This window comes from Rhizobium phaseoli, assembly GCF_010668805.1.
GTDB lineage: Bacteria > Pseudomonadota > Alphaproteobacteria > Rhizobiales > Rhizobiaceae > Rhizobium > Rhizobium phaseoli_A.
On the sequence record NZ_WUFT01000008.1, the window covers coordinates 57672 to 112843 of the forward strand.

At 62.3% G+C, this 55172-nt stretch carries 59 protein-coding genes and 1 pseudogene (1 of these 60 only partly in view); 24 read left to right on the forward strand and 36 right to left on the reverse strand.

Annotated features, from left to right (window positions below):
* A protein-coding gene (gene pepN, locus GR197_RS13850; protein ID WP_164010353.1) for an aminopeptidase N crosses the window boundary here: on the forward strand, positions 1-244 show its 3' portion. Its footprint begins 2405 nt before the window's first position; only the last 244 of its 2649 coding nucleotides appear in the window; its start codon lies off the left edge, out of view; it ends in the stop codon at positions 242-244.
* A gap of 191 nt (positions 245-435) precedes the next feature.
* Positions 436-2745: a PAS domain-containing sensor histidine kinase gene (locus tag GR197_RS13855; protein ID WP_164010355.1), complete on the forward strand. Its 2310-nt coding sequence runs from the start codon at positions 436-438 to the stop codon at positions 2743-2745.
* Positions 2746-2774: 29 nt separating this feature from the next.
* Here GR197_RS13855 and GR197_RS13860 read toward each other — a convergent pair whose 3' ends face one another.
* The 12 genes from GR197_RS13860 to GR197_RS13915 all read right to left on the reverse strand — a co-directional run bounded on the left by GR197_RS13860 (position 2775) and on the right by GR197_RS13915 (position 16995).
* The gene (locus GR197_RS13860; RefSeq protein ID WP_164010359.1) at positions 2775-5732 is read right to left on the reverse strand and encodes a bifunctional [glutamine synthetase] adenylyltransferase/[glutamine synthetase]-adenylyl-L-tyrosine phosphorylase; all 2958 of its coding nucleotides are present in this window, start codon (positions 5730-5732) and stop codon (positions 2775-2777) included.
* Positions 5733-5869: 137 nt separating this feature from the next.
* Positions 5870-7279, reverse strand: coding sequence for a sensor histidine kinase (locus GR197_RS13865; RefSeq protein WP_164010362.1), 1410 nt, complete (start codon positions 7277-7279; stop codon positions 5870-5872).
* A complete protein-coding gene (locus GR197_RS13870; protein ID WP_432444201.1) occupies positions 7276-8031 on the reverse strand; it encodes a response regulator transcription factor in 756 nt (251 codons plus the stop codon). The genes GR197_RS13865 and GR197_RS13870 overlap by 4 nt, the downstream gene beginning before the upstream one ends.
* Positions 8032-8098: 67 nt before the next feature.
* A complete protein-coding gene (locus GR197_RS13875; RefSeq protein ID WP_164010364.1) occupies positions 8099-9682 on the reverse strand; it encodes a Do family serine endopeptidase in 1584 nt (527 codons plus the stop codon).
* A gap of 170 nt (positions 9683-9852) precedes the next feature.
* Positions 9853-10308 (reverse strand): cytochrome c-type biogenesis protein, encoded by a 456-nt coding sequence (locus GR197_RS13880; RefSeq protein ID WP_164010367.1) that lies wholly within the window; start codon positions 10306-10308, stop codon positions 9853-9855.
* Complete coding sequence (locus tag GR197_RS13885) at positions 10305-12302, reverse strand: heme lyase CcmF/NrfE family subunit (RefSeq protein WP_164010369.1); 1998 nt, start codon at positions 12300-12302, stop codon at positions 10305-10307. Before GR197_RS13885 ends, GR197_RS13880 begins: the two co-directional genes overlap by 4 nt.
* Positions 12299-12787 carry a cytochrome c maturation protein CcmE gene (gene ccmE, locus GR197_RS13890; protein WP_164010372.1) on the reverse strand — a complete coding sequence of 163 codons (489 nt, stop codon included), beginning with the start codon at positions 12785-12787 and terminating at the stop codon, positions 12299-12301. Before ccmE ends, GR197_RS13885 begins: the two co-directional genes overlap by 4 nt.
* The gene (ccmI, locus tag GR197_RS13895; RefSeq protein ID WP_164010375.1) at positions 12784-14001 is read right to left on the reverse strand and encodes a c-type cytochrome biogenesis protein CcmI; all 1218 of its coding nucleotides are present in this window, start codon (positions 13999-14001) and stop codon (positions 12784-12786) included. The genes ccmE and ccmI overlap by 4 nt, the downstream gene beginning before the upstream one ends.
* Before the next feature lie 82 nt (positions 14002-14083).
* Positions 14084-14509: a hypothetical protein gene (locus GR197_RS13900; RefSeq protein WP_164010378.1), complete on the reverse strand. Its 426-nt coding sequence runs from the start codon at positions 14507-14509 to the stop codon at positions 14084-14086.
* A gap of 118 nt (positions 14510-14627) precedes the next feature.
* Positions 14628-16031, reverse strand: a complete 1404-nt coding sequence (locus GR197_RS13905; RefSeq protein ID WP_164010379.1) for a sensor histidine kinase — start codon at positions 16029-16031, stop codon at positions 14628-14630.
* Positions 16021-16692 carry a response regulator transcription factor gene (locus tag GR197_RS13910; protein WP_164010382.1) on the reverse strand — a complete coding sequence of 224 codons (672 nt, stop codon included), beginning with the start codon at positions 16690-16692 and terminating at the stop codon, positions 16021-16023. Before GR197_RS13910 ends, GR197_RS13905 begins: the two co-directional genes overlap by 11 nt.
* Positions 16693-16746: 54 nt before the next feature.
* Positions 16747-16995, reverse strand: coding sequence for a hypothetical protein (locus GR197_RS13915; RefSeq protein ID WP_164010385.1), 249 nt, complete (start codon positions 16993-16995; stop codon positions 16747-16749).
* A gap of 320 nt (positions 16996-17315) precedes the next feature.
* Between GR197_RS13915 and GR197_RS13920 the strand changes: the two genes are divergently transcribed.
* Positions 17316-18539: an MFS transporter gene (locus tag GR197_RS13920; protein ID WP_164010387.1), complete on the forward strand. Its 1224-nt coding sequence runs from the start codon at positions 17316-17318 to the stop codon at positions 18537-18539.
* A gap of 278 nt (positions 18540-18817) precedes the next feature.
* Here GR197_RS13920 and GR197_RS13925 read toward each other — a convergent pair whose 3' ends face one another.
* Entirely contained in the window at positions 18818-19123 is a 306-nt protein-coding gene (locus tag GR197_RS13925; RefSeq protein WP_164010390.1) for a Dabb family protein, read from the reverse strand.
* A 20-nt stretch (positions 19124-19143) separates the two neighbouring features.
* Positions 19144-19830, reverse strand: a complete 687-nt coding sequence (locus GR197_RS13930) for a hypothetical protein (RefSeq protein ID WP_164010393.1) — start codon at positions 19828-19830, stop codon at positions 19144-19146.
* Between the two features lie 156 nt (positions 19831-19986).
* On the opposite strand from GR197_RS13930, the gene GR197_RS32660 reads away from it, so the two are divergent.
* Entirely contained in the window at positions 19987-20118 is a 132-nt protein-coding gene (locus GR197_RS32660) for a hypothetical protein (RefSeq protein WP_281409525.1), read from the forward strand.
* A 108-nt stretch (positions 20119-20226) separates the two neighbouring features.
* Here GR197_RS32660 and GR197_RS13935 read toward each other — a convergent pair whose 3' ends face one another.
* From GR197_RS13935 to GR197_RS13950, 4 genes are all read right to left on the reverse strand, one after another.
* Positions 20227-20787, reverse strand: coding sequence for a TetR family transcriptional regulator (locus GR197_RS13935; protein ID WP_164010395.1), 561 nt, complete (start codon positions 20785-20787; stop codon positions 20227-20229).
* A 25-nt stretch (positions 20788-20812) separates the two neighbouring features.
* Complete coding sequence (locus GR197_RS13940; protein ID WP_164010398.1) at positions 20813-21274, reverse strand: DUF1348 family protein; 462 nt, start codon at positions 21272-21274, stop codon at positions 20813-20815.
* 87 nt (positions 21275-21361) lie between these two features.
* Positions 21362-22315 carry a pyridoxamine 5'-phosphate oxidase family protein gene (locus GR197_RS13945; protein ID WP_164010401.1) on the reverse strand — a complete coding sequence of 318 codons (954 nt, stop codon included), beginning with the start codon at positions 22313-22315 and terminating at the stop codon, positions 21362-21364.
* 59 nt (positions 22316-22374) lie between these two features.
* A complete protein-coding gene (locus tag GR197_RS13950) occupies positions 22375-22986 on the reverse strand; it encodes a glutathione S-transferase family protein (RefSeq protein ID WP_164010403.1) in 612 nt (203 codons plus the stop codon).
* Positions 22987-23132: 146 nt separating this feature from the next.
* Between GR197_RS13950 and GR197_RS13955 the strand changes: the two genes are divergently transcribed.
* Positions 23133-24059, forward strand: a complete 927-nt coding sequence (locus GR197_RS13955) for a LysR family transcriptional regulator (RefSeq protein WP_164010405.1) — start codon at positions 23133-23135, stop codon at positions 24057-24059.
* On the opposite strand, the gene GR197_RS13960 is transcribed toward GR197_RS13955, so the two are convergent.
* Together GR197_RS13960 and GR197_RS13965 are read right to left on the reverse strand one after the other, a co-directional pair.
* On the reverse strand, positions 24029-24397 hold the full coding sequence (locus tag GR197_RS13960) for a DUF983 domain-containing protein (RefSeq protein ID WP_164010409.1): 369 nt from the start codon (positions 24395-24397) through the stop codon (positions 24029-24031). The two genes, GR197_RS13955 and GR197_RS13960, sit on opposite strands and share 31 nt — an antisense overlap.
* 211 nt (positions 24398-24608) lie before the next feature.
* Positions 24609-26012, reverse strand: coding sequence for a PLP-dependent aminotransferase family protein (locus tag GR197_RS13965; RefSeq protein ID WP_164010412.1), 1404 nt, complete (start codon positions 26010-26012; stop codon positions 24609-24611).
* Between the two features lie 290 nt (positions 26013-26302).
* On the opposite strand from GR197_RS13965, the gene GR197_RS13970 reads away from it, so the two are divergent.
* Positions 26303-27208 carry a S1C family serine protease gene (locus GR197_RS13970; protein ID WP_164010415.1) on the forward strand — a complete coding sequence of 302 codons (906 nt, stop codon included), beginning with the start codon at positions 26303-26305 and terminating at the stop codon, positions 27206-27208.
* A gap of 83 nt (positions 27209-27291) precedes the next feature.
* Here the strand turns inward: GR197_RS13970 and GR197_RS32010 are convergent, their stop codons facing one another.
* The 4 genes from GR197_RS32010 to GR197_RS13985 form a co-directional block, all read right to left on the reverse strand.
* Positions 27292-27459, reverse strand: a complete 168-nt coding sequence (locus GR197_RS32010) for a hypothetical protein (protein ID WP_204330204.1) — start codon at positions 27457-27459, stop codon at positions 27292-27294.
* 66 nt (positions 27460-27525) lie between these two features.
* Positions 27526-27918, reverse strand: a complete 393-nt coding sequence (locus tag GR197_RS13975) for a hypothetical protein (protein ID WP_164010417.1) — start codon at positions 27916-27918, stop codon at positions 27526-27528.
* Positions 27919-27987: 69 nt separating this feature from the next.
* Positions 27988-29613, reverse strand: coding sequence for a chaperonin GroEL (gene groL / locus GR197_RS13980; protein WP_164010419.1), 1626 nt, complete (start codon positions 29611-29613; stop codon positions 27988-27990).
* A 47-nt stretch (positions 29614-29660) separates the two neighbouring features.
* On the reverse strand, positions 29661-29918 hold the full coding sequence (locus GR197_RS13985; RefSeq protein ID WP_164010422.1) for a co-chaperone GroES: 258 nt from the start codon (positions 29916-29918) through the stop codon (positions 29661-29663).
* Between the two features lie 514 nt (positions 29919-30432).
* Between GR197_RS13985 and GR197_RS13990 the strand changes: the two genes are divergently transcribed.
* The 5 genes and pseudogenes from GR197_RS13990 to GR197_RS14010 all read left to right on the forward strand — a co-directional run bounded on the left by GR197_RS13990 (position 30433) and on the right by GR197_RS14010 (position 33226).
* Positions 30433-30696, forward strand: coding sequence for a hypothetical protein (locus GR197_RS13990; RefSeq protein WP_164010424.1), 264 nt, complete (start codon positions 30433-30435; stop codon positions 30694-30696).
* A complete protein-coding gene (locus GR197_RS13995; protein WP_164010427.1) occupies positions 30693-31028 on the forward strand; it encodes a hypothetical protein in 336 nt (111 codons plus the stop codon). The genes GR197_RS13990 and GR197_RS13995 overlap by 4 nt, the downstream gene beginning before the upstream one ends.
* Before the next feature lie 313 nt (positions 31029-31341).
* Positions 31342-31609: pseudogene (locus tag GR197_RS14000) on the forward strand (DUF1488 family protein).
* 26 nt (positions 31610-31635) lie between these two features.
* The gene (locus GR197_RS14005; RefSeq protein ID WP_164010429.1) at positions 31636-32478 is read left to right on the forward strand and encodes a transglutaminase-like domain-containing protein; all 843 of its coding nucleotides are present in this window, start codon (positions 31636-31638) and stop codon (positions 32476-32478) included.
* 367 nt (positions 32479-32845) lie between these two features.
* Complete coding sequence (locus GR197_RS14010; protein ID WP_164010432.1) at positions 32846-33226, forward strand: VOC family protein; 381 nt, start codon at positions 32846-32848, stop codon at positions 33224-33226.
* A gap of 13 nt (positions 33227-33239) precedes the next feature.
* Here GR197_RS14010 and GR197_RS14015 read toward each other — a convergent pair whose 3' ends face one another.
* Positions 33240-34202 carry a LysR family transcriptional regulator gene (locus tag GR197_RS14015; RefSeq protein WP_164010862.1) on the reverse strand — a complete coding sequence of 321 codons (963 nt, stop codon included), beginning with the start codon at positions 34200-34202 and terminating at the stop codon, positions 33240-33242.
* Between the two features lie 122 nt (positions 34203-34324).
* On the opposite strand from GR197_RS14015, the gene GR197_RS14020 reads away from it, so the two are divergent.
* The 3 genes from GR197_RS14020 (at position 34325) to GR197_RS32750 (ending at position 36622) form a co-directional block, all read left to right on the forward strand.
* Complete coding sequence (locus tag GR197_RS14020; RefSeq protein ID WP_164010434.1) at positions 34325-35725, forward strand: MFS transporter; 1401 nt, start codon at positions 34325-34327, stop codon at positions 35723-35725.
* Between the two features lie 94 nt (positions 35726-35819).
* Positions 35820-36200, forward strand: a complete 381-nt coding sequence (locus GR197_RS14025) for a hypothetical protein (protein WP_432444202.1) — start codon at positions 35820-35822, stop codon at positions 36198-36200.
* 86 nt (positions 36201-36286) lie between these two features.
* Positions 36287-36622: a hypothetical protein gene (locus GR197_RS32750; RefSeq protein ID WP_164010439.1), complete on the forward strand. Its 336-nt coding sequence runs from the start codon at positions 36287-36289 to the stop codon at positions 36620-36622.
* Here GR197_RS32750 and GR197_RS32015 read toward each other — a convergent pair.
* Complete coding sequence (locus GR197_RS32015; protein WP_204330205.1) at positions 36612-36764, reverse strand: hypothetical protein; 153 nt, start codon at positions 36762-36764, stop codon at positions 36612-36614. The genes GR197_RS32750 and GR197_RS32015 overlap by 11 nt on opposite strands.
* Before the next feature lie 223 nt (positions 36765-36987).
* Between GR197_RS32015 and GR197_RS32020 the strand changes: the two genes are divergently transcribed.
* On the forward strand, positions 36988-37131 hold the full coding sequence (locus tag GR197_RS32020; RefSeq protein WP_204330206.1) for a hypothetical protein: 144 nt from the start codon (positions 36988-36990) through the stop codon (positions 37129-37131).
* Between the two features lie 315 nt (positions 37132-37446).
* Entirely contained in the window at positions 37447-38514 is a 1068-nt protein-coding gene (locus GR197_RS14035) for a fatty acid desaturase (RefSeq protein ID WP_246724568.1), read from the forward strand.
* 109 nt (positions 38515-38623) lie between these two features.
* Here the strand turns inward: GR197_RS14035 and GR197_RS14040 are convergent, their stop codons facing one another.
* Entirely contained in the window at positions 38624-39538 is a 915-nt protein-coding gene (locus tag GR197_RS14040; RefSeq protein ID WP_164010446.1) for an SDR family oxidoreductase, read from the reverse strand.
* A gap of 89 nt (positions 39539-39627) precedes the next feature.
* On the opposite strand from GR197_RS14040, the gene GR197_RS14045 reads away from it, so the two are divergent.
* On the forward strand, positions 39628-40197 hold the full coding sequence (locus GR197_RS14045) for a TetR family transcriptional regulator (protein ID WP_164010448.1): 570 nt from the start codon (positions 39628-39630) through the stop codon (positions 40195-40197).
* Here GR197_RS14045 and GR197_RS14050 read toward each other — a convergent pair.
* From GR197_RS14050 to GR197_RS14065, 4 genes are all read right to left on the reverse strand, one after another.
* Entirely contained in the window at positions 40194-40829 is a 636-nt protein-coding gene (locus tag GR197_RS14050; protein WP_164010864.1) for an exopolysaccharide biosynthesis protein, read from the reverse strand. The genes GR197_RS14045 and GR197_RS14050 overlap by 4 nt on opposite strands.
* A gap of 16 nt (positions 40830-40845) precedes the next feature.
* Complete coding sequence (locus tag GR197_RS14055; RefSeq protein ID WP_164010451.1) at positions 40846-41148, reverse strand: hypothetical protein; 303 nt, start codon at positions 41146-41148, stop codon at positions 40846-40848.
* 43 nt (positions 41149-41191) lie between these two features.
* Positions 41192-42175: a TerC family protein gene (locus GR197_RS14060; protein WP_164010455.1), complete on the reverse strand. Its 984-nt coding sequence runs from the start codon at positions 42173-42175 to the stop codon at positions 41192-41194.
* 217 nt (positions 42176-42392) lie between these two features.
* A complete protein-coding gene (locus tag GR197_RS14065) occupies positions 42393-42869 on the reverse strand; it encodes a YcgN family cysteine cluster protein (protein ID WP_164010458.1) in 477 nt (158 codons plus the stop codon).
* Between the two features lie 217 nt (positions 42870-43086).
* On the opposite strand from GR197_RS14065, the gene GR197_RS14070 reads away from it, so the two are divergent.
* The 3 genes from GR197_RS14070 (at position 43087) to GR197_RS14080 (ending at position 46719) form a co-directional block, all read left to right on the forward strand.
* Positions 43087-45261, forward strand: coding sequence for a PBP1A family penicillin-binding protein (locus GR197_RS14070; RefSeq protein ID WP_164010461.1), 2175 nt, complete (start codon positions 43087-43089; stop codon positions 45259-45261).
* Between the two features lie 329 nt (positions 45262-45590).
* Positions 45591-46178: a DUF1214 domain-containing protein gene (locus tag GR197_RS14075; protein ID WP_164010463.1), complete on the forward strand. Its 588-nt coding sequence runs from the start codon at positions 45591-45593 to the stop codon at positions 46176-46178.
* Positions 46171-46719: a DUF1254 domain-containing protein gene (locus tag GR197_RS14080; RefSeq protein ID WP_164010465.1), complete on the forward strand. Its 549-nt coding sequence runs from the start codon at positions 46171-46173 to the stop codon at positions 46717-46719. Before GR197_RS14075 ends, GR197_RS14080 begins: the two co-directional genes overlap by 8 nt.
* A gap of 13 nt (positions 46720-46732) precedes the next feature.
* On the opposite strand, the gene GR197_RS32025 is transcribed toward GR197_RS14080, so the two are convergent.
* A complete protein-coding gene (locus GR197_RS32025; protein ID WP_204330208.1) occupies positions 46733-46900 on the reverse strand; it encodes a hypothetical protein in 168 nt (55 codons plus the stop codon).
* A 540-nt stretch (positions 46901-47440) separates the two neighbouring features.
* Between GR197_RS32025 and GR197_RS14085 the strand changes: the two genes are divergently transcribed.
* Together GR197_RS14085 and GR197_RS14090 are read left to right on the forward strand one after the other, a co-directional pair.
* Entirely contained in the window at positions 47441-47647 is a 207-nt protein-coding gene (locus GR197_RS14085; RefSeq protein WP_164010468.1) for a hypothetical protein, read from the forward strand.
* 247 nt (positions 47648-47894) lie between these two features.
* Positions 47895-48944, forward strand: coding sequence for a DUF2336 domain-containing protein (locus tag GR197_RS14090; protein ID WP_164010471.1), 1050 nt, complete (start codon positions 47895-47897; stop codon positions 48942-48944).
* A gap of 78 nt (positions 48945-49022) precedes the next feature.
* On the opposite strand, the gene GR197_RS14095 is transcribed toward GR197_RS14090, so the two are convergent.
* Together GR197_RS14095 and GR197_RS14100 are read right to left on the reverse strand one after the other, a co-directional pair.
* A complete protein-coding gene (locus tag GR197_RS14095; RefSeq protein WP_164010474.1) occupies positions 49023-49367 on the reverse strand; it encodes a DUF1491 family protein in 345 nt (114 codons plus the stop codon).
* 214 nt (positions 49368-49581) lie between these two features.
* On the reverse strand, positions 49582-50556 hold the full coding sequence (locus tag GR197_RS14100; RefSeq protein WP_164010476.1) for an oxidoreductase: 975 nt from the start codon (positions 50554-50556) through the stop codon (positions 49582-49584).
* A 57-nt stretch (positions 50557-50613) separates the two neighbouring features.
* Between GR197_RS14100 and GR197_RS14105 the strand changes: the two genes are divergently transcribed.
* The gene (locus GR197_RS14105; protein ID WP_164010479.1) at positions 50614-51651 is read left to right on the forward strand and encodes an AraC family transcriptional regulator; all 1038 of its coding nucleotides are present in this window, start codon (positions 50614-50616) and stop codon (positions 51649-51651) included.
* Positions 51652-51720: 69 nt separating this feature from the next.
* Here GR197_RS14105 and GR197_RS14110 read toward each other — a convergent pair whose 3' ends face one another.
* Complete coding sequence (locus GR197_RS14110) at positions 51721-52644, reverse strand: peptidoglycan-binding domain-containing protein (protein WP_164010482.1); 924 nt, start codon at positions 52642-52644, stop codon at positions 51721-51723.
* Positions 52616-54157: an ATP-binding protein gene (locus GR197_RS14115; protein ID WP_164010485.1), complete on the reverse strand. Its 1542-nt coding sequence runs from the start codon at positions 54155-54157 to the stop codon at positions 52616-52618. Before GR197_RS14115 ends, GR197_RS14110 begins: the two co-directional genes overlap by 29 nt.
* A gap of 451 nt (positions 54158-54608) precedes the next feature.
* On the opposite strand from GR197_RS14115, the gene GR197_RS14120 reads away from it, so the two are divergent.
* Positions 54609-55103, forward strand: a complete 495-nt coding sequence (locus tag GR197_RS14120) for a DUF5330 domain-containing protein (RefSeq protein ID WP_164010487.1) — start codon at positions 54609-54611, stop codon at positions 55101-55103.
* Positions 55104-55172 lie beyond the last annotated feature (69 nt).

Below are 55172 nucleotides of genomic sequence, written 5' to 3' on the forward strand. Positions count from 1 at the left end.
TGCCAATCCGACCGGCTTCGGCCGCACCGACGGTGAAGGCTATCGTTTCCTTGCCCGTCAGATTCTCGATATCGACGAACGCAACCCGCAGCTTGCCGCCCGCATTCTCACCTCGATGCGCTCCTGGCGGGCGCTTGAACCGGCGCGTGCGGATCACGCTCGTAAGGCGCTGATCGAGATCGAGCAGGCTGCCGCTTTGTCGACCGACGTGCGCGATATCGTCGAGCGCACGCTTAAAGGGTGATTTGCTTCGGCCGGCCGTCGCGAAGAATTCGGCGGCCGGTTGCCCAGCAGGTCAGATCGCCCGAAAAACGCGAAATCATAGATAGTTAACGGATTTTTACCTTTGCCTCTGGACAAGGCGAATCACCCATGATTCTCTAGGTCAGGTTCGAGCGAGCGGCGCGCGAATCACACGAGGGACAAGGCGAAGAGATGATGGACGTGCGGCGGGCAACCGTGGCCGGAGGACGGCTGCGTGTCGATTTTGACGGGTTGAAAGCCTGGCGAGACAGCCTTTCCGGTCATGCGACATCGGAGCCACTTCTCCGTCATCTGCCGAAGGCCGAGCTGCTGTTGAAGCGCGCCATTCCGGCGCTGATCGTCGCCTTCCTCGTCATCGTCGCCGCGTCGCATTTCTTCGGCATGGTCAGCGAATACTCCCGCCTGGAAGCCTCGGCCCGTCATGCCACAGCGCTTTCGGCCGCGACCGCCTCTGCGGTGTTTGCCGATGCATCCGAAATTTTCGACAGCGGCGATATCGCAGAAGCGCAGGCCCGGCTCGCCAGGTTCCTGCCGCAGGACCGGCTCGACAGCGGCGCTTTCGTGCTGCTCGTGCAGGCAAGCGGCAAGGTTTTTGCCGCGACGACCGCCGGGCTTTCGCATGTCGGCAGCAATGTCAGCGATTTCTTCCCCGAGGTTTCGGCGATCCGGCGTTTCGGCGACCGCGCCGGCGTCATCGAAACGACCATCGGCGGCGTGCCGCACTATGCCGAGATCACGCTGATGGGCAATGCCGGCGGTTATATCGTCGCCGCCACCTCGCTCGACGAGATCAGCCGGCTCTGGCGCGAGCAACTGGCCCTCAACGTTACGCTGTTTGCCGGCATCTCCTCGATCCTGCTGGTCATCCTCTATGCCTATTACACGCAGGTGAAGCGCGCCCGCGACGCCGACGACATTTTCCTGGAATCGAACCTGCGCGTCGAGACGGCACTGTCGCGCGGCCGCTGCGGCCTTTGGGACTTCGACTTCGAGAACCGCGAATTCTTCTGGTCGCGCTCGATGTACGACATGCTCGGCCTGCCGGGTTCCGACAAGACGATGGGCTTCGGCGAAGCCGCACGGCTGATGCATCCCGATGACGGCGGGCTCTACGAGATCGCGCGTGCTATCGCCAAGGGCCATTCCGGCCAGGTCGACCAGATCTTCCGCATGCGCCATGCCGGCGGCCATTATGTCTGGATGCGCGCCCGCGCCCAGGTGATCCGCAGCAATTCCGGCCGCGTGCACCTGATCGGTATCGCCATGGACGTGACCGAGCAGCATCGGCTCGCCCAACGCTACGCCGAAGCCGATCAGCGCCTGGCCGATGCCATCGAATGCACCTCGGAGGCCTTCGTGCTCTGGGACAAGAACGATCGGCTGGTCATGTGCAACACGCATTTCCAGCAGGCTTACGGACTGCCGGACAGCGTGCTCGTGCCCGGCACCGAGCGCTCGACCGTCAATGCTGCCGCCGCCCGCCCCGTCATCGAACGGCGGATCGCCGATGCCGACGGCTCCGGCTATTCGCGCACGACGGAAGTGCAGCTTGCCGACGAACGCTGGCTGCAGATCAACGAGCGGCGCACCCGCGACGGCGGCAGGGTCTCGGTCGGAACCGACATCACGCTGATGAAACGCCATCAGGAGCGGCTGCGCGAATCCGAACGCCGGCTGATGGCGACAATCGGCGATCTTTCCGCCTCGCGCCAGACGCTGGAAATCCAGAAATCCGAGCTTTCGACGGCGAACGCCAACTATCAGGCGGAGAAGGAACGCGCCGAGGCCGCTAACAAGGCGAAATCGGAATTCCTCGCCAATATGTCGCATGAGCTGCGCACGCCGCTCAACGCCATCCTCGGCTTCTCGGAAATCCTGCAGAACCAGATGTTCGGTCCGCTCGGTTGCCTGAAATACGACGAATACGCCCGCGATATCCATGACAGCGGCAAACATCTGCTCAATGTCATCAGTGACATTCTCGACATGTCGAAGATCGAGGCCGGCCACCTCAAGCTGCACTGCGAACGTATCGATCTCGTGCCGCTGATCGAGGAAAGCCTGCGGTTCACCGCCATTCCGGCGGCAGAGAAAAACATCGTCATCGACCAGCGCATCTCATCCGGCCTGACGCTGACGGCCGACCGCCGGGCGATGAAGCAGGTGCTGCTCAACCTGCTCTCCAATGCGGTGAAGTTCACCGACCATGGCGGCCGCATTACTGTGCGCACACGCCGCGTCGACGGCGCGGTGGTCGTTACCATCGCCGACACCGGCATCGGCATCCCACGCTCGGCGCTGGCGAAGATCGGCCAGCCTTTCGAGCAAGTGCAGAGCCAGTATGCCAAGAGCAAGGGCGGCTCCGGCCTCGGGCTTGCCATCTCGCGCTCACTGACGGCGTTGCACGGCGGCCGCATGAAGATCCGCTCCCGCGAAGCTGTGGGCACGGTGATCTCGCTGCGCATTCCCGACAACGTTTAATTTAAAGCACGTCGCAGTTCGTCGATGCATCAAACCTTCACGACTTTCAGGAAAATCTTCCTGACCGCTTTCGAAAGCCGCTTCAGCTCGCCCTCCAACGTCCGGATGTCGGGGCAATCGCCGGCGCGGCAGACGAGTTCGACGAGGCCCGCCGGCGCGTCCTTCGGATCGAACACGCCGTCGATGGAGAGGCGGATCAGTTGTGAAAGGCCGGTATAGAGCGCGAAGGCTTCGAGGCAAATGTCGAGATCGACTGCTTCCATCAGCCTGTCGCCGAGCAGCTTCAAAGCCTCGCCGGTGCTCAAGCCGTTCACTGCAATGCCGACGCCTCGGGTCGGCGCGATCAGCGCCAGATACTGGGCGATGAATTCGAGATCAATGACGCCGCCGGGAATCAGCTTCAGGTCCCATGGGCCAGCGGGCGGCTTTTCCCTATCGATCAGGTCGCGCATTTCGGCGACGTCATGCGCCACCTTGGCGATGTCGCGATCGGCCGACAGCACCTCGCTGACGATGTGTTCGGCCTCGGCGATGAGGCTCTCATCGCCTGAGATCAGCCGGGCGCGGCTGAGTGCCATATGCTCCCAGGTCCATGCCTCTTCGCGCTGGTATTTGCCGAAGGCGTTGATGCGGGTGGCGACCGGTCCCTTGTTGCCCGAGGGGCGCAGCCGCATGTCGACCTCATAGAGCACGCCTTCGGCGGTCGGCGCCGAGAAGGCGGCGATCAGCCGCTGAGTGATGCGGGTGAAATAACGCGTCGCGTCGAGCGGCTTTTCCCCATCGGATTCGGAAGCGGTGTCGTCATAGTCATAGAGCAGGATCAGATCGATGTCGGACCCTGCCGTCAGCTCGAAGCTGCCGAGCTTGCCCATGCCGGCAACAGCGATGCGCCCGCCGGGATAGTCGCCGTGCGCTGCCCGCATCTCACTCACCACAGCCTCGAGTGCGGCTGCGATGATCAGGTCGGCGAGATGGGTGAAGGCGCGCGCGGCCATCTGGCCGTTGATCGCGCCGGTCAGCAGGCGGATGCCGATCAGGAAACGCTGCTCGGCGGCGAAGATACGCAGGCGGTCGAGCACTTCCTCATAGTGGCGCGCCTGAACAAGCGAGCCCTTCAGCCGTTCGCCGAGATAATCGCGGGTCGGCAGCTCGGCCATCAGGCCGGGATCGAGCATACCGTCGAAGACATGGGGCTTCGCAGCAATCACCTCGGCAAGCCGCGGTGCCGAGGACATGATGTTGACGATCAGCGACAGCAATGCCGGGTTGCTGCCGAGCAGCGAGAACAGCTGGATCCCGGAGGGAAGGCCCGAGATGAAGCTGTCGAAGCGCAACAGCGCTTCGTCGGCGCGCTTGCTTTCGCCGAAAACCCGCAAAAGCTCCGGCGCCAGCTCCGTCAGCCTTTCGCGCGCCTCGACCGATTGCGTCGCGCGGTAGCGGCCATAGTGCCAGGTGCGGATGATGCGGGAAATGTCGGACGGCCTGCTAAAACCGAGTTTCTTCAGCGTCTCCAGCGTATCGGGATCGTCGCCCTGGCCGGTGAAGACCAGGTTTCCGGTGCCGGTTGAAAGCTTGCTTTCCTGTTCGAACAAGTGGGCATAACGCCGCTCGACCGTCTTCAGCACGCCGACCAGCCGTTCGGCAAAGCTCGGCGTATCGGTAAAGCCCATCATGAAGGCGATGCGCTTCAGGTCGGCATCGGTTTCCGGCAGCAGGTGGGTCTGCTCGTCGCGCACCATCTGGATGCGATGTTCGACATCGCGCAGGAACCAGTAGGCTTCGGTCAGTTCGTCCCGCGTCTCGGCATCGATCCATTTCGCCTTGGTGAGTTCGCCGAGCGTCTCTTCCGTCGCCCGGCCGCGCAAGGCCGGCATGCGGCCGCCGGCGATCAGCTGTTGCGTCTGAACGAAGAATTCGATCTCGCGGATGCCGCCGCGGCCGAGCTTGACGTTGTGGCCCTTGACCGCGATGGCGCCGTGACCCTTGTGGGCGTGGATCTGCCGCTTGATCGAATGGATATCGGCGATCGCCGCATAATCGAGATATTTGCGGAAGACGAAAGGGGAAAGCCCGCGCAGGAAATCGCCACCCGCCGCAAGGTCGCCGGCAACCGCACGCGCCTTGATGAACGCTGCCCGCTCCCAGTTCTGGCCCCTGCCCTCATAATAGATCATCGCCGCCTCGACCGGGATCGCCAGCGGCGTCGAGCCGGGATCGGGGCGCAATCTCAAATCGGTGCGGAAGACATAACCATCGGCCGTGCGCTCCTGCAGGATGCGCACCAGCCGCCGCATCATCCGGGGAAAGATCTCGATCGCGTCATCCGGGTCGGGCACGATGCCCACCTCTTCATCGAAGAAGACGACGAGGTCGATATCGGAGGAATAGTTGAGTTCGCAGGCGCCGAGTTTGCCCATGCCGAGCACGATCAGCCCGGAGCCGTCGCTAGGCGACGCCGGATCCCGCAGCCGCAGCTTTCCGCCCTCATGGGCCGACAGCAGCAGGTGGTCGATTGCCGCCGCGACCGAAGCTTCGGCAAGCTCGCTCAGCCAAGCCGTCGTCGCCCGCCCGTCGAATATCCGCGAGAGATCGGCGAGTGCGACAAGGAAGGCGACCTTCCGCTTGATGATGCGCAGCCTGCTCATCACCGCCGATTCCGCCGGTGCGCCCCCCTCGCCGTCCGGCCGCCAGCAATCGCGCGCCTCGGCGACCAGCGCCTCGATTTGCGGCTCCAGCGGCTGGCTGATGGCGCCAGCGAGGACGGCAGGGTCGAGATTGGCGATTTCGCGCAGGTAAGGTGACAGCGTCAGCGCCGCGGCGATGAAATCGCGCAGCGGGCCGTCGGTCTTCAGCATCGCAGCCACCGACGGCTCTTGTCTGCCGGCCTCCTGGAGGTCGGCCAGCGCCAGCTTCAGCTCCGTCTGGCTCAGCGGACGCAACAGCCCTTCGGCCACATCCTTCAGGCCATGCGTCGATTTCGTCAGCATGCGCTCTCCCTGCCTTTTGAGCGGAAGAAAACGGCCACATGGAATCGCAAACCGTCTGCTTCGATCGGAATTAAACTAGGGTCTTGGCGCCAAACAGCCAATACGCGATTCAGCCGATGGTCATTCGGCAGAAGAGTTCAGGCCGCCTTGGCCGGAAAAATCATGCTGACGGTCAAGCCGCGCTGTCCGGGCCTGTCGGGATCGGTATCGGAGAGCTCCAGCCGGCCGTTGTGCAGCTCCATCACCGCTTCCACCAGCGAAAGGCCGAGCCCCGTGCCGGGCTTCGAACGGCTTTCGTCGAGGCGGACGAAGCGCTTCACCACGTCGTCGCGCCGTTCGGCGGGAACGCCCGGTCCGTGGTCGGCCACCGAAAGGCAGATGCCATCCGGGCGGCGGGCAAGCTTCAGCGACACTGTGCCCGCCCCTTGGGTATCGGAGGAATATTTGATGGCATTGTCGAGCAGATTGAAGATCGCCTGGCCGATCAGCTCACGATTGCCCTGCACTTCGACACCCGGTTCGACGCTGGCGCTGAGGCCGAGCCCGGCTTCCTCGGCCGCCGGTTCGTAAAGCTCGGCGCTGTCGGAGACGATCGCCGAAAGCTCTACCGGCGACATCTCGGCCGCCACCGATCCAGCCTCGACGCGGGAAATCATCAACAGGGCGTTGAAGGTGCGGATCAGCTGGTCCGATTCGGAAATAATGCCTTCAAGCGCTCCCCGCCGCGTCTCGCCATCCGCGATATCGAGTGCATCGGCCGCCTTGTTGCGCAGCCGCGTCAGCGGCGTCTTGAGATCGTGGGCGATATTGTCGGAGACCTGCCGCAGGCCCTCGTTCAGCTTCTCGATGCGCTCCAGCATGGTATTCAAAGACATGGACAGCCGGTCGAACTCATCGCCGGAGCCACCGACCGGCAGGCGCTGCGACAGGTCGCCGGCCATGATCTTCTTGCTCGCATCCGACATGCGGTCGATGCGTTTCAGCGCATTGCGGCCGATGGCGAACCAGATGATGATGGCGCCGAGCCCCATGATCGCCAAGGCCACCATCAGCGCCTGGCGCACCAGGAGACGGAAACGCTCGGGATCGCCAAGGTCGCGGCCGATCAGGATTCTAAGCCCGTTGTCGAGAACGAAGATATTGGCGATCGCCTTGTGGCGGCGCTCGACGCCGCTGTCGGTATAGCGTTGATAGATGAAAGACGCGGACGTCCAGCCGATTTCCTCGAAAACACCAGGCTGCACCGAGGCGACGTTGCCGGCGAGAATATCGCCCGAGGGGCCGGCGATGATGTAGAGATTGGCGCCCGGCTGGCGGGCGCGCCGCTCCATGGTGCGCAGGAGAAGGTTCATGCCGCCAGTGTCATAGGCGCGCTGTACCTGCTCCACCTCCTGCTTGACGGCATCGCGGATCTGGCCGGTCAGCAGCCGTTCCGACATCGCCGTCACATAGAAGACGAGCGTCGCGGCGCAGATGGCGAAAAGCAGGATATAGAGTGCCGAAAGGCGGACTGCGGTGGACTTGAAGAGAACCCTGAAGCGGCTCATCCCTCGTCCTTGATCATGTACCCCGCGCCCCTGATGGTCTTCAGGAGCGGCTGGCTATAGTCCTTCTCGATCTTCGCGCGCAGACGCGAGACGTGGACGTCGATGACATTGGTTTGCGGGTCGAAGTGATAGTCCCAGACGTTTTCAAGCAGCATGGTGCGGGTCACCACCTGGCCGGCGTTCTTCATCAGATATTCGAGCAGGCGAAATTCGCGCGGCTGCAGCAGGATCTCCTTGCCGCCGCGGCGCACCTCGTGGGACAGCCGGTCGAGTTCGAGGTCGGCGACGCGATAGACGACGTCCTGATCCGGCGTGCCCTTGCGGCGGCCGAGCACCTCGACACGGGCCAGCAGCTCGCTGAAGGCATAGGGCTTCGGCAGGTAATCGTCGCCGCCGGCACGAAGTCCGGTGACGCGGTCATCGACCTGGCCGAGCGCCGAGAGAATGAGGACCGGCGTATGGATCGCCTTGCGGCGCAGCTCGCTGATGACGGAGAGACCGTCGCGGCGCGGCAGCATACGGTCGATGACGATGACGTCGTAGGTATTTTCCGACCCCATGAACAGGCCGGCCTCGCCGTCGCTGGCGTGATCGGCAACGATACCCGCCTCGCGAAAGGCTTTCGTGAGGTAGACCGCGGCTTCGAGATCATCTTCGATGATGAGAATCTTCATGCGGCCGACATTACCCACCGGCTGCGTTTCGGCAAGGCTCAAAGCATCTTCCTGCGGGGCGGCGCTCATCGCGATCATCCTTCAAAGGTCAGAAGAATTGAGCCGCGCGGATTTTCATCCGCACGGCTCCTGTTTTCTTAAAGGATCAGCCCTGGCCGTTGATCGGAAGGGCGACGAAGCGGCTTCCTTCACCGGACTGGATCTGGAAGAGCGCGCGGGTGCGGCCGTCCTTCTTGGCCTGGTTCAGCACCTTGACGACATCGGCGGGGCTGGAAACCTCCTGGTTGTTGACCGAGGTGATCTTTTCACCTTCCTTGATGCCCTTGTCGGCGGCGTCGGAGTCCGGGTCGATGCCGGTAATCGCCAGGCCCTTGCCATCATCGGAAGGACCGACCGTCAGGCCGAGATCGGCAAGCGCCTTTTCGGAAGCCGGTGCCTCGGGCTGCTGCGGCTGGCTGTTGTCATCGGCGGACGCGTCCTTCTGGTCGGCCGGCAGCGTGCCGAGTTCGACGGTGAGAGGCTGGGCCTTGCCGGCGCGCCAGACCGAAAGCTCGACCTTGCTGCCCGGCTGCATCGCACCGATGCGGCGGCTGAGGTCACGCGCATCCTTGATCGTTTCACCGTTCAGCGCGGTAACGACGTCGCCGGCCTTCATGCCGGCCTTGTCACCCGGAGATCCGGCCTGCGGGGCGACGACAAGGGCGCCGCTCGGCTCGGAAAGGCCGATGGATTCCGCGATGTCCTTAGTCACCGGCTGGATCTGGACGCCCAGCCAACCGCGGGAAACCTGGCCGTCCTTCATCAGATCGGCAACGACATCCTTGGCGGTCGAGGCGGGAATGGCGAAGGCGATGCCGACGCTGCCGCCCGACGGCGAGAAGATCGCGGTGTTGATGCCGACGACTTCGCCACTGAGATTAAAGGTTGGACCGCCGGAATTGCCGCGGTTCACGGCGGCATCCACCTGCAGGTAATCGTCGTATGGACCGGAACCGATATCGCGGCCGCGGGCCGAGACGATGCCGGCCGTGACCGTGCCGCCGAGGCCGAACGGGTTGCCGACGGCAACGACCCAGTCGCCGACGCGGACGTTATTGTCGTCCGCCCAGTTGACGTAGGTGAACTTCTTGCCCTTGCCGTCGACCTTCAAGACGGCGAGGTCGGTGCGCGGATCCTTGCCGATCAGTTTGGCATCGAGCTCGGTGCCGTCATTCATGACGGCGACGAAGGCCTGGCCATCGGAAACGACGTGGTTGTTGGTGACGATGTAACCGTCCTCGGAGATGAAGAAGCCGGACCCTTGAGCGACCGGACGCAGACGGCCCTTGCCATTCGGGCCATTCGGGCCGCCCGGGCCGTTCTGGCCAAAGCGCCGCTGATGGCCCTGCTGATCATTTGGGTCCTGGCCGCCGAACTGCTTGAAGAAGCGCTTCAGCGGATGATCATCGGGAAGATCGTCGAAGCCGCGGCCTTCGAGGGAGAAGCCATCATTGTCAGAGACCGGATTGACGCGGTTTTCGACACGAACGGAAACCACGGCCGGCGAAACGGCGTCGACGACATTGGCGAAGCTCGGGACAGCAGGTGCTTGAACCTTGACTGCTTCGGCATAAGACCGGGTGATTTCGAGCGGAACGCCGGTTGCAAGCACAGCGGCTGCGATACCGGCGACGGTAGAAGCCTTGAGCACAGTGGCGAGGGACAGACGTCCGTTGAAATTCTTGAGCATTGGAGCACCTTCTCTTGTTCTTAAATCTTCAGACCGGCGGCGCCGGATCAGTCGATGAATGAAGATATAGGACGCCGCACCTTACTGCGAACTGTCCGGCCAATGAAAAATTGGTAATGTATGAGAATGCTTGGCCCGGTCGCGGCGGACGATTGCCGTCGGCGAGCTGCTTACTTTTTCAGAAGCTCGCTCAACTTCGCCTGTTCGTCGGCCGTCAGCTTGCTTCCCGTCGGCTTGCCGGCCCTTTTGCGGGCAAAGACCAGCAATGACAGCCCGCCGGCGAGCACCAGCAGCGCCGGGGCGCCCCAGAGCAGGCCCGTCTTCATGGTGAATCGTGGTTTCAGCAGCACGAACTCGCCGTAGCGCGAGACGATATAGTTCAGTACCTCATCATCACTGTCGCCGTCGGTGATGCGCTCGCGCACCAGCAGGCGCAGATCCTTGGCGAGATCGGCATTGGAATCGTCGATCGACTGATTCTGGCAGACCATACAGCGCAGTTCCGCCGAAAGGCCTCGCGCCCGCGCCTCCAGCGCCGGATCGGCCAGCACCTCGTCGGGATTGACGGCGAAGGCCGGCGCGGCCATCAGCATCAAAGCCAAAGCCAGGAGGAGACGCCGCATCATTCCGCCGGCTCCATTGCAGGCGTTGCCGGCTTTGCGGCCTTCGCCTTCCTGCGCGGGGCGCCGACGCGCAGGCGCCGGTCGCTGAGCGAAACGAGGCCGCCAAAGGCCATCAGCACCGCTCCACCCCAGATGCAGAGGATGAACGGCTTCCACCAGATGCGCACGACGATGCCGCCGTCCTTGGTGGCGTCACCCAATGAGACGTAGAGCTGGCTGAGGCCGAAGGTCAGGATGCCCGCTTCGGTCGTCGGCATCTGGCGGGCGGTGTAGAGTCGTTTGGCCGACCAGGTATCGGCAACCGCGATACCGGCGCGACGGATGGTGAAGTGGCCGCGCTCCTCGGTATAGTTCGGCCCGGTCGCCGGCTGCATGCCGTCGAAATGCAGGCTGTACCCGCCGGCATCGGTGGTCTCACCAGGCTTCATCTCGATCACATGTTCGGTCTGAAACGTCGTCACCGCGACGATGCCGAGCACGGTGACGCCGAGCCCGGCATGGGCAAGGGCGGTGCCGAAGGCCGAACGCGGCAGGCCGGTCAGACGGCGCCAGGCGATATTGCCCGCCACCTTGCCGATGCCGGCGCGATACCAGAGATCGGCAGCAGCACCCAGAACCAGGAACAGCCCGGCGGCCAATCCGAGCACGGAAAGTACCGGGCCGCCATGTTGGAGATAGAAGAAGACCACCGCAGCAGTGAAGGCGAGACCGGCAACGACATAGAGCCGCTGCAAGGCGCCGAGCAGATCGCCGCGCTTCCAGGCAAGCAGCGGTCCAAACGGCACGACAACGATCAGCGGCGCCATCAGCAGGCCGAAGGTCAGGTTGAAGAAGGGCGGCCCGACAGAGATCTTGTCGCCGGTCAGCGTCTCCAGCAGCAGCGGATAGAGCGTGCCTGTGAGAACCGTGCCGCAGGCAACCGTCAGGATCAGATTGTTGACGACCAGCGCGCCCTCGCGCGAAATCGGCGCAAACAGCCCGCCGGCCGAAAGCTTCGGCGCGCGAAAGGCAAACAGTGACAGCGCACCGCCGATGAAAATCAGCAGGATGCAGAGAATGAAGACGCCGCGGGAGGGATCGCTGGCAAAGGCATGCACCGAGGTCAGCACGCCGGAGCGCACCAGGAAGGTGCCCATTAGCGACAGTGAGAAGGTGAGGATGGCAAGCAGCACCGTCCAGATCTTCAGCGCCTCGCGCTTTTCCATGACGAGGGCGGAATGCAGCAATGCGGTGCCGGCGAGCCACGGCATGAAGGAGGCGTTTTCCACCGGGTCCCAGAACCACCAGCCGCCCCAGCCGAGTTCGTAGTAGGCCCAGTAGGAACCCATGGCGATGCCGAGCGTCAGACATGTCCAGGCGGCCAGCGTCCACGGCCGCACCCAGCGGGCCCAGGCGGCGTCGATGCGCCCTTCGAGGAGTGCTGCAACCGCAAAGGAAAAGCAGACGGAAAAGCCGACATAACCGAGATAAAGCAGCGGCGGGTGGATCGCCAGACCGACATCCTGCAGGACAGGATTGAGATCGCGGCCCTCGGCCGGCGCAGGATCGAGACGCAGAAACGGATTGGAGGTCAACAGGATGAACAGCGTGAAGGCGACCGAAATCCAGGCCTGCACGGCCAATACATTGGCCTTCAGCGTCTCCGGCAGATTGCGGCCGAAGACGGCGACCAGCGCGCTGAACAGCGTCAGGATCAACAGCCAGAGCATCATCGATCCCTCGTGATTGCCCCAGACGCCGGAATATTTGTAGATCAGCGGCACCAGCGAATGCGAATTCTCCCAGACGTTCTCGACCGAGAAATCCGAGACGACATGGGCATAGGTGAGCACGCCGAAGGAGAAGGCGACAAGCGCAAACATCGCCAGCGAACCGACCGTCGCCACATCCATCATCGCCCGGTCGCGGCGACGGGCTCCGATCACCGGCACGATGGAAAGGGTGAGCGCCGTTGCCAGCGCCAGCACCAGCGCGTAATGGCCGATCTCGATGATCATTGCGTCGCCTTCACTTCCTGGGCTTGACCTTCCTTCGCTGGGCCTTGGCCTTCTTTCCACAGCCCCTGCTGCTTCAGCCTGTCGGCCACGTCCTTCGGCATATAGGTCTCGTCATGCTTGGCAAGCACAGTATCGGCAACGAAGACGTCGGTCCCTGATGCAAACATGCCTTCGGTAACGACGCCCTGGCCTTCGCGGAAGAGATCGGGAAGAATGCCGGTATATTTCACTTTCACGGCATTGGCGCTGCCGTCGGTGACGGCAAATTCCACGGTCGAGCCGGTGCCGCGCACAACGCTGCCTTCGCCGACCAGGCCGCCGAGCCGGATGCGGGTTTCCGGCGCCACCGGCGTCTTCGCCAGATCGGCCGGCATATAGAAATAAGCGACCGACTGGCTGAAGGCGAACATCACCAGCAACACGGCGGCGGCAATGAAGCCCATGCCGCCCGCGATCACCGCCAGGCGCTTCTGCTTGCGCGTCATTGCATCATTCCTTCCGTGGCGATGCCGAGTTCCTTGGCCAGTGCCAGCAACTGCCTGCCCTGCTCGCCAGCCGGCGGAAAGGCCGCAAGCCCGCGCTTCAGCGCACCGGCAGCGCGATCCTTATCGTTCAATACGGCGTAAGAGCGGACGAGCCGCATCCATCCCTCGAAATTGTTCGGATCCTCGCTCAGCTTGGCATCGAGGCTCGCGACCATGCCGCGGATCATCTGCTGCCGGTCGCCAGCGCTCATGTTGTCCGCCGCCGCCACATCCTGCTGCGTGGGATTGCCGGGGGCAGCCTGATTGGCGCCCGGGGCAGCCTGATTGGCGCCCGGGGCAGCCTGATTGGCGCCCGGGGCAGCCGGGGTAATCGGAGCAGCTTGATCGGGAACTGCCGGCGCGCCGCCATTCAAGGCGATATGCTGGTTGACCAGCGGCAGCCAGGGCGCATCGGCCGGCGATTGTTTTGCCAGCGTCTCGAAGGCCTGGCGCGCCTCATCGGGCCGTTCCGCCTGCTCCATGCTGAACGCAATGTAAAAGCGGGCGCGAGGATTGTCGGGTTGCAGCGTCAGCGATTGTTCCAGCACTTGGCGCGTCTCCTCCGTCACGACGCCGTCGGAGATCGCCATCAGTGTCTCCGCCAGGCCGTCGAGCCGGGCCGGACTTGGGCCGAGAAGCCGGATGGCATTGCGATAGGCCACTTGCGCATCGTTCACGCGCATCGTGCGGACATAGATTGGCGCCAGCACGTCCCAGCCCTTGCCGTCATCGGGATTCTGCGCCAGGTGCCGTTCCGCCTTGGTGATCAGCACAGCCATATCGTTGCCGGGATTTTCCAGCCGCGCTTCCAGCGGCTGCGAGGGCAGGTCCGGTCTGCCCGTCGTCAAATAAAAACAGAGCCCGAGAACTGGCAGGACCAGCAGCACGAAGGCCTCGGTGAAACGGTGATGTCGCGCGGGTTTCGGCGTTTCTTCCAGTTCATCAGCAGAGACGGCGATCAGCCGCCGGCCGATTTCGGCCCTGGCGTAATCAGCTTCTTCAGGCGTGATCAGCCCGCCATTGAGATCGCGGTCGAGTTCGCGCAGTTGGTCGCGGTAGACTGCCGCCTCGCCCGCGCGGATGTCCTCCGCCGCCTTCGCTCCGCGCAGAAGGGGGTAGAGCAGGATGACGGCGACGACTGCCGTCAGAACGGCAACGAGAATCCAGAACAGCATATTCGCCCAAATACGTGAAGCGCGCCGCCATTCCAACTGCCAAAGCCGGAATGACGAAGATTTGAGCCGCAACTCACCAGATTCAGCCGAGCGGCGACCAGCTTCCATCGTTGTTGCGGCAGGCAGCGCCTCGCACCACGGTATCCTTGCCGTCGGCGGTCAGCGTATGGGTATATTGCCGGCAGTTCTGCGAACCGACCTGATAGGGTGCTGCCGCGACCACCTTGCCGGTGACGTCCTTGCCGGTCCACAGCACCGGCTGGCCGACGGCTGCACCTTCCAGCGCCCGATATTCTGCCTCGAGCGCCCGCTGCTTGTCGCTATCGCTCAGGCTCACACCGCTACGGCCAGCAAGGCCGCCTTGCAGCGCGGTGAGGAAGGCGGCCGAGGCCGAGGGCTTGCTCGAAAAAATGCCGCGTGAAGCGGCACCCTTCGTCGTCGTGCAGCCGGAGAGCGCGACGGCGACGAGAAGAGCGGAAGCGATCATGCCTTGCGAGCGTAAAATCATTGCGTCGAACCACGATCAGGGGTCAATTTCAGCCGATCGAAGTGCAGCGTCCCCGTGTCAGCATTAAGGCAAAGCATGCTATGCATTTGCCAGTATCTTTGTGACATCAAGCAGTTGCTCATGCAACATCCTTTGTGATGCCGGGCAGGATAAGCTTCGCCTTGAGCCCGCCCCATTCGCCGCGGGAAAGCTCGAGGCGTCCTTGGTACTCGCTGGAAATCTCGGTGACGATCGACAGGCCGAGCCCGGTTCCGGGCTTGCTCTCGTCGAGCCTGCGGCCGCGCTTCAGCGCCTCGCGGATCTGATCGGGCTCCAGGCCCGGCCCGTCATCCTCGACGGCGAGTTCCACCCATTGGCGGCGCGCGCTCGCCTCCGCTCCCTTGACGTCGTCGCCGGCCTCGACGGCTGAAAGCCGTACCTTGCTTTTGGCAAAACGCGCCGCATTCTCCAAGAGATTGCCGACGGTTTCCTCGAGATCCTGCTGCTCCATGGCGACGGCCAGATGCGGCGGCGAGACGACGAGATCGAATTCGGTATCGACGTTCAGCCGGCGCATGACGCGCACCAGCCGCTCGAGCGCCGGCTCGGCATCGGTGCGGGCGAGCACGGATTCGCGCTGTGCAGCGATGCGGGCGCGGTTGAGATAGGACTGCACCTGCCCCTGCATCGATTCTGCCTGGCTGCGCACCAGTTCGCCATGGGATTTTTCGAGCACGCGCGCCTCGTTGAGAAGAACGGCAATCGGCGTCTTCAGCGAATGGGCGAGATTGCCGACCTGCATGCGGGCCCGCTCGACGATGCGGCGGTTGCTGTCGATCAGCGCGTTGACCTCGTTGGCGAGCGGCAAAATTTCGCGCGGGAAGTCGCCCTTCAGCTGCTCGCTCTCGCCGGCGCGGATGCGCTCCAAGGCGGCACGCGCCTTGTCGAGCGGCTTCAGGCCATAGAGAATCGCCAGGGCATTGACGATCAGGCTGCCGACGCCGAAGCCGGCCAGCGCCAGGTAGAGGCTATGGGAAAAGGTGCGCACGTCGTCTTCGACGACATCGACATTGCCGGTGACGCGGACGCGCGCCGCGCGCCCGTCGGTATCCAGCACCACTTCGGTTTCGGCCACCTGCACGCGGTTCGCGGAGGCATCCGTCACCTGATAGTAGCGTTCGTAATTCTTGTCGAAGGGCGCCTCGACGACGGAGGGAACCGGAATGAGCGCGGAGCCGAGCGAGGGCGACACCAGCGGTGCCGTCGTATAGGTGCCGAGCGGTTCCACCACCCAATACCAGCCGGTCTTCGGCTGGGCAAAACGCAGGTCGCCGAGCTGCGGGCTGCCGCTGAGCGCGCCTTGATCGCCGATCGTTACCGAGTTGATGACGTTATAGAGCTGCGCCCGCAGCAAATCCTGGAAACCACGTTCGGCACTCTTGCGGTAGAGGGTGGAGATCAACAGGCCGATCACCACCAGCGCCACCGTCGACCAGACCGTGGTCAACAGCAAAACACGTGCGGTGAGCGACTTAATTCGCATTTTTCGGCGCTTGGATACGGTATCCGAGACCGCGCACCGTTTCGATCAGATCGACGCCCATCTTCTTGCGCAAACGGCCGACAAAGACCTCGATCGTGTTGGAATCGCGGTCAAAATCCTGGTCGTACATGTGCTCGACCAGTTCTGTGCGGGAAACGACCTCGCCCATATGATGCATGAGATAGGCAAGCAGGCGGTATTCGTGCGAGGTCAGCTTCAGCGTCGTGCCATTGACCGTCGCCTTCGAGGATTTTGTATCGAGCCGCACCGGCCCGCAGATGATCTCGGATGAGGAATGCCCGGCCGCACGCCGGATCAGCGCCCGAATGCGCGCCAGCACTTCCTCGACATGGAAGGGCTTGGTGACGTAGTCGTCGGCCCCTGCGTCGATGCCGGCGACCTTGTCGCTCCAGCGGTCGCGCGCCGTCAGAATCAGCACCGGCACGCCGCGGCCGGCGCCGCGCCATTTTTCAAGGACGGTGACCCCGTCCAGCTCCGGCAAGCCGATATCGAGAATGATGGCGTCATAAGGTTCGGTATCGCCGAGGAAATGCCCTTCCTCGCCGTCGAACGCCTGGTCGACGACATAGCCCGCCTCCTTCAGCGTGTCGGCCAGCTGCCGGTTCAGATTAACGTCGTCTTCGACTACCAGAATGCGCATCGGTCCGCCTTCGCCCGCTTCAAATCGATCATGTCCTGAATAGACCGATTCCGCTTACATCGGAACCTTTACCGTCACTTTGCGTGGACGCTGGCCGTTTCCCGACACCAGGACGGTGATGATGCAGGTGTCGCCCACCGGTTGCACGGACAGGAGCTGGCCGCCCGTTTGCTCAACCACCTGGGCTGCGGCGGCGCTGCAGTCACCTGCTACGCTGTGGACGAGAGTGCCCACGACGTCCGGTGAGGGCGCCGATACCACCAGTCCGGCGGCCAATGCTGCGACGCTCAGAGGAAAGGCCATGTGCTATGCTTTCAAGGTAATGCCAATGTGGCCCGAATATGTACTCACGTGACCTGAATGGCAAATGAATGCGCTGTAACACAGGGCATTTAGAACCATTCTCGACTGGCTGCGGCGGCCGGTGTCGACCGCTGAAAACCGCTGCCGCGGCAGGCTTCGGCGTCCCTCCCCACATTGGAAAAGTCTTCGGTGCCAGGCGCACACGGCGTGCTGGGCATGGATGCTGGTGGATGCTGCCGGGAATTGCAATCTCAGCTTTTACCGGCCGATTGAAGCTGTTATTCCCTTGCTGTTTCCGCCTTCAGGCCATTTCAGCACCAATGCCAAATTCCTTCCGCTTCCGCTCGGCGCAGACGGTCACCGTGCTTGCCATCACCCAGCTGATCGGCTGGGGCACGACGTTCGACATGCTCGGGGTCATGGGCCGCGTCGTGGCGCCTGCTCTCGGCTTGGCGAACGAGGTCGCGTTTGCCGGCCTGACGATCATGATGATGGTCAGCGCCATCATTGGTCCCGCGACCGGCCGCTGGCTCTCCCGCTACGGCGCCGCCCGAGTGCTATCGGCCGCCTCGCTGACCTTTGCGCTTGGCTTGCTTCTGCTTTCCGCCGCAAACGGCATCGTGCTTTATGCCGCCGCCTGGGTGGTCATCGGCATCGGCGGCGCCTGTGGCCTTTCGGCACCGGCCTATACGGCCGTCGTCGAGCGCGAAGGGGCGAACGGCAAACGCGTCATCGCTATTCTCATGCTGTTCACCGGGCTTTCGAGCGCCATCTTCTGGCCGATTCTCAGCCTGCTCAACGAGACGCTCGGCTGGCGCCTCACCTTTCTCGCCTGCGCGGCGCTGCAGTTCTTCGTCTGTCTGCCGCTACATCTTTTCGCCCTGCCGAAACCGATCGTAACGCATATCGAAGGCGGCGCGGCAGACATTGCCCCGGTGCCGCTGTCGAAGGCGGCACGGCACAAAGCCTTCCTGCTGATTGCCGCGGCGACGACGATCTCGACCTTCATCACCTTCGGCATCTCACCATCGCTGCTTGAAATCTTCCGCCAGTCCGGCGCCTCGCCGGCCTTTGCGCTGCAGCTCGGCTCGGCTCGCGGCATCCTCGGCATCTCGGCGCGTTTCCTCGACATGCTGCTCGGCCGGCGCGGCAACCCCATGCTCAGCGCGGCCATGGGCATCGGCCTGATGATGATCAGTTTCTTGATTTTGCTGGCCGCCGGTTCATCGACACCACTGCTCGTCACCTTCATTCTGCTCTACGGCTTCGGCGCCGGCGTCATGACCGTCGCCCGCGCGCTTCTACCGCTGGCGCTGTTTTCGCGGGCCGAATACGGCCTGCAGTCGGCCCGGCTGTCGCTGCCGCAAAACCTCGCCAACGCCATCGCCCCCGTCATCTTCACCGCCATCCTCGACCGCGCCGGCACCGGCCCGGCACTCGTCGCCTGCGCCGTTCTCGCCGCCCTGTCGCTGAGTTTGGTGCTGATGTTGATGGCGGTGGTGCACAGCGCCCACGCATCGCAGCCGAGCCCGGTCGTCTCGTGAGAGCCCGGCCGGTCAGGTCAGCCATTCTTAATCTGTCTTGATTATCACACCATCAGGACGAGGGCGGCTTTCGATCGGCGCATCGGGACTGCTGCAGCCACCGACCATCGGCGCGCTGCCTTTTGGCGAATCTTTTGAATCGCTTGCCAGCGCTTTTTCGAAAATTGAGTCCGGCAGCTCAGAAGTTGAATGAGCTTCGGGGCGCGCCCCTCCAGAAAATCAGCCTTCCATCTGAAATTTCGACGGAATGTGGCATGGCAACCGCACGCTTGCGAGATTCAGAGCGGCCGCTTCACCGCCGTGCGGCTGTCGTAATCGGCGGCGATGCGTTTTTCCCGGAGCGGCCGCACCCGCTCGATCGAGAGCTGGTAATCCGGATGGGCCTTGTAAGCGGCAAGGGCCGCCTCGTCGTCGAATTCGCCGTAAACCACGAGATCGATCTCGGTGCCCAGTTGATCGGTCTTCACATTGGTGCCGATTTCCAGCAACCGCGCATGCGGAATGGCGGTCAGAACCGAAAGCCCGGCCCGCACCTCCTGCAGATGTTCCTCCTGCACGGTGAAGAAGACGATATGGCGGATCACGCGGAAGCTCCTGTCAAGTTTCAGAGGGTCAGCCGCGCGATAACACGCAAGCCCCAGGCCTTCAACCGCGCGATCATGCCATGCGCAGCATCGGGACGCATCGCCGCATGGAAGGCCATGGCATAGGCCGCCAGCTTCTCCGCCCGGTCGGTGCCATTGACGATGCGGCGCGCGTTCACCCAGTCCTCGGTCGCCGCGTTCAGGTGATCGGCAAGCTTGTGGCCGGTAAAGCTGCCCTGCAGCATGCCTTCGATCAGGATCGTCACCGCCGCCTCCATCTCCATCGCCCGGTCGGGATCGGCAACGAGGTCGATGCCCGTCAGCGTGCTCATCGCCTCATAATTCCGCTTGTGGGTGAGCTGCACCAGACCGCGTCCGTGCCAGCTGCGGCCGTCCTCGTCCGGCCGCCAATAAGGGGTTTTCACCCAGGAAAGCTTGCCTGCGGCAAAGGCCGTCTCCAGGATCTCGATCGCGCGCGTATCGCTGTGCGCCAGCGTCTCCCGCACCGGCTGCATCGTATAGGCGGTCTCATGGTAAGCGGTTGCGAGGATGTAGGCGAGCCACCGCCGGTCGGCATGGGGAAACCGCTCTTCCCAGGCGTCGATAATCGCCGTGATGCCCACTACCTGAGGATGCGTCATCTCTCCCTTGAAGAGCTGGTCCCGCACCGCATCGAAAAAGAAACCTCGGTCCATGTGGACAACCATTTCGCGCTTCCCAGAAATATGTTGGTTAAAACCGTCTTAATCGATTAAAATCTATTTAATCGTTTAAAGTGTTTAAGCCACTGATTTACACGCCTTTTGTCTTGTGCGATGCATCTTCTTGCCCTGAAGCCTTACCACAGAACGAGGAGACTTCCGATGCAGACGCCCGCCACGACGCAAACCACCATTCCCCAGCATGTCGTCGACCAGATGGAAAATGAATGGCGCCAGGTTCGCCCTGAACGGGAAAATCCGCGCCCGGCCCAGCAGCCTCAACAACAACGCTGATATAAGATCGAGCGCCGCCCAGCGCCCGATCAAGGCCCCGGCCAATCAATCGTGGCCGGGTGAATTCTTCACAGCTGCAATAGAACATCCCAGCCGCTTTGACCGCCCTCATCGCATCACGGCATCGAGTCGCTTCGCCAGCGTCTGCAGCGATCGGGTGAAGACCGCTGTGTCGCCCAGCGCCCGCGACAGCACCAGTGCGCCTTGAATGCCGGCGACACCCTCCTCGGCCAGCGCCTGCGCCTCCTCCTCTGCACAGCCTGCCCGCATCAGCGCCGAACGCAGGGCGTCGATCCAGCGAATGAAATAGCCGCCGATTGCTGGCGAAAATCGTTCCCGGGTTTCATCAAGCGCCAAGGCGCCGACGAGACAGATACGCCGGCCGGATCGGAAATAATCGTTCACATGCGTCCACATCGCCGCGATCGCCTGACGAGCGTCACCTGTTCTTAACGGCTGATAGATCGTCTGTTCAAACCAGGCATCGACATCGGCGAGCACGGCACCCGCCATCTCCTCCTTGCCACCGGGAAAGAAGTGATAAAGGCTGCCCTTGCCGACGCCGGTGCGTTCGGTGATGCGGCTGAGCGACGTGGCCTCATAGCCGAGTTCGCGGAAGATTTCCGCCAGCAACGGCACGATGTCAGGGCGTTCGTAGACGGTCTTCACCGGCGGAGCTCCTGCCTGTCTTGCGTCAGAGGCCGAGTTCGCTCAGACCGGGATGATCGTCCGGCCGCCGGCCGAGCGGCCAGTGGTACTGGCGTTCCGATTCCCGAATCGGCAGGTCGTTGATGCAGGCGAAGCGGCGCTGCATCAGACCGGCAGCATCGAATTCCCAGTTCTCATTGCCATAGGAGCGGAACCAGTTGCCGCTGTCATCGTGCCATTCATAGGCGAAGCGCACGGCGATGCGATCATCGGTGAAAGCCCAGATCTCCTTGATCAGCCGGTAGTCCAATTCCTTGGCCCATTTGCGGGTGAGGAAGGCGACGATCTCGGCTCGGCCGTTGACGAATTCGGCCCGGTTCCGCCAGCGGCTGTCCGGCGTATAGACGAGCGAGACGCGCTCTGGATCGCGGCTGTTCCAGCCGTCCTCGGCAAGGCGGACTTTTCGGGTGGCGGTCTCAAGGGTGAAGGGTGGGACGAGGCTGGACATGGGCGCTCCTGTGCTGAACGGTAATCATTGTACCGAACAGTACAATGATTACAAGATGGCCGAGGCAGCGTTTTGCCGCCGCTCCCCTCACCCGCGCGAGCGCCGCAGCAGATCGGCGCTCTCCTTGCTCCATCGCAGCGGCAAGGCATCCGGGCGCAGCACGATCTTTTCGGGCGTGAACCGCCACAGCCGTTCCGCCCTTTCAAAGCTGGTGATTTCGGGCGAATCCAGCAGCACCTCTGCCTTTCCGGTCATCTGCAGCATGTCGCCGGTTTCAAAATCGATGAAGACCAGGCCGGCCTTCGGGTTGACGAGGAAATTGCCGAGGGTGTTGAAGAACCGATTGCCGGAAAAATCGGGAATGGTCAGCACGCCGTCGGCACCGAGACGGACGAAGCCGGCATCGCCGCCGCGATGGGAGACGTCCACCTGCCGCTCGCCATTGCCGCGATCGACATAGGAGGCGACGAAGAAGGTGTCGGCGCCCTCGATCATCTGCCGCATGCGATAGTCGAATTGACGGGAATGCAGCGGCGCCACTGATGTCGGCCTATCGGGATCGCGGACAAAGACCGAGGAGCGCGGTTGGATATATTGCGGGCAATTGCCGAAGCTCTGGCTGACGCGCACGCGGAAAGCTTCGGCATCCGTTCTGCGGATCACGCCGTTCAGCCGGTTGCGCCGGCGAGTCTCGAGTTGGATGCCGAGCATTGCGATCGCATTGCCATCCTCCATGCCGGCATCGGCGGGATCGGCCGGGTCGCGCCGCAGATCGACATCCAGGACCTCCGCATCCGGCGAGGACATGAAGCCCGGTCGCTCTGCCCGCACCGTCGCCCAGACATCGCCTTCGGCGTCGACGGCGCCGAGGACGACAAAAGGCAGCATTGGAAAGAAGGCGCGGTGCTGCTCCGGCATCGCCTTGCGGACGAAATTGCGTCCGGGTCCGTCCATGCGTTCGACGACCCCGACGCTGCGCTGCATGGCGAGCTCACCTTGATGCCAGGGTGATGTGGCTTCCTGTCTTGTCTGCTCCAGCATTGCGGCCTCCTTGCGGGCACCATTTGGGAACCAGGACGGTGATCCGTCCCGGCGACGTCTCAGGCGGCAAGGCCGATCTTCGTCTTGCGAAAGCCGACGAAACCCGGCAACGCCTCGATGCGCGCGAGCCAGGCGCGGACGTTTGGATAGGCCGAGAGATCGACATTGCCCTCCGGCGCATTGGCGATGTAGCTGTAGAGCGCGACGTCGGCGATCACCGGATTGCTGCCGAGCAGGAAATTGCGGTCGACGAGTTCGGCGTCGATCAGCGCGAGAATGCGGTGCGCCCGGGCGATCACCTCGTCTGCACGGAAATCGGCGCCGAAAACCGTCACCAGGCGAGCCGCACACGGCCCATAGGCGATCTCACCTGATGCAACCGACAACCATTTCTGTGTTCGCGCCGCGGCCAATGCCTCTTCCGGCAGCCAGTCGGTACGGCCATATTTACGCGCGAGATAGACGAGGATGGCAGAGGAATCGGCAATGACCGTGCCATCGTCATCAAGGACCGGCACCTGGCCAAAGGGATTAAGCTTTAGAAACTCCGGCGCTTTGTGGGCACCAGCCGCCAAGTCGACCTCGACCAGCTCATAGGGCACGCCAAGCAACGACAGGAACAGGTGAACCCGGTGCGAATGGCCGGAAAGCGGGTGATGGTAGAGCTTCATGATGGTTTCCTTTGGTCTTCCCGATCGACGGGCCATGATTGACGATGGCCGCCTGCGAACCATCTGCGGCCTAATTTATTGCCTTCCATTTGATTGCAGTAGAATGCTAATCTGGAAGGCGTTCTCCCAATTTTCGGAAGGATAGAATGGACCGCCTCGACGCCATGACAGTGCTTCTTGCCGTCGTCGAACAGGGCAGCCTGTCGGCCGCCTCCCGGCATCTGCGGTCACCGCTGGCCACCGTCAGCCGCAAGGTTTCCGAGCTGGAAGCACATCTGAACGCCCAGTTGCTGCAGAGAACCAACCGGAAGGTCGCGCTGACGGAGGCCGGCCGCTCCTATGTGGAGGCGGCACGGGAAATTCTCGATCGGGTGGAAGAGGCGGAGCGGGCGGCGGCCGGTGAATACAGCGCACCGAAGGGCGAGTTGACGATGACCGCGCCGATCGTCTTCGGGCGGCTGCATGTCCTGCCTGTCGTGGTGGATTTCCTGAAGGCCTATCCCGATATCAATCTGCGGCTGATGCTTGGCGACCGGCTGTCGAACCTCGTCGAGGATCACATCGATGTGGCGCTCCGGATCGGCAACCTGCCGGATAGCAACCTGATCGCCACAAGGCTCGGCGCGATCCGCCGGACGGTCTATGCCAGCCCGGATTATCTCGCACGGCAGGTCACACCCCGGCATCCGAGCGATCTCGCCGCGCATGACTGCATCACATTCGAGGCCATGGCCGCGACGCTGAGTTGGACATTCACCGAGGGAAAACGCGATCTCACCGTGCCGATCCGCTCGCGGCTTGCCGTCAACACCGCCGAGGCTGCGGTCGATGCGGCGGTCGCCGGCCTCGGCATCACCCGGGTACTTTCCTACCAGGCCGCACACGCTGAGATGGCCGGCCTGCTCTCGCCGTTGCTTGTCGATTTCGAACCGCCGCCGGCACCGGTGCATCTCGTCTATCCCCAGCAGGGATTGGTGCCGCTAAAATTGCGGGCGCTCATCGATTTCGCCACGCCGCGCCTGCGCGCAACGCTCAACCGATCTCAGGCGAGTTTGCCCTCTTCCGCCTTGTAGAAATACTGGCTGGCGACCAGCCAGCCCTTCAGCGGTCGCAGCGGCGGTATGCAGGTGGCGAGCATGAAGGGGCCGGTGACCAGAAGCTGCACCCAGATAGGCGCGGTGAAAGCGACCTCCAGCCAGACGCCGAGCAGCACGCTCGGGATGCAGGCAAAGCAGATGACGAAAAAAGCCGGACCGTCAGCCGGGTCGGCGAAGGAATAATCGAGGCCGCAAACCTCGCATTTCGGCTGCAAGGTCAGGAAGCCCTTGAACATATGGCCCTGGCCGCAGCGCGGGCAGCGTCCCCTGATGCCGGTCTGCAGGGGAGGAAGCGGGGGATATTCGGTCTCCATGATATGTCGCCTTTCTCTGCGGTGAACATCGAGTCTATCAATGCCCACCAATGTATGCATTCAATATAGATACATTATTCGGCTACTTCCAGTCAACTCGTCAGAATGCCGCAGAGCTCCCGGCGGCCGGGCCGACCGCGGATTGCGCAGAGATTATTTGGAGGGTCGCAAGGATAGCTTGGCCGAAGGGCTCAGCGCCGGCGTTGCCGGGTCAGAAGAACGAAGCCGCCATTTCCGGCGGGCCCTCGAGCGCATGGGCCATGAACTCCAGTGCGCCCTGCAACCTCTCCCGGGTGATCGGTCCGCCAAGGCAGACACGTACTGCCTCGGGTGCCGCCCCCTCGACCGTGAAGACATCGCTTGCGACGACGCCGATGCCGGAGGAGCGGGTGTGGCTACCGAAGGTGGAGCGGGTCCAGCCGTTGGAAAGCGGCAGCCAGATGTTGAAACTGAGCGGATCGGCGCGGTAGCTGCCTGCCGGCAGGATGGCGGCGACCATCTGCTGACGCGCGGCGGCCTCGGTGCGGATGAAGCGGAGGATTGCGTCGGCGGTGCCGTCCTCGATCCAGCGGGTGGCAAGCGCCAGGGTCAGCGGCGAGGCCATGACATTGTTGGCGCGCATGGCGCTGACGAAGGGCCACACGGCCTTGCTATCCGGCGCCACGACATAGGCAAGGCGCAGACCCGCGCCGATGCTTTTCGCCAGGCCGCCGATATGCCAGGTGAGATCGGGGGCTATTGCCGCGAGCGGCGCCGGGCCCTGCTGCGGAATGAAGCCGTAGGCATCGTCTTCGACGATCGGTACGTGGTATTTGCGGGCAACCGTAGCGATTTCCTCGCGGCGCCTGGCCGGGATGGTCAGCGTCGTCGGGTTTTGCAGCGTCGGATTGAGATAGAGCGCCTTTGGCTGCAATCGCTCGCAGGCTGTCGCAAAGGCGTCCGGCAGGATGCCGTCCTCGTCCATCGGCAGGCCGGTCAGATTGAGCCGCAGCTGGGCGGCGATCGAACGCATGCCGGGATAGGTGATGATTTCCGAAAGCACGGTCTCGCCCGGTTTTGCCAGCAGGCCGAAGATCGCCAGCAGGGCTGGATGGGCGCCCGGCGTGACGAAGATCCGCTCCTGCGAGGGCACCAGCCCGCGACGGCTGAGCCAGGTGGCGGCGGCCTCCTTGTCCATGCTGGAGCCGCCGAAACCCTGATAGCGCAGAAGCGGAATGAGGTTGGCGGCCACCGCCGACATGCCCTCGCGCATGCGGGCGATCAGTTCCGGATCGTCCGGTTCCGGCGGCATGTTCATCGAGAAATCGACGACGGATACGCGGCGCGGATCAGCCACGGCGCCGGGCGCAAAACCCTGACGCTCCTTATTCATGCCACCGGTGACGAAGGTGCCGCGGCCGACATGCGAATCGACAAGTCCGCGCTTCTGCGCCTCGACATAACCTCTCGCCACCGTGGTGAAATCGACATTCAGCCGCTTGGCGAGTTGGCGTTGTGGCGGCAGCCGGTCGCCGGCCACCAGATGGCCGCTGCGCAAATCCATGTCGATCACATCGGCGATCGCCATATAACGCGGGCTGCTGCTGCGGCTGAGATCGGGATGCCAGTCTTTCATGTCGTAAATCCGTGTCAGCCTGATTCCTGATAGGATTGACCGTATATTGTTGCATGGCAACACTGTCACCAAAAATATCGTGCCCACACCTTCGGTGACACTGGGCCGCGGCACGGAGCGGCTTTTTGCGATGTATTTGATCGCGCATTGAATGCATCTCCCCGTGGTTTCCCCGCTTTGGAAATTCGCTGCGCTACAGCCTTGCCTCCACCCGTCCATCTTCTTACTTATTCAGGGTGAAATGCGCCGGCTTTCATCCTTTCGCGCCGGTGCCTCATCGGGATGAAAGCATGAATATCGATCCGATTTTGCAGTCAGTCGTGGCCGTTCGTTCTTCCATTCCGGAAGATGCCTTCACAGCGGAAACGCTGGGCACCGTCCGGGAGGGCAGCGGCGTGGTTATTCGCGACAATGGGCTGGTGCTGACCATCGGCTATCTCATCACCGAGGCCGAAGAGGTCTGGCTGACCACCCATGATGGACAAGTCGTCCCAGCGCATGCACTCGCCTATGATCAGGAAAGCGGCTTCGGGCTGGTGCAGGCGCTTGGCCCCCTTGATGCGCCGGCGGTGGATCTCGGCGACGCGGCAAGCGCCAAGGCCGGCGATTCCGTCGTGCTTGCCGATGGCATTGGAGAATTCGTCGAGGCAAACATCGTCGCCCGGCAGGAATTTGCCGGCTACTGGGAATACCTGCTGGACGAAGCAATTTTCACGGCGCCGGCCCATCCCTCATGGGGCGGTGCGGCGTTGATCGGCTCGGACGGCAAGCTTCTCGGCATCGGTTCGCTACGCTTGCAGATGAGCCAGGGCGACGAGGTCGCCGATATCAACATGGTCGTGCCGATCGACCTTTTGCCGCCGATCCTCGATGATCTGCTGAACCGCGGCCGGGTCAACAAGCCGCCGCGGCCCTGGCTCGGCGCATTCTCCGCCGAGAGCAATGGCGGCGTGGTGGTGATGAGCGTTGCCGAAGACGGTCCGGCCGCAAAGGCTGGCCTCCGACAGGGCGACATCATCTCGGAGATCCGCGACGAAGAGGTCGATGGTCTGGCCGACTTCTATCGCAAGGTTTGGAGCAGCGGCCCGGCCGGCGCTGAGATTCCGATCCGGATCCTCAGGAACGGCCGGGAAGCCTGGCTGCGCATCAAATCCGCCGACCGCAACAACTTTCTCAAGAAGCCGCAGTTGCAGTAAGGCCAGCCGCCAGCGTGAATCTGCTAGCGCTTAGCCAAATTGGCCACATCCTGCCTGTCTGGAGGCCGGCTCGAGAAGGCAATTCAGATAAGCCGGTCGTCATCTTCCACCGCCCGCGGCGCGCTGCGACGGATGCTGTCGTTGGCTGCTTTCTTATGCCCATCGGCCGCTGCCTCGCGGACTTTCTCGAAGCGGTCCTCGCCGGCTTCTGCGGCTGGCCGCGGGTCGCTCTTTTTTACGAAACGGATCATTGGTCATTTCCTGCTTTGACGGTGGCAGCGCTCCGCACACATATCGGAGCGCTCTGGAAAAACGATCTAGACGGCAAGCGCGGTGGCGCAGCCTTGGACACTTCGACTGTCGGGTGAGGTCTGTCCAGGCATGGTCGCCCAACCGCCAGCCTCAACGAACTGACGCTGCTTGTAGCCTTCGGCAATCGCCTTGAACTCGATACGTTTAGCACTCGCATCCGGCGCCGCATTGAACCGCTCGACGCAAATGGCTGACGCCAGCTCCCCGCGTGCAATGTCGCTGGCGGCGGCGGCCGCTTTGTTTGACGTGCCGCCTGTGACCCAACCTCCCCAGCTGAAGCCGATAATCATCGTTGCGATGGCTGTCACGACGCAGGCCCAGACGAGTAATGTTTTGGATGGCTGGTAACTGTCGAAACGCTGGGTGATCGAGGTCTTGCTGCTGCTCTGCACGGACATTTGAATTCTCCCTATCTGTTGTTCGGCTTCCACCGACAGGCCACCTTGGCCAAACGGGTCAGGTTGTTCTCAATAGCCCATATCGCCATTTCCGGCTGCAGGGGCAGAGTCTCTTGCGGGGATGTCGGCGATCATCACCTCGGCGGTGATCAGAAGCGCCGCGATCGAGCCGGCGTCCTGCAGAGCCGTACGCACGACCTTGGCGGGATCGACGATGCCTGCCTCGATCATATCGACATAGGTCTCCGTCTGTGCGTCGAAGCCCTGATTGTAATCATTGCTGCCGGCGAGTTTTCCGACGACAATCGAGCCCTCGAAGCCGGCATTATCGGCGATCTGCCGGATCGGGGCCTCGAGCGCCCTGAGCACGATCGAGATGCCGGCTGTCACGTCGGCGTTCTCCCCGGTCAGTCCCGTTAGCGCCGACTTCGCGCGCAACAGCGCCACGCCGCCGCCGGGCACGATGCCCTCTTCGACAGCCGCACGGGTGGCGTTCAGCGCGTCATCGATGCGGTCCTTCTTTTCCTTGACCTCCGTCTCGGTCGCGCCGCCGACGCGGATGACAGCAACGCCGCCGGCGAGTTTCGCCAGCCGTTCCTGCAGTTTTTCCTTGTCGTAGTCGGAGGTGGTCGCCTCGATCTGCGCCTTGATCTGCTGGATGCGAGCCTGGATGGCCGCTTTCTCTCCGGAGCCGTCGATGATCGTGGTGCTGTCCTTTTCGATCAGCACGCGTTTGGCGCGGCCGAGCATATCGAGCGTGACGTTCTCAAGCTTGATGCCGAGATCCTCGGAAATCATCTGGCCGGCCGTGAGCACGGCAATGTCTTCCAGCATGGCCTTGCGGCGGTCGCCGAAGCCCGGCGCCTTGACGGCCGCGACCTTCAGGCCGCCGCGCAGCTTGTTGACGACCAAGGTCGCCAGTGCGTCGCCTTCGACGTCCTCCGAGATAAGCAGAAGCGGTTTTCCGGTCTGCACGACAGCTTCCAGGATCGGGAGCATCGATTGCAGGCTGCCGAGTTTCTTCTCGTGAATGAGGATGAAGGGCTCCTCCAGCTCCACGCGCATCTTCTCGGCATTGGTTACGAAATAAGGCGAGAGATAGCCACGGTCGAACTGCATGCCCTCAACGACGTCGAGTTCGGTCTCCGCGGTCCGCGCCTCTTCGACGGTGATGACGCCCTCATTGCCGACCTTATCCATCGCCATGGCAATCATCTCGCCGACGGTGGCGTCGCCATTGGCGGCAATGGTGCCGACCTGTGCGATCTCGCCCGATGACTTGACCTTCTTGGCTCGCGCCTGGATTTCCTTGACGACCGCGATGACGCCGAGATCGATGCCGCGCCTGAGATCCATAGGATTCAGGCCGGCAGCGACAAGCTTTGCGCCTTCACGAAAAATGGAGGCTGCGAGCACCGTCGCCGTCGTCGTGCCGTCGCCGGCAAGATCATTGGTCTTCGAAGCCACCTCGCGCACCATTTGCGCGCCCATGTTCTCGAACTTGTCGACGAGCTCAACCTCCTTGGCGACGGTGACGCCGTCCTTAGTAATGCGGGGGGCACCATAGGCCTTGTCGATAACGACGTTGCGACCTTTGGGGCCAAGCGTCACCTTGACGGCATTGTTGAGCAATTCGACGCCGCGCAGCAGGCGATCACGCGCATCGGTTGAGAATCTGATTTCCTTGGCAGCCATGATATTCGTCCAGTTCAGTCTTGAGATACGGATCGGAATGCGATCGATCAGGCGGCCTTTTGAGGGGCCCCTCCGATCTTTTCGACGATGCCCGCTATGCCGGTTTCCTTCACGATCAGAAGAGTTTCGTCATCGATCGTGACCTCCGTCCCCGACCCGCCTTTGTCGCGCAGGCCGGGGCCGACCGCGGCCACTTCGCCTTGCTTCTCCTTGGCGGCGTCTCGAATGATGATCCCGCCCTTGGATTTGACATCGCCTTCCGCACGCCGAATGACGGCGCGGTCGTGAAGTGAACGGATTTTCATAGAGGTCTTTCTGCTGCCGGCGCGTATGGCGGCAGCAATTCATAAATAGCACTCGTGGCACTCGATTGATAGGAGTGCCAAGAAATATTATTCGTGCAGAAAATTTTTTGAAAAATTCATGAAATCAATCCGACGGATATTTTGTAATAGTCAGGAATTGAATAGAATTTTTTACGCCATCGCGCTCCATTTATTTGAGTGAACGAAGAGTTAATTTGACGTTTTTCATAGATAAATCCGAATTTATCTTGATTTAAACTCAACCGAGGCGCAATGATTGGCCTCGTCGATTTTGCCGACTTGGCTTCGCGGTGTCAGAGAGACCTACGGCCCGCCATCACCACTGAATTCTCGATTAGCGATCTATACGTCGTTCCGGCGTTGATTTCGTCTATTCCGATCCGGAATGAGCTCGGCGCTGACCGCGGATGTACCGGCAGCCTCGAGTTCGTCCGGTTCGGATCCCAATGATACACAGGAAACGCATCGGTGTGTTCCTGCGGAGCCCTCAGCCTTGACAAGTCGCACCACACAAACAGTCGTCCGCTTTTCGTCTCCATTCCGCCTGCCCGGTTTGGACGGGGCGCAGCCAGCCGGAGAATACCGCGTCGATTATGACGAGGAATTAATCGATAGCGTTTCCATGCTTGCCTGGCGACGGGTCGGCGTCTTCATCCACCTGCCGGCGATCGCCGCGCAGAGTTCAACGCAGCAGATGGTGCCAATCCACCAGTCAGATCTCGAAAGCGCACTCGAAAAGGACCACAAACCCTCATGACCGCTACCCGCATCCCGCAACGCAATGGACGCTCAATCCGACGCGAGGAAGCAACACATATCTTCAAGGTGGGGCACACTGTGCGGTTGAAGGTCGGGTTCTTAGTGGTTCCCTCCAAGCTTCCCGACACATACCGCGTTACCGCCACGCTGCCTCTGAGAGGAAATGTGCTGCAATACCGCATCCGCAGTGACGACGAACGTCATGAGCGGGTCGCGACGGAAGATAGCCTGGAACTGGTAAACTCATCGCCCGCCGGCAGCGGCGCAACACTGATTGAGAGCACGTTTGGCTATGGCCACGGCCCGAATGACAGAAGGTTGACATCGTGAATAGCAATGGAGAAGAAGCCGCACGAAGACAGAGCGCCTTTGCTGTGAGCACATTGGAAATCAAGTTTGGCGGGACCGGCCGCTACTCCATGAACATCGAACAGGACCGGATCGAACCCGTCCGTTCGTGGGCCGTCTATCATGCGTCTTCGAACGTTCCAGTGCACGCGAGCCATGCCGCAATCGGCGAAGGCCAGTCGCAAGCCCGGAAAGACATGGTGTCCTTCAATCTTCTCAGCATAGGATACCGGAAGGAATGGCTGAGGCTGTCGGACGCCGCTCGGAGTGCTTGTGAGATCCAGCCGGTTCAACCATGGCGCTAGCTTTTCTGAACCAAAGCCGCAGCGGCGTCAAATGCTGTGCGCTTCGTCGGCCATGACGGCATGTTCCAGGTGTTGTTCTTCATCGTGGCTGGCGCGCTGGCGAAATCCGACGCGGCATTGCAAAGAACCGAGCCTTCGCAAACGAGGTGGCTTTCGTCTTTCGACGCCCTGCGCAACTCCCTTCAGGACGTGGCGCACAAAGCCTATTCCTACCGCCGCCGCGCCTTCTACACTCCACCTGCGGCGGATTTCCGCTAGACGGATCCGACGCGCGAGAACGCTCCATGTTGATCCGTTATGGCTATGAAATGACGCTGACCTGCCCACAGCCGACCGCACTGGTATGCCTGTTGTCGGTTCATGAGGATCGTACGGCCGACATCAGAATTCCGGAAACGGTATTCACCACGCCCGATGTTGCCACTTCGACTTATCGCGACCTCTTCGGCAACCGCTGTCTTCGGCTGGTTGCCCCAGCGGGCGACCTGACCATATGGGGCGATGCGACGATCGATGACGACGGCAAACCGGACAGGTCGCTACTGGGCGCCAGGGAACTCCCGGTTTCGGAGTTGCCGGATGATTGCCTCGTCTATCTGATGGGCAGCCGCTATTGCGAGACGGATCGTCTCAGTCAAATCGCGTGGGATATGTTCGGCACCGTCTCATCCGGCTGGGGCCGCGTTCAGGCGATCTGCGATTTCGTTCACGGCCATATCCGGTTCGACTACATGCAGGCCCGATCGACGCGGACTGCCTTCGAGGCGTTCCACGAACGTGTCGGCGTCTGTCGCGACTTTGCGCATCTGGCGGTGGCGTTATGCCGTTGCCTCAACATTCCTGCCCGATATATCAATGGTCATCTCGGCGACATCGGTATTCCCGTCGTCGATCCGATGGACTTCAGCGCCTGGATCGAGGTCTTCCTTGATGGCGCATGGCATACATTCGATCCGCGCAACAACACGCCGCGGATAGGTCGTATCATCGTCGCACGCGGGCGCGACGCCGCCGACATTCCGCTCATCAATTCCTTCGGACCGCATGTGCTGAAGGCGTTTCGAGTCTGGACCTATGAGGTGACGAACCTGCAGCACATGCAAAGCGTCGCTGAGGGCGCTGTTTAGAACAAGACCTGGCGGATGCGGCAATGTCCAGCCTCAGGTTTTGCCGCAGGCGGCAGCTGCCGTAAGACTGCCGGTCCCACTTAGCTCCGAGCAGAATTGCGCCCTCCCCCAAAATCACGTGACAGCGTCGCTCGCCTTCTAACTAGGACATTGCCGGTCCGGGGCCGACTCGCACCGGCTTCGACCTCTTCGAGTGGAGGGCCGCTTCAGATGAAAATCCTTGTCATAGGCGCGGCCGGGATGGTCGGCCGCAAGCACAGTTTTGCGCGACATGCTTCGGAACAGCGGTTGAAAAATGTTAGCGTCGGGCCATCTTGGGTGTGAGCATCCCGTTGGGGATTCGCGGAAGATTGGGGGTTTGCAGGCAATGTTCGATCATGTCTCCATCGGCGTAAAAGACCTCGACAGAGCCCGCCGTTTCTATGATGCGGCGCTGGCGCCGCTCGGATATGAGCGCCTGTCCAATTCCGACAGCATGATCGGCTACGGCTCGGAACGGGTCGGGCTCTGGGTGATGCAAGTCGAGCAGCCCGTTCTTGCCGACCTACGGTCCGGGCTGCATTTCTGTTTCGTCGCCCCGAACGAGGCCGCGGTCGATGCCTTTTATGCGGCAGCTGTCGCATCCGGGGGCACCGACAATGGCGAACCGGGCATCCGGCCGGATTACGGGCAGTTCTATTATGCCGCCTTCATTATCGACCCGGACGGCTACCGTCTCGAAGCCTATTTCCACAAAGGCGAGCTATAATAAGCTTTAACTTTTACGCCGCAGCTCTCGATATCGAGACGCGGCAGCCGGAGGCGACGAGCGCCTCGTCGGCGACGTCCAGGAACAGCCGGCGGAACCAGCGCGCCCGGCCATCGGCCTGGTCGACGCGGCGATAGAGCATGGTCACCGGATCGGCCGGCAGCGGAAGCGGCGGCGCTGAGATCGTCAGCCCATGCAGTTGCGCCATGCAGCGGCCGATCGATTCCGGCACGATGGCGATGGCGGGCATTGCCCTTAATGCCGTCGGCAGGGCGGAAAAGCGCGGCACCGTCGCCACCACACGCCTGACATGGCCGGTGCGGCTCAGCGCGGTGTCGATGCTGGTCGAGGCATTGCCCTCGAACGAAACGGTGAGATGGGCGACAGCGGCGAAATCCTCAAGGCTCAGCGGCGCCTTCAGCTTAAGTTGAGCCTCGTCGTAAATGCAGATCGAGGCTTGGTTGAACAGCGGCGCGCGGATGTGCCAGGAGGCCGGTTCGTCGTGCACCGAGACGCTGAAATCGAAGACCCCCTCGTCCAGTCGGCGCGCGGCATCGCGCTTTTCGGACGCGATGCCGATTAGCCGGGCGCCCGGCGCAAACTGGAGCAGCCGGGCGGCAAGCGGGCCGAAGAAGGCGGATTCGAGATTGTCGCACATGCCGATGCGGAACTCGCCCTGCCAGCTCGTCGGATCAAACTCGGCCTGTGGGCGGATGGCGCGTTCGATGCCCGACAGCGCATCCTCGATCGCCGGGGCAATGGAAAGGGCGCGCGGCGTCGGCTGCAGGCCGCGACCGACACGCACGAAGAGTTCGTCATCCAGCGTCTCGCGCAGCCGTCGCAAAGCGGCCGACAGGCCCGGCTGGCCGAGCAGCAACCGCTCGGCCGCGCGACTGACATTGCGCTCCTGCATCAGCACCGAAAAGGCCAGCAGCAGGTTCAGGTCGATTTTGCGAAGCGTGGCGTCATTCATCATCATGAGTAATACCTGGCATGGCTACTATCAATTTGCAATGAGGTAGGAAGATGTACATTTTTTCGTTCCCTGCCGTCCGCGCAACCTCCCTCGACGAGGCGGCAGCAAAAAGGAACGTTTCGATGACAGTTTCCAAATCGAAAAGCGGAGCGGGGCTGGCATTGCTGCTGCTTTGCGCCGCCAATTTTCTCGACGCCATGGACGTCTCCACCATCGGTGTCGCGCTTCCTGCCATCCAGGCCGAACTCGGCATGGAGGCGACATCGTTGCAATGGGCCGTCAGCGCTTATGTGCTCGGCTATGGCGGCTTTCTGCTGCTCGGCGGCCGGGTCGCCGACGTCTTTGGCCACCGCCGCGTCTTTCTCTGGTCGCTGGCGATTTTTGCCGCCGCCAGCATCGCCGGCGGCTTCGTCGACAGCGGCCCGACGCTGATCGCCGCCCGACTGATCAAGGGCATTGCCGCCGCCTTCACCGCGCCAGCCGCCCTTGCGCTGCTGCTCTCCGTCTTCGGCGAGGGGACCGCGCGGGCAAAGGCGCTCGGGGTCTTCGCCTCCACCGGCGCCACCGGCTTCGTGCTTGGCATGGTGCTCGGCGGCGCGGCAACGATCTTCAGTTGGCGGGGGACGCTGGTCATGGGCGCGCCGGTCGCCATCCTGACGCTCCTTCTGGCGCCGCTGGCGCTGCCGGCCGACCCGAAAAGAACCGGACCGCGGCCGACCTTCGACTGGGCTGGCGCGCTGACGATCACTCCTGGCCTTCTGCTCTTCGTCTTCGGCATCACCAATGCTGCCGCCGCCGGCTGGCAGGCTTTTGCGACCTGGGGTTCGCTCGTCGCGTCGCTGGCGCTGATCCTGCTCTTCCTGCTGGTCGAAGCGCGCCATGCCGACCCGATGGTGCCGCTTGGCATGTTCCGCCGGGCGAAGCTGCGGCATGCCAATGCCATCGCTGCCCTCTTCCAGGGGTCCTATGTCGGCTTCCAATTCCTGGCGACGCTCTATTACCAGAACGTCATCGGCTGGTCGGCCTTCACCACCGGCTTCTGCTTTGCGCTGGGCGGCGTCTTCGTGATGTTCCTGGCGCCACGGTTTGCGACGCTTGCGCAAAATCGCGGCGCCACCGGCCTGATGGCGGCAGGTGTCGGCCTGCAGACATTCAGCTATATCTTCTGGGTGACCGCACTCGGACATGTCGATCCGATCCTGCTTGTGCTCGTCTCGCAAATCCCGCTCGGCCTCGGTTACGCCCTGACCTACCCTTCCGTGCAGGTCGCAGCCCTTTCCGACGTGGAGGATGACAAGTCGGCGCTTGCCTCCGGACTGCTCTTCGCTTCCTTCCAGATCGGCGGCGGGATCGTGCTCGCAGCCGCCTCGGCAGTGTTCGGCGCCGCACCGCATTTCGGCTGGGATCCTTATGTCGCCGGCATCGCCTTCGTGGCGCTGCTTGCGGTCGCGATCACCCTGCTTGCCGCTGCCGGTCCGCGTGCATCGTCCGCCCGGACGTCGGCCTATCAGGCCGCGGAATGACCGTTGCGCCCGCACCCTGACCGGTGCGGGCGCTTCATAAGACAAAGCGAATATTAGCAGCAGAATCCCATTGCCTTGCCTCGGCGAAAGGTGCATGGTCTCGCCTTCGGCAGCCATTGTACGGGCGCTGCCGACTGAGGGTTTTAATCCCCTCGCCCCGACGAAAGGAGGACCTATGTCTTCCACTTCATCCGAAAAGCCGCATCTGACCTCGTCCGATCTCGACATGCTTCAGGGCGTGCTCGACGATGCCGGTTACGACGCCAAAATCCTGATCGAGGATCAACGGGTCTTCAACGTCGCCGCCGTGCTGCTGATCAGGCTGTTCCATGAGGGCGTCACCTCGCCGGCCATGCTCTCACGGGCGCTCGAATACCATTTCGGCAAGCCGAAGGCACCGCCGAAACAGGTAACGCCCGTCTGCAACCGATATGCCATACAGGGATTGCCCCGCGAAAGACGCGTTGCCGGCTAGAGCGCCGGGTCTTTTCAGATTAGCCAAGGACTCTCAATCACTTTGAACCTGCGCATAACCGAGCCGCCCGGCTCCGAAGGATTATTGTGCGAAAAACCCTGTTGCTCTGTATCTGCGTCGCAGCGGCCGGTTATTTTGGATGGGTGCAGTTCAGGGCTTACCAGCAACGGCAGCATGCCGAGGAACTTGCAGAGATTGACAGGGAGCGCCGGGTGGCGCTCCTCGCAGCCGACGGTTGCCAGGCACCGTTGGACCTGCTTTTTTCGATGACCGACCGCCTGCTCAAGGCCGGCGGCATGCAAGTGCCGGTCGATATCGGGCGGGATATCGACCTTTGCCTGGCCCGCAGCATCATGTCGGCATCAGGCCGAGCGGAAATGGAACGAACCAAGCTGATCCGCCTGTTTCCCATCAATGATTAAGCCCTGTGGAAATATGGCTTTCTTGCGGCAATGGCCTTAATGGCACCGTAATTTCAATGTAACAATATTGCTCGCTGATTTGGCCGATGCGGCATTTGCGGTGACCGGATTCCGGCCCGCCATTTTCCTGATCGCGAAGCATGGTGACGTCCCGTCTCAACGTCGGGTTTGGCTTTTGGTGACCTCTCAGGTCATCCGCCTCCAGACTTCGATGCGGTTTCAGCAGGCATCATTTCATTCAATTCCTGCGGCCCGGCGTTGTCGGGTCGCCCTCATGACGGTCCCGCGATCTCGGTCGCGACCGACAAGTGGGCGAACACCGCGCAGGCTGGGCTTTCAGTTTTCGATCAAACGGGAGATTTATCATGGCAAAAGGACAGGTAAGAAGCAATCGTGAGGTCCGGAAGCCGAAGAAGGACAAGCAGGCGGCTAAGACGGAAAGCACATTCGCCAACCAGATGAAGACGGCGACCACGACCGCCCCGCAGGGCAGTGCTCCAAAGAAATAGACGCTCTCATCGAGCCCCCACGCACATACAGCGGAAATCAGCATCGATTTGCGCGCAGAATCATGTGTGAATTGAAGGTGATGGCGCGTTCTATCGGCCGCGCCGCGCTCCGGCGTGACATTATCGCCATTGACATGTTTTCAGAAAAACGGGAAGTGCTGCAGCCATGATCTCTTTTCATACAATGTACCGTTTCGACTATCCGCTCTTTCTCATTCGCTCGGCTGTGGTTATCGCACTCGGCCTTTCGAGTATCGCGGCCTTTCATGGCGCTATTCTGTGATCGAATCCGCGCGCCGCAACGAGAGCGAGGAAATGCAAGTGGCCCCTTTGGCCGAACCCGCCGACACCTTGGAACCCTCCGCAAGTCACAATGAGGCTTTCGCTGAAAAGCGCTGGTTGAAGATTCTTGCCGGATATCGTCAGCCGAGAGCCGGACGCAGTGCTTTCGAGCTTGCCGTCACCGTCGTCCCCTTCGCGCTGTTTTGGGCTGCCGCATGGGCCTCGGTTCATTACAGCTTCTGGCCCGGCCTGATCCTCGTCGTTCCCGCCGCCGCTTTCCTGCTGCGGCTGTTTATGATCCAGCACGACTGCGGCCATGGCTCGTTTTTCGCGCGCCGCGGCGTCGACGACTGGGTTGGGCGCACGATCGGCGTCTTGACGCTGACGCCTTACGATTATTGGCGCCGGGCGCATGCCGAACACCACGCCTCGGCCGGGAACCTTGACGAGCGCGGCGTCGGCGACATCGAAACGCTGACGATCGCCGAATACAATGCGCTGTCGCGCTGGGGCCGTCTTGGCTATCGGCTTTACCGGCACCCGATCGTGATGTTCGGGATCGGGCCGGCATGGCTGTTCCTCATCAAGCAGCGCCTGCCTTTCGGCATGATGCGCTCCGGCGCCCTGCCCTGGGTCTCGACCATGGCAACCAACCTTGCTATCGCAGTGGTCGCAGCACTGCTGATCTGGGCCGTCGGGATCGTCCCCTTCCTGCTGGTGCATCTGCCGACCGTGCTTCTGGCCGGGGCTGCCGGCGTCTGGCTGTTCTATGTCCAGCATCAATTCGAGGAAACCCATTGGTCGAAGAAGCCGGACTGGCAGTTCCAGCATGCGGCCCTTCACGGCGCCTCGCATTACGACCTGCCGCCGGTGCTGCGCTGGATCACCGGCAATATCGGCATCCACCATGTGCATCATCTGTCGAGCCGGGTGCCCTATTACCGGCTGCCGGAAGTGCTTCGAGACCATCCTGAGCTTGCCGGCCTCGGCCGGATCACGCTCATGGAAAGTCTGCGGTGCGTCAAGCTGGTGCTCTGGGACGAACAGACGAAACGGCTGGTGTCGTTTCGCGATGCGGCGCGGCTCGCAGCCGCGCAGTAATCAGAGGCCTTAAAGCGCGCGCATCAAATTCGATTGATGCGATGCGCTTAGTCCTTTGGTTTAGGCATGTCGTTATTCCGGAAGCGCGGCACACTTCCTGATGCATGCATTAGCGATAGCCGGTCACATCCGCCGGCCTGCCAGGCTCCTGCACTTCCACCATGTAGCGCCAGCAATCCGGCCGCGAGCCGTCGATGTCATCGAAGCCGTAGACCTTGGCCAGTCCACCGCTCGACAGCGACTGGCCGTTCCAGCGGGCGCGGTCGGGATCGGCGGCGATGGCCGAAACCGCGCGGCCAACGAAGCGCGGAGTTTCGGAAATGGCGAAATGCGGCTGCGTCTTCGTTGCCTCGCGCCAGCTCTCCTCTCGAACACCAAAAGCATCCAGCATCATTTCGGAGCGCAGCCAGCCGGGCGTGATCGAAACCGCCGTGGCGCCGTGTTTTGCCAAATCCTGTGCATGCGCCCAGGCCATGCGGGTGACACCCGTTTTGACGAGGTCATAGAAGGGTGACAGCCGGTAATGGCTGGCGTTGTATTCGGCCGTGCCGTCGGTCATCTCCAACAGCAGTCCACCCGGCCGTTCGATCATCAGCGGCAGGGCGTAGTGTGCGGTGATCAGATGCGTTTCGATGCCGAGCCGCAGCATGCGCAGGCCGTTGTCCAGCGAATGCTCCCAAACTGCCTTGTCCCATTCGAACAGTTTCTCGCCGCCCCAGATGTCGTTGACGAGAATATCGAGCCTGCCGGCCTCCGCCCGTATGCGGGCGACCAGCGCCTCGACCTCAGCCTTAACGAGATGGTCGACCTGCACGGCAATGCCCCTGCCGCCCGCAGCCGTTACCAGTTCGGCCGTCTCCTCGATCGTCTCCGGCCTGGCATATTCGGATTGCCGGGCACGCGTCGTGCGTCCCGTCACGTAGACGGTGGCGCCGGCAGCACCGAGTTCCACCGCGATGCCGCGGCCGGCGCCGCGCGTTGCGCCTGCCACCAACGCCACTTTCTCCCGCAAGTTCGCTGTCACTTCTCCATCCTCCACACTAAAACTCAAAAAAGCCCATTGTTTATAAACGAACGTTCGTTCATAAATAAGGCGAATTCAAGAGGAATTTCATGCCGCGCCGCCGCACGCTTTCCGATGAACAGCTTCTCGCCATGGTGCTGGCGCTGATCCATGCCGAGGGTCCGGATGCGGCAACTTTTGCGGCGGTGGCCAAAGCCAGCGGCCTTTCCGGCTCGACGCTGGTGCAGCGGTTTGCGACGAAGGCGGCGATGCTGCGTGCAGCGCTGCTATACGCCTGGGACGGGCTGGATGCGGAAACGACGCGGCTTGCCGACAGCGTGCCGAAAACCCCGGAAGGCGCGATCGCCCTGCTTGTCGGCCTGTCGCAGGACTACGGCGACAATGCCGCCGCCTATGGCGAGGGACTGCTGGTGCTTCGTGAAGACTTTCGTGATCCGGTGCTTCGTTCCCGGGGGGCGGCTTGGGGAAAAGCGCTAACAGTGGCGATCGCTCGCTGCTTCGGATCGGCAACCGCGCCGGAGACGATCGCCCGGCTAATGCTGTCGCAATGGCAGGGCTCACTCACCTGGTGGGGTTTTGGCCCGGACGGGCCGGTGGATGTCTATGTGGAGACGGAACTGCGGCGTTTCCTCGCGGCGGTAGCCGTCCGTTCAGCTTAAGAGGCCGTGAAGATCATCGCCTTGATAAAATAAAGCAAGGCGGCGGTCGCGACGACCGTCGCCGATGTGAGCAGCAGTCCGATCAGAGTGACGAGACCATCCCGCTCCATTAGGGCGACGGCGAGCACTACCAGCGATAATACCGGCAGAATATTGCCGAAGGGGATCGGTAGCGCGATCACCACGGCGAGCAGGAAGACCGGAATGCCAAGAAGTGCCTGCGCTGCCGGACCGGTGAGGGCCTGCAGCCGGCCGGCGCGCACGAGCTTTTCCACCCGGGCGATCATCGGGACCGCGTGACCCACGATAAGATCAAGCGCCGCAGACGAAACCCGGCGATCCCTGACGATGGCGGGCAACCAGAGCTTCCGGCCACCCGCGATGATCTGGAGGGAGACCAGCGCGAGCGCGGTGCCGAAAACCATTCCGAACGGCCCGGGGATTGGGGTCAGTGCCGGGATTGCCAGGAACAGGATGGTGAAGGCAAAGCTGGTCTGGCCCATTGCTTCCAGAGCCTCGCCGATGGAGAGGCCGCCTTTTACCCGGGCGATTTCCGCCATTTCCCGAAGCCGCGCAGTGGTCACACCGCGCGGCGGTCGTCTATTTCCGTCTTGATCAATTACACGGTCCATTTTCAGCTGATTGCCGTCATGCACCCTCGCCCTCTCCCTTCAGGGCGCTGGCGAGGGCTGCGCATTTCGGGTCGCTACCGTCGAGAAGTTCTGCCGGCGCGGTATGGCCGATCGCTATGCTGACGATTGTGGCCGCCGCCCAGCCGTAATCGCCGGCGGCGCGCTCGATGAGCTGCGGTCCCTGGGATGTCAGGCAGGCCTGAGACTGGCGGACGATCTCCACGGGAAGCCGGGCGCGCTCGGCCTGTTGCTGCATCTCAGCCTGCAGCGGACCGACGACGAGGAGAGCAAAAATCCAGCCGATGAAATCCGAAATCATATCTCTTTCCTTCCTTTGTTAACGTATGCCTCGCAGAGCTCGCTCAGGCGGGCTGCTGGGGATCCCGCGTCTTGAGGAGGCTCCAGACCACGCCGGCGGCGATGATCGCGAAAGTGATGCCCAGCGAGAGCGCAGCCGGGAATTTTTCCAGGCCCAGCAGATCGGCTAGGAAGATCTTCGAGCCGATGAAGATCAGCACGATGGCAAGTGCGGGCTTCAGATAGCGGAAGCGATGAATCATTGCCGCCAGTGCGAAATAGAGCGCGCGAAGACCGAGGATCGCGAAGATGTTCGAGGTATAGACGATGAACGGATCGGTGGTGATCGCGAAGATCGCGGGGACCGAATCCACGGCGAAGATGACGTCAGCCACTTCGACCATCACGAGCGCCATGAAGAGCGGCGTGATGAACCATGTCATCCCACCCGTCCTGGGATTTGCCTTTCTGACGAAGAATCGTTCGCCGTGATGTTCCTCGGTGACGTTGAAACGGCTGCGCATGAAGCGGACGAGGACGTTCTTCGAGACATCGGGCTCGGCCTCCTTGATGAACAGCATCTTGATGCCGGTGACGATCAGGAACGCGGCGAAGATATAGAGAAGCCAGGCGAATTCGGCGACCAGCGTGGCGCCGACGCCAATCATGATGGCGCGCAGCAGGATGACGCCGAGAATGCCCCAGAAGAGCACCCGGTGCTGGTAGATGCGCGGCACGGCAAAGAAGGAGAAGATCAAGGCGATGACGAAGACGTTGTCGAGGGCCAGCGTCTTTTCGACGACGAAACCCGTCAGATAGGCAAGGCCGGCCTCGGAGCCGAGATACCACCATACCCAACCACCGAAGGTGAGACCGAGCGCGATATAGAGGGCGGACAGTCTGACGCTTTCGGCGACGCCGATTTCCTTGTTCTGTTTATGAAGAATACCGAGGTCGAAGGACAGAATAGCGATGACGAGGGCGAAAAAGCTCGACCACATCCAGAGCGGCGTTCCCAGCCACTCGACGAACAAAAAAGACAGATTCAAGGATAGTCCCCTGTCGGCACTGGTTGTCGGAGAAGAGGTCCGACATCGCAAGAGTGCCGAAGCTCTCGCCAGAGGGGCCCGGACCAGCGGGTTGCACCGCAAGTGGGGCCTCACTTTTCAACAATCAAGCAGCGGCCGGTGCCAATTTTATATTTTGCGCCGAAGATAAGGGCCGCCGTGCAAAGGGTCATTCGCCCCGCCGGGGGCGCCGGCCGCTTCAGGCTTTCTCGTCGTCCCTTTCCTCGCCCACGGTCAGCGGCCAGTCGACGACGTAGTCTTCGAGATCGTCGATATCGATCTCGCTTTCGTTGGTCGTGCGGCCACGGGCGGAAATGCCGGCGGCATGAACGGTTTCCGGATCGCCGGAGACGAGCGGATGCCACCAGTAGAGGTCGCGGCCTTCATTGACCAGCCGGTAACCGCAGGTGGGCGGCAGCCAGGCGATATCGGGCACGTTCTCCTTGGTCAGCTGCACACAATCCGGCACGAAATCCCAGCGGTTCTCGTAGCTGGAGCAGCGACAGCTTTCGCCGTCGAGCAGCTTGCAGCTGACCGAGGTAAAATAGATATCGCCGCTATCCCATTCCTCGATCTTGTTGAGGCAACAGAGGCCGCAGCCGTCGCAGAGACTTTCCCACTCGGCGACGGTCATTTCGGCCAGTGTCTTGCTCTTCCAGAAGGGCAGATCGTTCATCGTTCGTTTCTTGCAACAGCGGCCCGCAAATTCACGTGACCCCCATCTATCTCTCTTGTTATCAGGCGCAAAATCAATCAATTCTTCAGCATGCTCCTGGTACCGGAGAACTTTCTTCTGGTATCGGAGAGCTTTGCGGCCATATGGCGGCCTCGCGCTTTCGTCGCTTTCCGACAGCCGGACATGAGCGAAGCGCGATCAGGCGGGAATACAGGACGTGCAGGATCCGGACAACCCCGAAAAGGGGCCTGAAAATGGACCAGAAAAAGCGACGGACAAGCGGCCGACGAAAAGCCGTCACATCCTGCTGCGCATCGATTCATGGATCGATTCGACCGTCTGGAACGCCGGCTTCCGTGCCGCCGAGATCTGGGAAGACATCACCATCTTCTTCCGCCGCTTCCGCGTGCGCGGCTGGAAGCGGATGGTCTTCGAACTTGCCGGCGAAGGGCTGACGCTCGGGGCGGCCGGCTCGGTGCTGATGCTGCTGCTTGCCCAGCCGGCCTTCGAGGCGACCAAGGAGGACTGGCGCAACCGCGGCGATTTCGCCGTCACCTTCACCGACCGCTACGGCAACGTCATCGGCCATCGCGGCGTTATTCATCAAAATTCCGTGCCGATCGATGAACTGCCGGACTCCCTGATCAAGTCCGTGCTCGCCACCGAAGACCGGCGCTTCTTCGACCATTTCGGCATCGACGCCATCGGCCTCTTCCGCGCCATGGTCACCAACGCCCAGGCCGGCGAAGTCGTGCAGGGCGGCTCGACGCTGACCCAGCAATTGGCCAAGAACCTGTTCCTCTCCAACGAACGCTCGATCGACCGCAAGGTCACCGAGGCATTCCTGGCGCTTTGGCTGGAGGCAAACCTTTCCAAGAAGGAAATCCTCTCCACCTATCTCGACCGGGCCTATATGGGCGGCGGAACGTTTGGCGCAGCCGCGGCGGCGCAGTTCTATTTCGGCAAGAATATCACCGATGTGAACCTCGCCGAATCCGCCATGCTCGCCGGCCTGTTCAAGGCGCCGGCGAAATACGCGCCGCATGTCAACCTGCCGGCAGCGCGTGCGCGCGCCAACGAGGTGCTGACCAATCTCGTGCAGAGCGGGCTGATGACCGAGGGCCAAGTGATTGCCGCCCGGCGCAACCCGGCCACCGTCGTCGACCGCAACGAGGTGGAATCGCCCGACTTCTTCCTTGACTGGGCCTTCGACGAGGTGCAGCGGCTTTCGCCGCGTTTCCACCAGCATTCGCTGATCGTGCGCACGACAATCGACATGGGCATCCAGCAGGCGGCCGAGGATTCGGTCGAAACGTCGCTGCGCGAATATGGCGAGGCCTATCACGCCAAGCAGGGCGCCATGGTGATGATCGAGAATGGCGGCGCCGTGCGCGCCATGGTCGGCGGCCGCGATTACGGCGAGAGCCAGTTCAACCGCGCCACCAGGGCGCTGCGCCAGCCGGGCTCCTCCTTCAAGGTCTACACCTATTCGGTGGCGATGGAGAGCGGGATGACGCCGCAGACGACCATCGTCGATGCGCCGATCTCCTGGGGCAATTGGAGCCCGCATAATTATGCCAACCACTATGCCGGCCGCATAACGCTCGAGACCGCAATCGCCCAGTCGATCAACACCGTGCCGGTGCGGCTCGCCAAGGAAAAACTCGGCATTCAGCCGATCCGGGCGATGGCGAAGAACCTCGGCGTCGAGACGCCGATCCGCGACGACGTCACCATCCCGATCGGCACATCCGAGGTGACGGTGCTGGATCAGGCGACGGCCTATGCCACCTTCCCGGCCGGCGGCTACCAGTCGCGCCGCCACGGCATCACCCAGGTCCTCGATTATGGCGGCGACGTGCTCTACGATTTCGACCGTGACGAGCCGGCAGCCAAACGGGTGCTCTCCGAAAAGGCCGACGCCTATATGAACCAGATGCTGTCGCGCGTTCCCTATGTCGGCACGGCGCGCAAGGCAGCCCTCGACAATGGCATTCTGACGGCCGGCAAGACCGGCACGACCCAGGCCTATCGCGACGCCTGGTTCGTCGGGTTCACCGGCAATTACACCTGCGCCGTCTGGTTCGGCAATGACGACTACACCTCGACCAACAACATGACCGGCGGCTCGCTGCCGGCGATGACCTTCAAGCGCGCCATGGACTACGCCCATCAGGGTGTAACGCTGCGGGCCATCCCTGGGGTCGAAAATCCCCTGCCCTCGGAAAAGGATCTCGCCAAGACCGTCACCGCCAAGCCGCAGGATGGATTGCCGCAGCTCATCCGGCCGCGCATGCTCTCAGTTCAGTCGACGAATATCCTGAAAGATCTCGGCAAAAAGCTGAAGGATGCCGCCCCGCTTGCGCCGGCGAAGGTGGCGAGTGCGGAATAGACGCCGCGTGGATCCTTCGAACGACACCCAGGAGATCGGCGAGAGGGTGGCCCCTCATCCGCCTGCAGGCACCTTCTCCCCGCTTGCGGGGAATAGGCCGCGCCCTCTCCGTGTTTCCCACCAACGTCTCGCAGGGCACGTCCCCTCGCCCCGTTTACGGGGGTCCGAAGGACGGGTCGAGACCGTTGGCTCGACCCCGGTCGGGTTAGCGTGAGGGGCAAGCTTTCGACGTTAACCGGACTGATCGGCATCCATGTCGTCGCGTGGCATTCCACCCTGCCAGAATCAGTGGTAACCCTTTCATCCGATATGGTCTCCAAGGTTATGACGTGTTTCGGTTTCCCCTCTTCATCCTGGTCACGCTGATCGTCGCCTTCGGCGGCGGGATCATGATTTCGCTTTATGCGCTGGATGCCACACAGGGTTTCGGGGCGATCAAGCTCGGCGCCTGGGAGGCTTTTCCAGCGTTGCAGACGGTCGACGCCGATCCTTATGCCAAGTCGCACCGCGCGCGCGCCGGCAAACTGCTTTATGGCAGCGCCGAAGGCCTGACCTTTACGGCGAGCGTCGACGATGATGGCGCGCGGCTGAATGCCGGCTGCCGCTATCGCATCAGCGGGCAGACGCCGCCTGCCCGGCTCTGGACCCTGTTTACCGCCGACAATGGCGGCAATCCGGCAGCGGTGACGACCGGACATCCCTCAGCGCTCAATTCCTGGACGGTGCTGCGCCAGCCGGACAGCAGCTTCTCGATCGAAATCTCAGCCGCCGCGCAGCCGGGCAACTGGCTGGCCTTACCCGAGGCCGGCACCTTCCGGCTTGTGCTGACGCTATTCGACACACCGACCGCCGGCAGCTCCGGGGTGATCGACCTTGCCATGCCGAAGCTCACCAAGACCGGATGCGGCAATGCTTAGGATATTCTTCGCCATCCTGACAGGCCTTTTCGGCGCCGCGCTGCTGCACCTCGTCATCATCCTCTCGCTGCCGCATTTCACCGGCAAGGATGCGGCGACCCGTGTAGAGGCGGAAGGTGACCTGAATAATTTCACCCTGCTCGGCGGCCGATATGACGAGGCAGGCCTTGCCAATGGCGACCCCTTCGTGCGCACCGCCGTCTGCTCCTTCGACGTCGAGGATGCGCCGGTGCATTTCACTGCCAAGGGCAATGTGCCCTTCTGGTCGATCGCGATCTACGACAGCGCCTCCAACGAAGTCTTCAGCATGAATGACAGGACCTCTGTCGGCGGGGCGCTCGATGTGCTGGCAGGCGGTCCGATCCAGCTGACCGACCTGCGCAAGAACCTGCCGCAGGAACTGCAGCAGGCAATCCTGGTGGAGATGGCCCGACCGGACGGCTATGCCGTGCTGCGGACGCTGGCGCCGCAGGCAAGTTTCGATGAGGCAGCGCGGAACTTCCTGGCGGAAGCCGGCTGCGAGCAATTCACCGCCCCCTAAGGTTGAGCAAACGTCACTTCGTCTTAACGCGCGGCGCAGGCGCCGGCGCGCGCCTGGGGCTCTCGGCCAGCCGCTCGTAGCGGACGCCGGTGAACCATAGGATCTTGGCTTCGCGGGGCTCTTTGTCCGGGCGACGCGGCGCCCGCGGCTGCCGATCCGCCAATGCGACTACTATTGCCATTCTCGTCTCCATGCACTGCCCGAGACGGATGAACTTGCGATGGATTTCACCCTGCCCGCCAATGTGCGAGCCGGCGCGTCCTGCAGTGCCGGCGTGACCGGACCGAGGGCATTCGCGCCTTTCCCACGGCACCTGATTGAAATACCGTGATCAGGACTTTCAACGATCCAAACATTCAAATCGCGTCGTTCCTAGCCGAATTGAGACAGATGTCAGTTAACAGTTTACTAATGTTCGGCGGACGCCAAACACAGTTCACGTCACTTCCTCTGTAACGCGCGAGGAGTTGTTTTGGTTTCAGCCGCCCACGTAGAGACCCGGCTTGGCATCGATGTATAAAATTAGAAACAATTCATATAGTTGGCTTGAACACGGGCAGCTTACTCGCCGGAAATGCACGCTGTTGCAAAAATGCTTCATGAAAATATTTAATTGCGGCCGGTTCGGATGCGCGTATGGTTTGTCTCGTCGACCACACGTTTCCGGGCACCGGTCGATCGCGGATATTGCGCGCTCTTGCCGGAATGCGGAGGGCCGGCGATGTCTTTGCTGGTGAATTCATCTTTCTCGCCTGAGGATTTCGACGTGTTGCGCGGTGCGCTCGGTGCATGGTGCGCGGAACGGCGAATCGACATCAAGAGCGTCGAGGCGCAGTTTGCAGCATCCGCAGCCCTCGACCTTTATCAGGCCGGTCACGACAGCCGCGAAACGCTGCTGCACGCGCTACGCGATCGCAAGGCCGCCTGAACTTTCCCCCGTCACTGGCGATGAGCAATCGCTGCAACGCCTTTTCAAATCGGCATTGTTGGACTGAGGGCCGATCATGCCGCGACACGTCACGCGTGTATTATTCCGTCACATTTTAATAAAATCTTCAGCATGCATTAACCCTACCGGTGTAGGATTTGTTCATAACCCATGTGGTCCGACATGCGTTCCGCCAGCGCATATCGGCCCGTGGTTCCCCTTGGTTCGGCGTTTTCGGGGTGCTTTTGTGCGTGACCGGTTTAGAGACCTAGAAGGCCCCTTGGCCGTCAGGAAAAAGGACGTGGTATTGATGGCGACTGTCAGCAGTTTCGAGAACCTGTCTCATCCGACACGGTCCGAACTGCGCCAATTCGCCGAGCTTTTCATGCCCCTATTCCAGGCCTCCTCCGACGAGGCCAAGCGCCAGGCGGTCGCGGCGCTCTCCCAGTGCGAAAACATGCCGGCCGCCGTGGCGCTGTTCATCGGGAACCAGCCGATCGAGATCGCAGCCCCTTTTCTTGCCGCCTCCAAGGCAGTCGCCGACGATACGCTGATTACCATCGCGCGCACGCAGGGTGCAGCACATGTCAGGGCGATCGTCAGCCGCGATTCGCTCTCGCCGAAGGTCATCGATGCGCTGGTGGCACTGCGCCAGAGCCAACCGCGGCCGGCGGCCGCACGGGCGCCAATCACAGAAGCACAGACGGTTGCGCTTTCGCCGGCGCCGACCGAGACCACCGAGGCGGAGGCGTTGCAGGGGCAGCGGCTTGCCAATGAAGAGGCGCTGCGCGAGCGTATCCTCGGTCTTGCCGGTCATCTCGGCCGGGCCGACGAGGACAGGCTTGGGCTGCGCACGCTCACCGACATTCAGGAGGCTTTGCTGGTACGTTTCGCCCGCTCGCGCGAGGCGACGCATTTCGCAACCGCGCTTGCCGATGCGCTGTCGGCCAGCCGCTGGCTTGCCGAGCGCATCATGCTCGATCTTTCCGGCCAACAGCTCGCGACGACGCTGACCAGCCTCGGCATGGGCTTTCTCGACGCCGTCTTCGTACTCGAGAAGCTCTATCCGCACCTTGCCGAACAGCAGCACAACGTCACACGCGGCTGGATGGTGCTCGATGCGCTCGACCCGGAAGAATGCCACGAACGTGTGGACGCCTGGCGCCGCGCCGATCGCTACACCTATAAGCCCGAAGTGGCCAATGCGCCGGCGCTCCAGGAAACGGAAAACCACCGCTTCATTCGACAGTCGCCGCCGCAACGCGACTTGCGTGTCCTCGGACGCCGGTCGCGCTAGAACAGGATGTCATAAGAAAGCCGCGTACACTTTTGCGCGACATGCTTAGCTGCCAGCCTCGGTCATTCGGCTCGACCGTCAGCCTTCTTTCGCGAGCGGGAGCATGTCTCCCAATTCCTCCACCTCCAGCTCGACGATCCAGAGATCGGGGTCGAACCGGCGTTCGCGCTCCAGCATGGCACGCACCGCTTCCGGATCGCTACGCGACAAGCGGATCTCAAACAGCCGGCCGAAGGCCTCGCCCTCGCCGAAGGCGGTCTGCGGCGCCGGTGCGTAAAGGGTTTCCAAGCCATCGCGAAAATGCTGGCGGATGAAGATCGCACCCGCCTCCTCCGCCCCCTTCTTTTCGACGGCGGCAAAATCGCCGCTGGCGAAGACGCGGCGCAGGAGGGCGGAAACGAAGATGTCAGCGCGTAATCTCATCGGCGCGGTATAGACCGGGGCGCAGGCCTCGGCAATGCGGCGGCAAGCATTGCCCCTGGGGTTGCTCCTGGGGTCAGACCTTGACGGCCAGCCGCAATCCGCCCCAGTGCCGTTGGCGGACGGTGATCGGCGCTCCGCGCCTCAATCAGACAAGCTTCAGGCAGCATGGTTGATAAGTTGCAAGCAGCGTTCGCATCTTGGACTGGGCGACCCGTCAGCTGGCGACGAAGCCCGTCAGCCGCTCGCTCAACTGCCAGAGGCGTTCGGCGAGTTCCGCATCGGTTGCCCAAGGACGGACACCGAGCATCTCGGTCGTATCACCGGGGACGGCGGTAGCGATATTGCAGTTCTCGCAATAGACGCCGCCCAGACCGTCGAGCTTCTCGCTGACGGTGCACCACACGATGGTCGCAGCCCCCTGCTCTATCGTCTTTTTGTTGTTTTCCGGATCGATGACCGGATTGCCATTCTCGTCGACATAACCGCTCGCCTTGAGAAAGTCGCTCGACTGATGGCGGACCAGATTGGTGGTGACGATACCGCCGGGATGCAGCGAGAAGGCTCTGATACCGTGCTTTGCACCCAAAGCGTCCAGTGACACCGCAAAGAGAGCATTTGCCGTCTTCGACTGGCCATAGGCGAGATAAGGCGCGTATGCGCGGCTCTCGAAATTCGGATCGTCGAAATCGACGCCGGAGAAGACGTGACCGCGCGAGGAGACGGCGACGACGCGCGCACCCTCGGCCTTTACCATCGCCGGCCAGAGGCGGGCAGTGAGCTGGAAATGGCCGAGATGATTGGTGGAGAATTGGGACTCATATCCCCGGGCGTCGCGCGTCAGCGGGTTCGCCATCACGGCGGCATTGTTAACAAGAAAATGCAAGGGCGCGCCGCTTTCAAGAAAGCGGTCGGCGAAGTCGTCGATAGAGCCGGGGTCCATCAGGTCGAGCGTTTCCAGTGCAAGGCCGGGAATGCCTTCCACGGCAGCCTTGGCTTTCCCGAGATTGCGGGCGGGGACGACAACCCTGGCGCCGGCTTGGGCGAGCACACGAGCCGTCTCCAAGCCAAGACCGGAATAACCGCCGGTGACGATCGCGACCTTGCCTGAGAGATCGTGCCCGGCAATGACCTCCTCGGCGGTCGAAGCGGCACCGAAGCCAGAACCGATGGGAGCCTGTGGAGTAGACATGGTATGCCTCCGTGGTTGCATGATGGCCTTATATACGTCCGGGAAACGGGATTCTGAATGCTTGCAAATCCCAATTTCCTGCTTCATCGTTCACAAATGATCAGCGATCCGCTCTCTGAAATGCTCAATCTGCTCGATGCGCGCTGCCTTGTGTCCGGCGGGCTGGTTGCCGGCGGCGCCTGGGCGCTGCGTTTCCCCCGGCCGAATAGGATCAAGATCAGCGCGGTCGCCAAAGGGCGCTGCTGGCTTTGGCTCGACAATGGCAGTGAACCGATTCTGCTCGAGGCAGGCGACGTTGCGCTTCTGAACGGTCGGCACTCCTTCATCCTGGCGAGTGACCTTGCAGTTGCGCCGACCGATGCGGTCAGCGCCTTCAAGGAGAAGATCGACGGCATGGCGCGCCACGGCGTTGGCGAGGATTTCCATTATCTCGGCGGCCACATCGCGCTCGGACCGCAGGGCATGGAGCTGCTGTCCGACATGCTGCCGCCGATCATCCATGTGCGCGCCGCCCTTGCCGAAGCCGGCGTGCTGTGCTGGCTGCTCGACCAGTTGGTGCGGGAGATGGCGGCAAAGCGGCCGGGCGCCCTGCTCGTCTCAACACAGCTTGCGCAGTTGATGTTCGTCCAGGTGCTGAGGGCGCACATCATGAGTTCGGCGCCCCTGACGGTCGGATGGCTCCGAGCCTTCGGCGACGATCGCATTGCGCCGGCGCTGCGGCTGATACATGGCGATCCCGGCCGGTCCTGGCAGCTTGGCGAACTGGCAAAGGCCGCCGGCATGTCGCGCACGAGCTTTGCGTTACGGTTCAAGACAGTGGCGGGGGTTGCACCGCTCACCTACCTCACCGGCTGGCGCATGCGTCTTGCCGAACGCGAGCTGCGCGATGGCAGCATGCCGGTTTCGGCGCTGGCGCTTTCGCTCGGCTACGCATCCGAAAGCGCCTTCAGCAACGCCTTCAAGCGGATGACCGGTAGCGCGCCGAAGCGTTATCGTGCTGCGATGGCCCGCGAGGCCGGGCCGATCGAAGAGGTGGTGGATGTCGAGGGCCAGGCGATGACGGCACATTACCGGCCGTTAAAGGCGGCATCGTAGCGGCTAAAGCGCGTTGTTTTTATGGGTGTCTTTATCCGAGAACCGCCGCACGCTTCCTGATGACCTGCATTAGATCGCGCCGATTTCCTCGAGTTTTTTCAGTACGGCCTGGGTCGGCTCGCCGTTTTCGGGCAGGTTGTAGTGCTTCTGGAAATGGCGGATGGCCGCGCGGGTCTGCTCGCCGGCGACGCCGTCGACGCCGACATTGGCATAGGCCATGTTGGAAAGACCCTTCTGGATCTTCAGCACCAGGTCGACATTGGTAATTTCGCTTGATGGAACCTGCTTTGCGGATGACGAAGCGGTTTTGACGGTCTTTTCGGCGCTGCGGATCGCCGCTGCCACCGGGTCTTCCGCCGCCGCCTTCGAACTCACATCCTCGGGCGGCTTGTCGGCGGGTATCGTCGAAGGGCCTGATGCATCGGTCTTCAACGCCACCAATACCTCGGGCGTCGGATCGCCGGTCTGGGCCATGCCGACGGTTTCCTCGAAGAACAGGATGGCCGCACTGGTGCGGGGGCCGATGACCCCGTCGGGTATGCCGTTATAGAGGCCGCGGCGCACCAGCTGCTGCTGGATGTCCATGACAAGCTGGCTCGGCTGCTGGCCGGGCGCGGCAGGCGCCGGCGTTGCGTTGGTGGTGGTCGCGGCATCCTCCGGCCGTTCGATCCGAAAGGTGGTGACGTCGCCCTGCTGCTCTTCGGCTGGGCGGCGGGCGCCGAGCACGTTGGGAGACTGCGGATCGCGGGTGCGGAAAATCGGATGCGGATGCAGGCCCGGCTGATACCAGAGCGCGTTGGCGGCGACGAAGGAGAAGATGACGACGAAGGTGATCGTGCCGCCGGCAACCGATGGATTGCGGCCGATGACGCCGCCGAGCACCGAGGCGCCCTGCAGGCTGAGGCCGCCGAGCGCCGCTGCGCCCGACATCAAGAGGCCCGGCTGCTGCCGTCCCCCTTTTCCCTTAGGCGATTTTCGCTTGCGCGCGGCCATCGAAACGCCCCTCCCCCAATTCTGCACCTGCATGGACCGCGCCCTTCAGCCGCGGTGGGAACTCGACAGTCGCGCCATGGCCGGCGTCTTCGGCGCGCACGGCGCCTGAGCCGTCGACTGCAATCTCGATGGTGATGATCGTGCCTTCGCCGGGTTGGCTGGCGATGGCGAAATGCCCGCCATGCAGCGCCACCAGCCCCTTGACCAGCGAAAGACCAAGGCCAGTGCCTTCGAAGCGGCGGGTATAGTCGTTCTGGATCTGGACGAAGGGCTGGCCGAGCAATGCCAGCTTGTCGGCCGCAATACCGATGCCGGTGTCACTGACCGTCAGCTTAAGGATGCCGTCGCGCGCCGCCGCATCGACCGAGACGACGCCGCCTGCCTCGGTGAACTTGATGGCATTGCCGACGAGATTGATGAGGATCTGCTGGATGGCGCGCTGATCGGCAACGATCTCGCCGAGACCGCGCTGGATCCGGCTGGTCAGCGTCAGGCCCTTGGTCTTGGCCTGCAATGCCAGCATCGATTCGCAGGATTTGACCGAGCTTGATATATCGAAAGCTTCGAGGATCAGCTCGTAGCGACCGGCTTCGATCTTGCTCATGTCGAGCATGGTGTTGACGACGGACAAGAGATGGGCGCCGGATTCACGCACGAGGCCGACATATTCGCGCTGGCGGTCGTTTTCGAACTTGCCGAAATATTCTCCTATCAGGATGTCGGAAAAACCGAGAATGGCGTTCAGCGGCGTGCGCAACTCGTGGCTGACGGCGGCGAGGAAGCGCGATTTGGCGTCGTTTGCCGATTCGGCATCGGCGACGCGGTTTTGAGCTTCGGCACGCAGCTGCTGTTCGACGGAGACATCGTGCAGCTGGGCAATGACGGCGGCAAGTTCGCCATCGGCGTCGCGCCGGGCCGTCATGTCCATTCTGAGATAAGCGAACTGGCGTTGATCACGCGCGACCGAGGGGCGGTCGATGCGCAGGTCGACGCATTGAGCATCCTCGCCCCGGCGCAGGCCATCGAGCGCCTGCAGGAAAAGGATGCGGTCGGAGACATGCACCTGTTCCAGGAAACCCCTGCCCTTGGGATCGCGCATCCAGGCGAGAAAATCGCGCCGGTCGCGGCCGCCGACGGTCGCTACGCTGCCATGCGGGTCCAGGAAGAAGACGAGGCCGGGGGTGGCGGCAAGGAAGAAATCCTCGGCCGACTGCGTCGCGATACCGGCGGACGAACCCTGACGGGCGAGCGCGATGCTGCCGACGGCGGAAAAGAGAAAGGCAGCGCAGACCATCGCGACGCCTGCCGGCAAGGCGACGGCCGGACTGGTGACCGCCGAAAGTCCGACAGGAGCGGCAATAAGAGCGGCCGACGAGAACAGCACGAGGCGGCGCAGGATCGCGAGCTCGCGTTGGCGCACGGCTTCGCCGCCGCCCGTCCGGGAGAGCCAGCTTGTCGCCGCCCGGTCTACCAGGGCCGTCACCCAGCCGCCAATGTTACTCAATACACGCACGCAATACCCGCCCGAAAGGCTGTCTATCGATCCGGACAATAGGCCTTGGCGACTTAAAGAAAGGATAAGGCAAAAGCGCTGTTCACAGCTGGAAAGCGCCGAAAATCCCGTTTTGAAGCATCTGGAAGGCACTTTGCCTTTTGTGGTTAATAGCAGGTAAGCGACGGATTTTCCTCATATTTCAGCATTGCATTAACGCCTGTGGCAAGGCGAGCCGGCAAAAGCCCTGCAATTGCAAGCAGGTGCTGCCCTGATGCTTAACGGTGATCGGTCGCATTCGACTAAAATGTCCGTCAAATGCCGTTCGCTAAAATTTGAACTAAATTTGCCGCAAATGCCCACGAGTTTCGAAAAGCGGCGTTCGCAACTTGGCGGTAGGGTGAAAACACACCGGACAACCGGCCTGATTCGGCGACAAGAACCGGACGGGAAAACAGGATGGGCAACGACAATGTGGTTTCTGATCAAAGGATCCTTCTGGTTTGGCCTTGTGCTCGTGCTTCTTTCCGTCTTCAGCACGGAGAGTTCCGACAAGCTCGCCAACGGCCCGCAATTGCAGCTTTCCGACGCGTTTACGGCGGCAAGCGGCGCCTATGACTATCTCACCGGCATGTGCTCGGAAAAGCCCGAGGTCTGCGCCAAGGGCGCCGAAACCGCCACGGCGCTCGGCTACCGGGCCCGTGAAGGCGCCCGCGTCGCCTACGAACTTCTCGACAGCCAATTCAACGGCGAGATGCCGGCGACCGCAAAGCGCGCCGAACCGCAGGTGCCGGTGGCGCTCAACATGCCCTCACTGGCCGCACCCGCCATCCAGGAAAAGCTGCGCGAGGCAAGGGCCGCGCTGAACCAGCCGATGCCTTACCGCCCGCCGGTCGAGGATGACGCCTCTGCCGCGACCGTTGTCACCGGCGCGATCCCGCTACCCACGCCGAAGCCGGCGATCTGATTTTTCTGAACTTGCATCGGTGGTCCGCATGACGCGGAAATGCCCCATGCCTGACGTGCCTGCCCTGTT

Bases quoted from the DNA above. Each gene is read 5' to 3' on its own strand.
- GR197_RS13855 (WP_164010355.1), top strand. From the start codon at position 436: ATGATGGACGTGCGGCGGGCAACCGTGGCCGGAGGACGGCTGCGTGTC.
- GR197_RS13860 (WP_164010359.1), bottom strand. From the start codon at position 5,732: ATGCTGACGAAATCGACGCATGGCCTGAAGGATGTGGCCGAAGGGCTG.
- GR197_RS13865 (WP_164010362.1), bottom strand. From the start codon at position 7,279: ATGAGCCGCTTCAGGGTTCTCTTCAAGTCCACCGCAGTCCGCCTTTCG.
- GR197_RS13870 (WP_432444201.1), bottom strand. From the start codon at position 8,031: ATGATCGCGATGAGCGCCGCCCCGCAGGAAGATGCTTTGAGCCTTGCC.
- GR197_RS13875 (WP_164010364.1), bottom strand. From the start codon at position 9,682: ATGCTCAAGAATTTCAACGGACGTCTGTCCCTCGCCACTGTGCTCAAG.
- GR197_RS13880 (WP_164010367.1), bottom strand. From the start codon at position 10,308: ATGATGCGGCGTCTCCTCCTGGCTTTGGCTTTGATGCTGATGGCCGCG.
- GR197_RS13885 (WP_164010369.1), bottom strand. From the start codon at position 12,302: ATGATCATCGAGATCGGCCATTACGCGCTGGTGCTGGCGCTGGCAACG.
- ccmE (WP_164010372.1), bottom strand. From the start codon at position 12,787: ATGACGCGCAAGCAGAAGCGCCTGGCGGTGATCGCGGGCGGCATGGGC.
- ccmI (WP_164010375.1), bottom strand. From the start codon at position 14,001: ATGCTGTTCTGGATTCTCGTTGCCGTTCTGACGGCAGTCGTCGCCGTC.
- GR197_RS13900 (WP_164010378.1), bottom strand. From the start codon at position 14,509: ATGATTTTACGCTCGCAAGGCATGATCGCTTCCGCTCTTCTCGTCGCC.
- GR197_RS13905 (WP_164010379.1), bottom strand. From the start codon at position 16,031: ATGCGAATTAAGTCGCTCACCGCACGTGTTTTGCTGTTGACCACGGTC.
- GR197_RS13910 (WP_164010382.1), bottom strand. From the start codon at position 16,692: ATGCGCATTCTGGTAGTCGAAGACGACGTTAATCTGAACCGGCAGCTG.
- GR197_RS13915 (WP_164010385.1), bottom strand. From the start codon at position 16,995: ATGGCCTTTCCTCTGAGCGTCGCAGCATTGGCCGCCGGACTGGTGGTA.
- GR197_RS13920 (WP_164010387.1), top strand. From the start codon at position 17,316: ATGCCAAATTCCTTCCGCTTCCGCTCGGCGCAGACGGTCACCGTGCTT.
- GR197_RS13930 (WP_164010393.1), bottom strand. From the start codon at position 19,830: ATGGTTGTCCACATGGACCGAGGTTTCTTTTTCGATGCGGTGCGGGAC.
- GR197_RS32660 (WP_281409525.1), top strand. From the start codon at position 19,987: ATGCAGACGCCCGCCACGACGCAAACCACCATTCCCCAGCATGTCGTC.
- GR197_RS13940 (WP_164010398.1), bottom strand. From the start codon at position 21,274: ATGTCCAGCCTCGTCCCACCCTTCACCCTTGAGACCGCCACCCGAAAA.
- GR197_RS13945 (WP_164010401.1), bottom strand. From the start codon at position 22,315: ATGCTGGAGCAGACAAGACAGGAAGCCACATCACCCTGGCATCAAGGT.
- GR197_RS13950 (WP_164010403.1), bottom strand. From the start codon at position 22,986: ATGAAGCTCTACCATCACCCGCTTTCCGGCCATTCGCACCGGGTTCAC.
- GR197_RS13955 (WP_164010405.1), top strand. From the start codon at position 23,133: ATGGACCGCCTCGACGCCATGACAGTGCTTCTTGCCGTCGTCGAACAG.
- GR197_RS13960 (WP_164010409.1), bottom strand. From the start codon at position 24,397: ATGGAGACCGAATATCCCCCGCTTCCTCCCCTGCAGACCGGCATCAGG.
- GR197_RS13965 (WP_164010412.1), bottom strand. From the start codon at position 26,012: ATGAAAGACTGGCATCCCGATCTCAGCCGCAGCAGCAGCCCGCGTTAT.
- GR197_RS13970 (WP_164010415.1), top strand. From the start codon at position 26,303: ATGAATATCGATCCGATTTTGCAGTCAGTCGTGGCCGTTCGTTCTTCC.
- GR197_RS32010 (WP_204330204.1), bottom strand. From the start codon at position 27,459: ATGATCCGTTTCGTAAAAAAGAGCGACCCGCGGCCAGCCGCAGAAGCC.
- GR197_RS13975 (WP_164010417.1), bottom strand. From the start codon at position 27,918: ATGTCCGTGCAGAGCAGCAGCAAGACCTCGATCACCCAGCGTTTCGAC.
- groL (WP_164010419.1), bottom strand. From the start codon at position 29,613: ATGGCTGCCAAGGAAATCAGATTCTCAACCGATGCGCGTGATCGCCTG.
- GR197_RS13985 (WP_164010422.1), bottom strand. From the start codon at position 29,918: ATGAAAATCCGTTCACTTCACGACCGCGCCGTCATTCGGCGTGCGGAA.
- GR197_RS13995 (WP_164010427.1), top strand. From the start codon at position 30,693: ATGACCGCTACCCGCATCCCGCAACGCAATGGACGCTCAATCCGACGC.
- GR197_RS14005 (WP_164010429.1), top strand. From the start codon at position 31,636: ATGTTGATCCGTTATGGCTATGAAATGACGCTGACCTGCCCACAGCCG.
- GR197_RS14010 (WP_164010432.1), top strand. From the start codon at position 32,846: ATGTTCGATCATGTCTCCATCGGCGTAAAAGACCTCGACAGAGCCCGC.
- GR197_RS14015 (WP_164010862.1), bottom strand. From the start codon at position 34,202: ATGATGAATGACGCCACGCTTCGCAAAATCGACCTGAACCTGCTGCTG.
- GR197_RS14020 (WP_164010434.1), top strand. From the start codon at position 34,325: ATGACAGTTTCCAAATCGAAAAGCGGAGCGGGGCTGGCATTGCTGCTG.
- GR197_RS14025 (WP_432444202.1), top strand. From the start codon at position 35,820: ATGGTCTCGCCTTCGGCAGCCATTGTACGGGCGCTGCCGACTGAGGGT.
- GR197_RS32015 (WP_204330205.1), bottom strand. From the start codon at position 36,764: ATGCTTCGCGATCAGGAAAATGGCGGGCCGGAATCCGGTCACCGCAAA.
- GR197_RS32020 (WP_204330206.1), top strand. From the start codon at position 36,988: ATGGCAAAAGGACAGGTAAGAAGCAATCGTGAGGTCCGGAAGCCGAAG.
- GR197_RS14035 (WP_246724568.1), top strand. From the start codon at position 37,447: ATGCAAGTGGCCCCTTTGGCCGAACCCGCCGACACCTTGGAACCCTCC.
- GR197_RS14045 (WP_164010448.1), top strand. From the start codon at position 39,628: ATGCCGCGCCGCCGCACGCTTTCCGATGAACAGCTTCTCGCCATGGTG.
- GR197_RS14050 (WP_164010864.1), bottom strand. From the start codon at position 40,829: ATGGACCGTGTAATTGATCAAGACGGAAATAGACGACCGCCGCGCGGT.
- GR197_RS14055 (WP_164010451.1), bottom strand. From the start codon at position 41,148: ATGATTTCGGATTTCATCGGCTGGATTTTTGCTCTCCTCGTCGTCGGT.
- GR197_RS14065 (WP_164010458.1), bottom strand. From the start codon at position 42,869: ATGAACGATCTGCCCTTCTGGAAGAGCAAGACACTGGCCGAAATGACC.
- GR197_RS14080 (WP_164010465.1), top strand. From the start codon at position 46,171: ATGCTTAGGATATTCTTCGCCATCCTGACAGGCCTTTTCGGCGCCGCG.
- GR197_RS32025 (WP_204330208.1), bottom strand. From the start codon at position 46,900: ATGGCAATAGTAGTCGCATTGGCGGATCGGCAGCCGCGGGCGCCGCGT.
- GR197_RS14085 (WP_164010468.1), top strand. From the start codon at position 47,441: ATGTCTTTGCTGGTGAATTCATCTTTCTCGCCTGAGGATTTCGACGTG.
- GR197_RS14095 (WP_164010474.1), bottom strand. From the start codon at position 49,367: ATGAGATTACGCGCTGACATCTTCGTTTCCGCCCTCCTGCGCCGCGTC.
- GR197_RS14100 (WP_164010476.1), bottom strand. From the start codon at position 50,556: ATGTCTACTCCACAGGCTCCCATCGGTTCTGGCTTCGGTGCCGCTTCG.
- GR197_RS14105 (WP_164010479.1), top strand. From the start codon at position 50,614: ATGCTTGCAAATCCCAATTTCCTGCTTCATCGTTCACAAATGATCAGC.
- GR197_RS14110 (WP_164010482.1), bottom strand. From the start codon at position 52,644: ATGGCCGCGCGCAAGCGAAAATCGCCTAAGGGAAAAGGGGGACGGCAG.
- GR197_RS14120 (WP_164010487.1), top strand. From the start codon at position 54,609: ATGTGGTTTCTGATCAAAGGATCCTTCTGGTTTGGCCTTGTGCTCGTG.